This window comes from Stenotrophomonas sp. Pemsol (genome assembly GCF_003586545.1).
GTDB classification, from domain to species: Bacteria; Pseudomonadota; Gammaproteobacteria; order Xanthomonadales; family Xanthomonadaceae; genus Stenotrophomonas; species Stenotrophomonas sepilia.
Map to the genome: position 1 here is coordinate 3756877 of NZ_CP025780.1, position 55477 is coordinate 3812353.

At 68.1% G+C, this 55477-nt stretch carries 53 protein-coding genes and 1 tRNA gene (2 of these 54 running past the window's edge); 30 read left to right on the forward strand and 24 right to left on the reverse strand.

The window, feature by feature from the left end; translation table 11 throughout:
• Together smeB and smeA are read right to left on the reverse strand one after the other, a co-directional pair.
• Positions 1-289, reverse strand: partial view of a multidrug efflux RND transporter permease subunit SmeB gene (gene smeB, locus PEM_RS17355; protein WP_111129526.1) — the beginning only. It extends 2861 nt beyond the left edge of the window; 289 of the gene's 3150 nt are visible here — the first part of the coding sequence; it begins with the start codon at positions 287-289; the stop codon falls past the left edge of the window.
• A gap of 12 nt (positions 290-301) precedes the next feature.
• Positions 302-1498, reverse strand: a complete 1197-nt coding sequence (gene smeA, locus PEM_RS17360; protein ID WP_065177884.1) for a multidrug efflux RND transporter periplasmic adaptor subunit SmeA — start codon at positions 1496-1498, stop codon at positions 302-304.
• Positions 1499-1626: 128 nt separating this feature from the next.
• Here smeA and baeS point away from each other — a divergent pair, with 128 nt between their 5' ends.
• The 10 genes from baeS to PEM_RS17410 all read left to right on the forward strand — a co-directional run bounded on the left by baeS (position 1627) and on the right by PEM_RS17410 (position 12235).
• Positions 1627-3018: a sensor histidine kinase efflux regulator BaeS gene (gene baeS / locus PEM_RS17365; RefSeq protein ID WP_065185875.1), complete on the forward strand. Its 1392-nt coding sequence runs from the start codon at positions 1627-1629 to the stop codon at positions 3016-3018.
• On the forward strand, positions 3015-3704 hold the full coding sequence (locus tag PEM_RS17370; protein WP_005420147.1) for a response regulator: 690 nt from the start codon (positions 3015-3017) through the stop codon (positions 3702-3704). Before baeS ends, PEM_RS17370 begins: the two co-directional genes overlap by 4 nt.
• Before the next feature lie 147 nt (positions 3705-3851).
• Entirely contained in the window at positions 3852-4673 is an 822-nt protein-coding gene (locus tag PEM_RS17375; RefSeq protein ID WP_111129528.1) for a nucleotidyltransferase domain-containing protein, read from the forward strand.
• 164 nt (positions 4674-4837) lie between these two features.
• Positions 4838-5368 carry a gamma carbonic anhydrase family protein gene (locus PEM_RS17380; protein WP_005420152.1) on the forward strand — a complete coding sequence of 177 codons (531 nt, stop codon included), beginning with the start codon at positions 4838-4840 and terminating at the stop codon, positions 5366-5368.
• Positions 5369-5491: 123 nt separating this feature from the next.
• Entirely contained in the window at positions 5492-6181 is a 690-nt protein-coding gene (locus PEM_RS17385; protein ID WP_005420157.1) for an RDD family protein, read from the forward strand.
• Positions 6178-7170, forward strand: coding sequence for a stage II sporulation protein M (locus PEM_RS17390; RefSeq protein WP_065177881.1), 993 nt, complete (start codon positions 6178-6180; stop codon positions 7168-7170). The genes PEM_RS17385 and PEM_RS17390 overlap by 4 nt, the downstream gene beginning before the upstream one ends.
• Positions 7160-8776: a DUF4129 domain-containing protein gene (locus tag PEM_RS17395; protein WP_111129530.1), complete on the forward strand. Its 1617-nt coding sequence runs from the start codon at positions 7160-7162 to the stop codon at positions 8774-8776. Before PEM_RS17390 ends, PEM_RS17395 begins: the two co-directional genes overlap by 11 nt.
• Positions 8773-9957: a DUF4350 domain-containing protein gene (locus PEM_RS17400; protein WP_005420168.1), complete on the forward strand. Its 1185-nt coding sequence runs from the start codon at positions 8773-8775 to the stop codon at positions 9955-9957. Before PEM_RS17395 ends, PEM_RS17400 begins: the two co-directional genes overlap by 4 nt.
• The gene (locus tag PEM_RS17405; RefSeq protein ID WP_005411535.1) at positions 9954-10940 is read left to right on the forward strand and encodes a MoxR family ATPase; all 987 of its coding nucleotides are present in this window, start codon (positions 9954-9956) and stop codon (positions 10938-10940) included. Before PEM_RS17400 ends, PEM_RS17405 begins: the two co-directional genes overlap by 4 nt.
• Positions 10937-12235 (forward strand): DUF58 domain-containing protein, encoded by a 1299-nt coding sequence (locus PEM_RS17410; RefSeq protein ID WP_005420169.1) that lies wholly within the window; start codon positions 10937-10939, stop codon positions 12233-12235. Before PEM_RS17405 ends, PEM_RS17410 begins: the two co-directional genes overlap by 4 nt.
• 98 nt (positions 12236-12333) lie before the next feature.
• On the opposite strand, the gene PEM_RS20515 is transcribed toward PEM_RS17410, so the two are convergent.
• The 3 genes from PEM_RS20515 to PEM_RS17425 all read right to left on the reverse strand — a co-directional run bounded on the left by PEM_RS20515 (position 12334) and on the right by PEM_RS17425 (position 14739).
• Positions 12334-12609 (reverse strand): hypothetical protein, encoded by a 276-nt coding sequence (locus PEM_RS20515; protein WP_231109070.1) that lies wholly within the window; start codon positions 12607-12609, stop codon positions 12334-12336.
• 371 nt (positions 12610-12980) lie between these two features.
• Positions 12981-14159 (reverse strand): glutathionylspermidine synthase family protein, encoded by a 1179-nt coding sequence (locus PEM_RS17420; RefSeq protein WP_065177878.1) that lies wholly within the window; start codon positions 14157-14159, stop codon positions 12981-12983.
• A 7-nt stretch (positions 14160-14166) separates the two neighbouring features.
• Complete coding sequence (locus PEM_RS17425; RefSeq protein WP_005420172.1) at positions 14167-14739, reverse strand: DUF1190 domain-containing protein; 573 nt, start codon at positions 14737-14739, stop codon at positions 14167-14169.
• A gap of 408 nt (positions 14740-15147) precedes the next feature.
• On the opposite strand from PEM_RS17425, the gene ilvD reads away from it, so the two are divergent.
• On the forward strand, positions 15148-16986 hold the full coding sequence (gene ilvD, locus PEM_RS17435; protein ID WP_111128493.1) for a dihydroxy-acid dehydratase: 1839 nt from the start codon (positions 15148-15150) through the stop codon (positions 16984-16986).
• A 105-nt stretch (positions 16987-17091) separates the two neighbouring features.
• On the opposite strand, the gene dinG is transcribed toward ilvD, so the two are convergent.
• The 3 genes from dinG to aroE form a co-directional block, all read right to left on the reverse strand.
• Positions 17092-19194: an ATP-dependent DNA helicase DinG gene (gene dinG, locus PEM_RS17440; protein ID WP_111128495.1), complete on the reverse strand. Its 2103-nt coding sequence runs from the start codon at positions 19192-19194 to the stop codon at positions 17092-17094.
• Between the two features lie 155 nt (positions 19195-19349).
• The gene (locus tag PEM_RS17445) at positions 19350-19703 is read right to left on the reverse strand and encodes a hypothetical protein (protein ID WP_111128497.1); all 354 of its coding nucleotides are present in this window, start codon (positions 19701-19703) and stop codon (positions 19350-19352) included.
• A 3-nt stretch (positions 19704-19706) separates the two neighbouring features.
• Positions 19707-20552, reverse strand: a complete 846-nt coding sequence (aroE, locus tag PEM_RS17450) for a shikimate dehydrogenase (RefSeq protein WP_005420177.1) — start codon at positions 20550-20552, stop codon at positions 19707-19709.
• A 49-nt stretch (positions 20553-20601) separates the two neighbouring features.
• Between aroE and PEM_RS17455 the strand changes: the two genes are divergently transcribed.
• Positions 20602-21465, forward strand: coding sequence for a PD40 domain-containing protein (locus tag PEM_RS17455; protein ID WP_111128498.1), 864 nt, complete (start codon positions 20602-20604; stop codon positions 21463-21465).
• A gap of 82 nt (positions 21466-21547) precedes the next feature.
• On the opposite strand, the gene PEM_RS17460 is transcribed toward PEM_RS17455, so the two are convergent.
• The 4 genes from PEM_RS17460 to PEM_RS17475 all read right to left on the reverse strand — a co-directional run bounded on the left by PEM_RS17460 (position 21548) and on the right by PEM_RS17475 (position 24148).
• The gene (locus tag PEM_RS17460) at positions 21548-21817 is read right to left on the reverse strand and encodes a hypothetical protein (protein WP_005420179.1); all 270 of its coding nucleotides are present in this window, start codon (positions 21815-21817) and stop codon (positions 21548-21550) included.
• Positions 21818-21849: 32 nt separating this feature from the next.
• Complete coding sequence (hemB, locus tag PEM_RS17465) at positions 21850-22839, reverse strand: porphobilinogen synthase (protein WP_005420181.1); 990 nt, start codon at positions 22837-22839, stop codon at positions 21850-21852.
• A 19-nt stretch (positions 22840-22858) separates the two neighbouring features.
• Entirely contained in the window at positions 22859-23776 is a 918-nt protein-coding gene (locus PEM_RS17470) for a bestrophin family ion channel (protein WP_111128500.1), read from the reverse strand.
• Positions 23777-23899: 123 nt separating this feature from the next.
• Positions 23900-24148, reverse strand: a complete 249-nt coding sequence (locus PEM_RS17475) for a hypothetical protein (protein WP_005420185.1) — start codon at positions 24146-24148, stop codon at positions 23900-23902.
• Positions 24149-24334: 186 nt separating this feature from the next.
• Between PEM_RS17475 and PEM_RS17480 the strand changes: the two genes are divergently transcribed.
• Positions 24335-24793 carry a hypothetical protein gene (locus PEM_RS17480; RefSeq protein ID WP_005420187.1) on the forward strand — a complete coding sequence of 153 codons (459 nt, stop codon included), beginning with the start codon at positions 24335-24337 and terminating at the stop codon, positions 24791-24793.
• Positions 24794-24883: 90 nt separating this feature from the next.
• On the opposite strand, the gene PEM_RS17485 is transcribed toward PEM_RS17480, so the two are convergent.
• The 4 genes from PEM_RS17485 to PEM_RS17500 all read right to left on the reverse strand — a co-directional run bounded on the left by PEM_RS17485 (position 24884) and on the right by PEM_RS17500 (position 30365).
• Complete coding sequence (locus tag PEM_RS17485; protein ID WP_111128502.1) at positions 24884-26680, reverse strand: DUF885 domain-containing protein; 1797 nt, start codon at positions 26678-26680, stop codon at positions 24884-24886.
• A gap of 67 nt (positions 26681-26747) precedes the next feature.
• The gene (locus PEM_RS17490; RefSeq protein WP_111128505.1) at positions 26748-27263 is read right to left on the reverse strand and encodes a cytochrome c oxidase assembly factor Coa1 family protein; all 516 of its coding nucleotides are present in this window, start codon (positions 27261-27263) and stop codon (positions 26748-26750) included.
• Positions 27264-27288: 25 nt separating this feature from the next.
• The gene (locus tag PEM_RS17495; RefSeq protein ID WP_111128507.1) at positions 27289-29514 is read right to left on the reverse strand and encodes a S9 family peptidase; all 2226 of its coding nucleotides are present in this window, start codon (positions 29512-29514) and stop codon (positions 27289-27291) included.
• A gap of 161 nt (positions 29515-29675) precedes the next feature.
• Positions 29676-30365: a glutathione binding-like protein gene (locus PEM_RS17500; protein WP_095378229.1), complete on the reverse strand. Its 690-nt coding sequence runs from the start codon at positions 30363-30365 to the stop codon at positions 29676-29678.
• Positions 30366-30477: 112 nt separating this feature from the next.
• Here PEM_RS17500 and PEM_RS17505 point away from each other — a divergent pair, with 112 nt between their 5' ends.
• Positions 30478-31098 carry a TIGR00645 family protein gene (locus tag PEM_RS17505; RefSeq protein ID WP_065177871.1) on the forward strand — a complete coding sequence of 207 codons (621 nt, stop codon included), beginning with the start codon at positions 30478-30480 and terminating at the stop codon, positions 31096-31098.
• A 200-nt stretch (positions 31099-31298) separates the two neighbouring features.
• A complete protein-coding gene (locus PEM_RS17510; protein ID WP_061478999.1) occupies positions 31299-32312 on the forward strand; it encodes an energy transducer TonB in 1014 nt (337 codons plus the stop codon).
• An 82-nt stretch (positions 32313-32394) separates the two neighbouring features.
• On the opposite strand, the gene PEM_RS17515 is transcribed toward PEM_RS17510, so the two are convergent.
• Positions 32395-32649 carry a hypothetical protein gene (locus tag PEM_RS17515; RefSeq protein ID WP_111128509.1) on the reverse strand — a complete coding sequence of 85 codons (255 nt, stop codon included), beginning with the start codon at positions 32647-32649 and terminating at the stop codon, positions 32395-32397.
• Between the two features lie 78 nt (positions 32650-32727).
• Between PEM_RS17515 and PEM_RS17520 the strand changes: the two genes are divergently transcribed.
• Both PEM_RS17520 and PEM_RS17525 read left to right on the forward strand, forming a co-directional pair.
• Complete coding sequence (locus PEM_RS17520; RefSeq protein WP_111128511.1) at positions 32728-33525, forward strand: helix-turn-helix transcriptional regulator; 798 nt, start codon at positions 32728-32730, stop codon at positions 33523-33525.
• Between the two features lie 99 nt (positions 33526-33624).
• Complete coding sequence (locus tag PEM_RS17525; RefSeq protein WP_111128513.1) at positions 33625-34335, forward strand: transposase; 711 nt, start codon at positions 33625-33627, stop codon at positions 34333-34335.
• 21 nt (positions 34336-34356) lie between these two features.
• Here the strand turns inward: PEM_RS17525 and PEM_RS17530 are convergent, their stop codons facing one another.
• From PEM_RS17530 to PEM_RS17540, 3 genes are read right to left on the reverse strand one after another with little or no spacing between them, the layout of a single operon-like run.
• Positions 34357-35541: an ABC transporter permease gene (locus tag PEM_RS17530; protein WP_069138817.1), complete on the reverse strand. Its 1185-nt coding sequence runs from the start codon at positions 35539-35541 to the stop codon at positions 34357-34359.
• The gene (locus tag PEM_RS17535; protein ID WP_005420209.1) at positions 35538-36284 is read right to left on the reverse strand and encodes an ATP-binding cassette domain-containing protein; all 747 of its coding nucleotides are present in this window, start codon (positions 36282-36284) and stop codon (positions 35538-35540) included. The genes PEM_RS17530 and PEM_RS17535 overlap by 4 nt, the downstream gene beginning before the upstream one ends.
• Positions 36281-37807 (reverse strand): alpha/beta hydrolase, encoded by a 1527-nt coding sequence (locus PEM_RS17540; protein WP_111128515.1) that lies wholly within the window; start codon positions 37805-37807, stop codon positions 36281-36283. The genes PEM_RS17535 and PEM_RS17540 overlap by 4 nt, the downstream gene beginning before the upstream one ends.
• Before the next feature lie 296 nt (positions 37808-38103).
• Here PEM_RS17540 and PEM_RS17545 point away from each other — a divergent pair, with 296 nt between their 5' ends.
• From PEM_RS17545 to PEM_RS17560, 4 genes are all read left to right on the forward strand, one after another.
• Positions 38104-38589 carry a DUF1203 domain-containing protein gene (locus PEM_RS17545; RefSeq protein WP_005420217.1) on the forward strand — a complete coding sequence of 162 codons (486 nt, stop codon included), beginning with the start codon at positions 38104-38106 and terminating at the stop codon, positions 38587-38589.
• Positions 38590-38822: 233 nt separating this feature from the next.
• Positions 38823-39992, forward strand: coding sequence for a lytic polysaccharide monooxygenase (locus PEM_RS17550; protein ID WP_111128517.1), 1170 nt, complete (start codon positions 38823-38825; stop codon positions 39990-39992).
• Positions 39993-40167: 175 nt separating this feature from the next.
• Positions 40168-41334, forward strand: a complete 1167-nt coding sequence (locus PEM_RS17555; RefSeq protein WP_065177863.1) for a lytic polysaccharide monooxygenase — start codon at positions 40168-40170, stop codon at positions 41332-41334.
• Positions 41335-41511: 177 nt separating this feature from the next.
• Positions 41512-42669: a lytic polysaccharide monooxygenase gene (locus PEM_RS17560; protein ID WP_095378234.1), complete on the forward strand. Its 1158-nt coding sequence runs from the start codon at positions 41512-41514 to the stop codon at positions 42667-42669.
• 115 nt (positions 42670-42784) lie between these two features.
• Here the strand turns inward: PEM_RS17560 and PEM_RS17565 are convergent, their stop codons facing one another.
• On the reverse strand, positions 42785-43534 hold the full coding sequence (locus PEM_RS17565; protein ID WP_080104359.1) for a ferredoxin--NADP reductase: 750 nt from the start codon (positions 43532-43534) through the stop codon (positions 42785-42787).
• An 84-nt stretch (positions 43535-43618) separates the two neighbouring features.
• Here PEM_RS17565 and PEM_RS17570 point away from each other — a divergent pair, with 84 nt between their 5' ends.
• The 4 genes from PEM_RS17570 (at position 43619) to PEM_RS17585 (ending at position 47354) form a co-directional block, all read left to right on the forward strand.
• On the forward strand, positions 43619-44587 hold the full coding sequence (locus PEM_RS17570) for an ABC transporter ATP-binding protein (RefSeq protein ID WP_111128519.1): 969 nt from the start codon (positions 43619-43621) through the stop codon (positions 44585-44587).
• Positions 44584-45375, forward strand: coding sequence for an ABC transporter permease (locus PEM_RS17575; protein ID WP_005411568.1), 792 nt, complete (start codon positions 44584-44586; stop codon positions 45373-45375). Before PEM_RS17570 ends, PEM_RS17575 begins: the two co-directional genes overlap by 4 nt.
• 159 nt (positions 45376-45534) lie before the next feature.
• Positions 45535-46473: a 2-dehydropantoate 2-reductase gene (gene panE / locus PEM_RS17580; protein ID WP_111128521.1), complete on the forward strand. Its 939-nt coding sequence runs from the start codon at positions 45535-45537 to the stop codon at positions 46471-46473.
• Entirely contained in the window at positions 46470-47354 is an 885-nt protein-coding gene (locus tag PEM_RS17585) for an NAD-dependent epimerase/dehydratase family protein (protein WP_111128523.1), read from the forward strand. The genes panE and PEM_RS17585 overlap by 4 nt, the downstream gene beginning before the upstream one ends.
• Positions 47355-47410: 56 nt before the next feature.
• On the opposite strand, the gene PEM_RS17590 is transcribed toward PEM_RS17585, so the two are convergent.
• Positions 47411-48208, reverse strand: coding sequence for a TatD family hydrolase (locus tag PEM_RS17590; RefSeq protein ID WP_111128584.1), 798 nt, complete (start codon positions 48206-48208; stop codon positions 47411-47413).
• Positions 48209-48275: 67 nt separating this feature from the next.
• Here PEM_RS17590 and hrpB point away from each other — a divergent pair, with 67 nt between their 5' ends.
• Both hrpB and PEM_RS17600 read left to right on the forward strand, forming a co-directional pair.
• Complete coding sequence (gene hrpB / locus PEM_RS17595) at positions 48276-50780, forward strand: ATP-dependent helicase HrpB (protein ID WP_162911600.1); 2505 nt, start codon at positions 48276-48278, stop codon at positions 50778-50780.
• A gap of 209 nt (positions 50781-50989) precedes the next feature.
• Entirely contained in the window at positions 50990-51364 is a 375-nt protein-coding gene (locus tag PEM_RS17600) for a hypothetical protein (protein WP_005420251.1), read from the forward strand.
• Positions 51365-51454: 90 nt separating this feature from the next.
• On the opposite strand, the gene PEM_RS17605 is transcribed toward PEM_RS17600, so the two are convergent.
• Together PEM_RS17605 and PEM_RS17610 are read right to left on the reverse strand one after the other, a co-directional pair.
• Entirely contained in the window at positions 51455-51994 is a 540-nt protein-coding gene (locus PEM_RS17605; protein ID WP_065177857.1) for a pseudouridine synthase, read from the reverse strand.
• Between the two features lie 241 nt (positions 51995-52235).
• Positions 52236-53093 carry a class I SAM-dependent methyltransferase gene (locus tag PEM_RS17610; RefSeq protein ID WP_111128527.1) on the reverse strand — a complete coding sequence of 286 codons (858 nt, stop codon included), beginning with the start codon at positions 53091-53093 and terminating at the stop codon, positions 52236-52238.
• 169 nt (positions 53094-53262) lie between these two features.
• Here PEM_RS17610 and PEM_RS17615 point away from each other — a divergent pair, with 169 nt between their 5' ends.
• The 3 genes from PEM_RS17615 to PEM_RS17625 all read left to right on the forward strand — a co-directional run.
• Positions 53263-54219, forward strand: coding sequence for an aldo/keto reductase (locus tag PEM_RS17615; protein ID WP_005420256.1), 957 nt, complete (start codon positions 53263-53265; stop codon positions 54217-54219).
• A 682-nt stretch (positions 54220-54901) separates the two neighbouring features.
• Positions 54902-54972 (forward strand) — tRNA-Gln (locus PEM_RS17620).
• A gap of 356 nt (positions 54973-55328) precedes the next feature.
• Positions 55329-55477, forward strand: the 5' portion of a protein-coding gene (locus PEM_RS17625) for a slipin family protein (RefSeq protein WP_111128529.1). It continues 976 nt past the right edge of the window; only the first 149 of its 1125 coding nucleotides appear in the window; its start codon is at positions 55329-55331; the stop codon falls past the right edge of the window.

A 55477-nucleotide genomic window follows, 5' to 3' on the forward strand; every position in this document is an offset into this window, starting at 1 on the left:
CGGTGGCAAACACCAGGTTGACCTGCGCCGAGCCATCGGAGGCGCTGGTGGAGGTCATGTACATCAGGTGGTCCAGGCTCTGCTGGGACTGCTCGATGACCTGGGTGACCGCGTTTTCCACGGTCTGCGACGAGGCGCCGGTGTAGGTGGCGCGGATGGTGATGGTGGGTGGGGCGATCTGCGGGTAGCGGTCCACCGGCAGGATCAGGATCGCGAGCAGGCCGAGCAGGCTGACCGCGATGGCGATCACCCAGGCGAAGATCGGCCGGTCGATGAAGAAACGAACCATGCGCGGCAGGCCTCAGTGCGACGTTTCGTCGGTGTTGCCGGTCGGGTCGATCGCCGGCATTGCGGCCAGCTGCGCGGTGGTGGCCGCCACCGCCTGCACCTGCTGGCCAAGCGCTACCGCGCTGCCGTTGCTGACGATCACCCGATCGCCAGCCTTCAGCCCCTGCGTGATCTGCCACTGGTTGCCCACTACCTGGCCGGTGCTGACCCGGCGCTCAACCACGCGGTCCTTTGCGTCGAGCAGGCGCAGCAGCGGCTCGCCACGTTCATTGCGCAGCACCGCCTTCTGCGGCACCAGCAGGGCGCGCGCATCGGTGGCCATCGGCAGCACCGCCCTCAGGTACATGCCTGGCAGCAGCAGGCCCTCCGGGTTCGGAATGACCGCGCGCAGCACCACGTTGCCGGTGCCCGGGTCGACTGCGCTGCCGACAAACTCCAGGGTGCCTTCATGCGCGTACGTGCTGCCGTCCTCCAGCAGCACCTTCACCTGTGCCTTGCCGTCGATGGCTTTCACCCGGCCGGCATCGAGCTGCTTGCGCAGCGCCAGCATCTGCGTGCTGGACTGGGTGACATCCAGATAGACCGGGTCCAACCGCTGGATGGTTGCCAGCGCCGCGTCCTGGCCGGCGGCGACCAGCGCGCCAGCGGTGACACTGGACGTGCCGATGCGGCCATCGATCGGTGCAGTAACCCGGGTGTAGTCGAGGTTGATGCGGGCCGCCTGCAGCGCAGCGCGCGCGGCGATCACATTGGCCTGGGCCTGCTTCAGTGCCGAGGTGGCATCGTCGGCGTCCTGCTTGCTGGCCGCATCCATGCCCAGCAGCGTGCGCGTGCGCTCGGCCTTCGGCTGCGCTGACAACACAGTGGCCTCGGCCTGCGCCAGCTGGCCACGCGCGGTATCGAAGGCGGCCTGGTACGGCGCCGGATCGATCTGGTAAAGCAGCTGGCCGGCCTTGACCTGCTGGCCTTCGGTGAACAACCGCTGGCGGATCAGCCCGCCGACCTGCGGGCGCACCTCGGACACCTCGAACGGTACGGCGCGACCGGGCAGGGTCTGTTGCAGGGCCAGCGGCTGCACGCTGGCAGTGATGACGCCCACTTCAGGGGTGGCCGGGGCCTCGGGCCTGCCCGCCGAGCAGGCCGCCAGGGCCAGCAGCAGGGGCAGCAACAGCGGACGGGGGGAGCGGGACAGCGGGCGCAGGAGTGACATGGGGGGCGTGGGGGCCTTGCGTTGACCCGTGCACGCTGCCGTGGAACTGTGCAGAGAATATGGAGATTGTGCGACCGGCTCAGCGGGCGCTTGCTTTCGGCGCCGCATGCGCCGCTAATGGCCCCGCGATGGCGAAGATTCGACTCAAATTCGGCCTGACCGCGAAGACCTTCCTCGCGATCTTCACCGCCTGCCTGCTGGTGCTGGCAGTGAACGGTATTGCCAGCCGCGTGGCGTTCCAGACCGGCTTCCTGGACTACCTCAATGACCAGGGCGACCTGCGCATGCAGCGCGTGATGCCGCACCTGCAGCGCGAGTACAGTGCGCACGGCGGCTGGGAGCACCTGCGCGGCGACAGTGACCGCTGGGCGCGGCTGCTGCGCCCGGATCTGGCCCATGGGCACGAGGGGCCCGTGCCACCGCTGTCCGACCAGACCGGCGTTCCCTCCCGCCTGGGCCTGTTCGATGCACAGCATCGGTTCGTAGCCGGCAACCCGGACGCCACCAGCGACGACGAGCCGCACGCCGTGCAGGTGGACGGGCACACGGTCGGCTGGCTGGGCATGGTGCCGTTCCAGACCGTCATCGCCACCAACGACCTGAACTTCTACAACACCCAGATGCGTGCGTGGTGGGTGATCGGCATCGCGCTGCTGCTGGTGACGGTGCTGCTGGCCTGGCTGGTATCGCGCGCGCTGCGCCAGCGCCTTGCCAAACTGGCGGCGGCCACCCACCGGCTCGCCGCTGGCGACTACGCCACCCGCATCGAGCGCACCAGCGATGACGAGCTGGATGCACTGGTCAACGACTTCAACCGGATGGCGCAGGCGCTGGACGACACCGAGCGCAACCGCCGTGCCTTCATCGCCGATATCTCGCACGAACTGCGCACGCCGCTGGCGGTGGTTCGTGCCGAACTGGAAGCCATCGAGGACGGCATCCGCCCGCTGGACCGCGCCAACCTCGGTGCCCTGCAGGGCGAGATCCGCCAACTGGGCAAGTTGATCGACGACCTGCACGACCTGTCGATGACCCAGTCCGGCGGCCTGGCCTACCGCTTCGCACCGCTGGACCTGGCGGCGCTGCTGAGCAGCGAGCTCAATGGCATGCGCGTGCGCTTCTCCACGGCGGGGCTGGCACTGGAGGAGAACCTGCCCGCCACACCGCTGCAGGTATCCGGTGACGAACGACGCCTGCAGCAGGTGCTGGCCAATCTGCTGGAAAACGCATTGCGCTACACCCACGCCGGGGGCCGCGTACGCGTGCAGGCAGCGCGCGTGCCTGCCGGCGTGCAGCTGATCGTGGAAGACACCGCGCCAGGCGTGCCGGCGGACAAATGCGCGCTGCTGTTCGAGCGCTTCTACCGGGTGGAGAGCTCGCGCAACCGGGCCAGCGGCGGCAGCGGGCTGGGCCTGGCCATCAGCCACAACATCATCCTCGCCCACCACGGCCTCATCCACGCCGAGCCATCGCCGCTGGGCGGGCTGCGCGTGGTCATTACCCTGCCGGAGCCTGCATGAGCCTGTCCACCGCCGCGTCCTCGAAGATCCTGATCGTCGAGGATGAGCCACGCCTGGCCTCGGTGCTGCGCGACTACCTGGCCGCCGCCGGCATGACCAGCGAATGGGTGGACGATGGCGGCCAGGTGATCGACGCATTCGCGCGCTACCAGCCCGACCTGGTGCTGCTGGACCTGATGCTGCCACAGCGCGATGGCGTGGACCTGTGCCGCGAACTGCGCGCCAGCAGCGATGTACCGGTGATCATGGTCACCGCACGGGTGGAAGAGATCGACCGCCTGCTGGGCCTGGACATCGGTGCCGACGACTACATCTGCAAGCCGTTCAGTCCGCGCGAAGTGGTCGCACGGGTGATGGCGGTGCTGCGTCGCTACCGCCCGGACCCCGCTGCGCGGGCCAACAGCGGGCTGCATATCGACGAACCGGCAGCCCGCGCTACCTGGAACGGCAAGGGCCTGGACCTGACCCCGGTCGAATACCGCCTGCTGCGCACGCTGCTGGCCACGCCGGGCCGGATCTGGGCGCGCGACGAGCTGCTCGACCGCCTCTATCTGGACCACCGCGTGGTGGTCGACCGCACCGTCGACAGCCACGTGCGCAACCTGCGCCGCAAGCTGGCTGACGCCGGCATGGAAGGCGAACCGATCCGTTCGGTGTATGGCATGGGCTACAGCTACGAGCCGTGATCGCGTTCGCCGGGCTTGGCCCGGCGCTACCCCGTCATGCCTCGTCGACGAACGTCACCCTCTGGTAGCGCCGGGCCATGCCCGGCGAGCGCAGCGATGCAGACCTGCGCTACAGTCGAGAGCGCTCGACATTAAGAACACAACTGCATGGACGACATCCACCCGATCGCGCCGGACAAGCGCGCCGCCATTCTTTCCAGCCTCGCCGACATCGAACAGCGCCACAATGTGCGTGTGCTGCTGGCCTGCGAATCCGGCAGCCGTGGCTGGGGCTTCTCTTCGCCGGACAGCGACTACGATGCACGCTTCATCTACGTGCATCGCCAGCCGTGGTATCTCAGCGTCAACGAGAGCACCGGTCCCGGCGAAGCGCAGCGCGATGTGATCGAGCTGCCGATCGACGATGAGCTCGATGTCAGCGGCTGGGACCTGCGCAAGGCACTGCGGCTGGTCTCAAAATCCAATCCGACACTGATCGAATGGCTGCGTTCGCCGATCGTGTACCGGCAGGATGACGCTGCGGTGGCACTGCTGTGGGAAGCGGCCCAACGCTTCTACTCACCCTTGGGCAGCTGGTGGCACTACATGAGCATGGCCAGGACCACACACAGCCGCCACCTGGGTGAGCCCACCATCAGCACCAAGAAGTACCTGTATGTGCTGCGCGCCCTGCTTGCCTGCCAGTGGATCGAGAGCGAGCCCACGCCGCCGCCGATGGCCTTCGAGGATCTGCTGGACCGGTTGCTGCCGGACGGCCCGGTGCGCCACGCCATCGACGCATTGCTGGTGGTCAAGCGCGCCAGCGCCGAGGTCAGCGCTCGTCCGCGCATCGCGCTCATCAGCGAGTACATTGACCATGCGATGGCCGTTCGCGCGGCGCAGGCCCCGCAGCTGCCGGCCGGACAGGGCGACAGCGCCTGGCTGGACGTGCTGTTCCGGCGGATGCTGGCCGAGCACGCGCCGTCCTGAGCGGTTGCACCCGTTTCTGGTAGCTGCCGACCTTGGTCGGCACCGAGATCACCATCCACGCATGGCGTGGATCTACTGTGTATCCGCGCGGCCCCAGGGCGGTACCTTCCCCAGCGGACGCACGCGTATCATCGTCGCGAACGCCCTGATTTCCGGAGACACCGATGAACCCGCTGCGCCCCTTCCGCGACAAGATGCCCATCCTCGGCGAGCGCGTGTACATCGACCCGGCCTGCACCGTCATCGGTGACGTGGAGCTGGCCGAGGACGTATCAGTGTGGCCCGGCACGGTCATCCGCGGTGATGTCAATTACGTGCGCATCGGGGCGCGCACCAATGTGCAGGACGGCACGATCATCCACGTCAGCCACCACAGCCCCTACAACAAGGCCGGCTACCCGACCCTGATCGGCGAAGGCGTGACCGTCGGCCACGGCTGCATCATCCATGCCTGCACGATCGGCGACTACAGCCTGATCGGCATGGGCGCCTGCATCCTCGACGGTGCGCGCGTCGAGCGCCATGGCTTCGTCGGCGCCGGTGCGGTGGTCGGCCCGGGCAAGGTGGTTGGCGAAGGCGAGCTGTGGGTGGGCAATCCGGCCCGCCCGGCGCGCACGCTGAGCGACAAGGAGATCGAGTCGCTGCACTACTCGGCCGACCACTACGTGCGGCTGAAGGACGAATACCTGGGCTGAGCAGCCAACGCCGCCATGCGGCTCTGCTAAAGTCTGGGCCCGACCAGGACCTGTCGAGACCCCCATGCCTGTGGCTGCCTGCCGGAGAGGACTCCGGCGCCCACAACGAAGGCCATCGCACTGATGGCCGCACCGATGCTCGATACCTACCGCGAGGTGGTGACGCCGGAGGGTGTGCCGCTGCAGCTGCCGGCAGCCGGCCCGGTGCCACGGGCGATGGCGTGGCTGGTGGATCTGGGCGTGCGCATCGCGGTACTGGTGGTGATGTCGATTCCACTGGCACTGCTGGATTCGTTCGGCTCCGGGCTCGGCCTGGTGCTGATGTTCCTGGTGTACTGGGCCTACCCGATCGTCTGCGAAGCGCTGTGGGGCCGTACCCTCGGCAAGCGCGCGCTGGGCCTGCGCGTGCTTGCGCGCGATGGCGCGCCGGTAGGCTGGATGCCTGCCATCACCCGCAACCTGCTGCGCACCGTGGACATGCTGCCGTTCGGCTATGCACTGGGCCTGATCAGCAGCCTGTTCGATCCCCATGGCCGTCGCCTGGGCGATCTGGTGGCCGGCACCGTGGTGGTGCATGCGCCCGTGCTGTACCTGCCGCCTCCGCCCACCATCGACAGCGTGCTGGCCCCGCCGCAGCCGCTGCGACCGGAAGAGCAGGCCGCGCTGATGGCCTTCGCCGAGCGCGCGCCACGGCTGTCGGCGGCCCGCCAGCAGGAACTGGCCGGCATCGCCGAACCGCTGACCGGCACCCACGGCCAGGTCGGCGTACTGCGCTTGTATGCCATGGCCAACTGGCTGTTGGGGCGGCGATGAAGCAGGAGCAGTTCGTCGCCCGCTACCAGCAGGAATGGCAGGACCTGGAACACTGGCTGCTGCTGCGTGCTGGTGCTGCGCGCCGCACGCGGCGCAAGGCCAGCGCGCTGGCAGTGGACGACGCCGCCTTCCCGCAGCGCTACCGGCGCCTGTGCCAGCAGCTGGCACTGGCCCGCGAGCGCGGCTACAGCCCGCAGCTGGTGCAGCGCCTGCAGCAGTTGATGCAGCAGGGCCACAGCGTGCTGTACCGCACGCCGCCGACGCGCTGGCGCGGTGCACTTGAATTCCTGGTGGCCGACTTCCCGCTGCTGGTGCGCAGCCAGGCGCGCAGCATGTGGGTGGCACTGGCGATGTTCGCGCTGCCGGCGGTGGCCTGCTTCGTGCTGGCGCAGCTCTACCCGGACCTGATCCACATGGTGATGGACAACCGCCAGATCGCCGAGATGGAGCGCATGTACGATCCAGCGGCCGAGCGCCTCGGGCGTGACAGCGGCACGGACTGGATGATGTTCGGCCACTACATCCTGAACAACATCAGCATCGCCCTGCGTACCTTCGCCAGTGGTCTGCTGGCCGGCCTGGGCACGCTGCTGGTGCTGCTGTTCAACGGCGTGATCATCGGTTCGGTGGCCGGCCACCTGCAGCACATCGGCCATGGCGATCCGTTCTGGCGCTTCGTCGCGGGCCATGGTGCGTTCGAGCTGACCGCGATCGTGATCGCCGGCGGTGCCGGCCTGCAGTTGGGCATGAAACTGCTGGCCCCCGGTCGGCGCAGCCGCCTGGATGCCCTGGTCGAAGGCGGCCGCATCGGGGCCCGGCTGTGCCTGGGCGTGGCGTTCATGCTGCTGGTGGCCGCGTTCATCGAAGCGTTCTGGTCGTCGATTGCCGAAGTGCCGGCGTGGGGCAAGTTCAGCGTGGCCGGCGTGCTGTGGGCCGGCGTGCTGCTGTGGCTGTGGCGCGGCGGGCGCGGAGGCGGCAATGCGCATTGACCGCCTGGACGTGGCGCTGCGCGCGCGCAGTGGCTGGGAAGCAATGGAGCTGGGCAGCGCCCTGTCGCGCCGCCACGCGCGTGCGGTATGGGGCAGCTGGCTGCTGGCCAGTGCACCGCTGTTCGTGATCTTCAACGCGCTGGGCTGGTGGCTGGATGCGTTCGGCTGGGCCTGGCTGGCGATGTGGTGGTGCAAGCCACTGTTCGAGCGAGCGCCGCTGTACGTCCTGTCGCGCGGCATCTTCGGTGAGCCGGTGGGCGCGCTGGCAGCGCTGCGCGCGCAGCGCAGCTGGGGCAATGCAGGCTTCTGGGGCTACCTGGGCTGGCGCCGCTTCAGCGTGCTGCGCAGCCTGTGCCTGCCAGTGAACCTGCTGGAAGGCAACGCGCCGGCCCATCGCGGTGCACGCCGCCGCGCCGTGGCGGCCGGTGCCGCGGGCGCCGCCGTCGTGCTGACCGTGGCCTGCATGGCCTTTGAAGGGGTGCTGGTGTCCGGTGCGATCGGCGCGGTGTTCATGTTCATGCCACTGGAGCTGATGTCCGAATCATGGCGTGCCGCATGGGACATGATCGGCCAGGACACGCCTGCCTGGGCGCAACTGGGCTTCAACCTGGCGTGCTGGCTGGCATCGGTGCTGATCGGACCGTTCTATGTCGGCGCCGGCTTCGGCCTGTACTTGAACCGGCGTACGCAGATGGAAGCGTGGGACGTGGAGATCGCCCTGCGCCGCCTGCGCGAGCGGCTGCTGCCGGCAGCATCGACGCTGGCGCTGCTGCTGTGCCTTGCCCTGCCGCTGGCCTCCGCGCCAGTGCATGCGCAGGACGCGCAGACGGTCGCTGGGCAGGCCGGCGATGCCGAGGGGGACGAGGACAGCGCGGAAGAACCCGCCACTGCGGCCAACGACCCGGCCAATACGCCGGCGATGATCTTCGGTGCGGCGCCGGTGGACACCGCCGGTTTCCGCCAGGCGGTGAACCGCGCCTATGAAGATCCGCTGCAGCGCCCGACCCGCCAGGTCACGCGCTGGAAGCCGATCGAACAGGCCGAGGAAAAAAAGAAGGAAGACAAGGCGCTGCAGAGCGACGGCAGCAGCAAGGGCGAGCGCAGCAACCGCAAGGCCGGCATTGCCTGGCTGGCGCGCCTGGCCGAGTGGGGCCTGTGGGCCCTGCTGGGCGTCCTGCTGCTGGTGCTGCTGCTGACCGCACGGCTGTGGCTGCCGTGGCTGCGCGGCAGTGGCCGGCGCAAGGCCGACGCTGTACCGCAGGTGGTGGAGGAACAGGTGGAGCTGCCGGTCGTGCTGCCGCCGGACGTGGCCACCCAGGCCGGCCTGCTGTGGGACCAGGGCCGGCCGCGTCAGGCGCTGGCCCTGCTGTACCGCGCCAGCGTGCGCACGGTGGGCGAGCGCAGCGGCATCGCGCTTCCGCCCGGTGCCACCGAAGCGCAATGCCTTCGCGCCTCGCGGCGCATGCCCGATGCCACCGACCGTGACCTGTTCGCGCGCATCGTGCGCATGTGGCAGTACGCCGCCTACGGTGGCCGCCTGCCCAGCCGCGCCGATTTCGATGCACTGGCCGACACTCTGCGCCAGCAGTACCGGTGGCTGGCATGAGCCCGCGCCTGTTCTGGTCGCTGCTGCTGGGCGGGCTGGTGCTGCTCGGCGTACCGCTGACGATCCTCTACCTGCGCACGCATGAGCGGGTGACCGAGACCGTGCAGCTGCCGCCGCAGGGCGAAGCTGGCTACAACCCGCTGTACGTGCTTGGGCAGGCCCTGCGTGCCGATGGCATCGACGTGCACTCGCGGCCGCGGCTGGACCTGCAGCAGATGGCGCTGGGTCCGCGCGACACGGTGGTGCTGCTGCAGGACAGCAGCGAACTGCCGGCACCGGCGGCCAGGGCCCTGCTGGCCTGGGTCGATGGTGGTGGCCATCTGCTGGTGCGCACGCCGCCACCCGCAGAGGACGACGCCAGCAGTACGCAGGGACCGCTGCTGGACCAGCTGGGCGTGGACAGCCTGTACCAGCAGAGCGACTGCCAGCCGTTCCACGTCATCGACGATCCCAGCCATGTGGAGTTCTGCGGTGGTCGTCGCTTCACGCTGGGCTTCGCCGCCCGTACACACGCCGAACGGCGTTGGGGCAACGAGCGCAACCTGGTGTTCGCGCGACTGCGCCACGGGCAGGGCAAGGTGAGCGTGCTGGCCGACATGGAGTTCATGCGCGGCGAGGTGGATTCGCCGGCAGCACGCCTGGCGTCGGCTGCGGGCAAGGCCAGCGACGGCCTGCACGATCTCTCGCACCGCGACCTGACCCGCTATCTGCTCGATCCGAACTACGGCAAGGGCACTTTCTGGCTGGTCTACGCCAGCCGCCCGCCGTCGCTGTGGGCGCGCCTGTTCTACCAGGGCTGGCCGGTGTGGGCGCCGCTGCTGCTGGCCCTGCTGGGCTGGCTGTGGGGCCGTTCGCAACGCTTCGGCAGCCGCCTGCCGTCGCCGGTGCTGGAACGCCGCTCGCTGCTGGAACACGTGCGTGCCAGCGGCGAGCTGCTGCTGCGCTTCGGCCAAGGCGCGCGCCTGTATGACGCCGTGCTCGCCCTGTTCCTGCATCGCCTGCGCCTGCGCGCACCGGTGGCCGCCGCACTGGACGGCGCGCCGCGCGAACAGGCCATCGCCGAACTGCTGTCCTGGCCGCAAGGCCGCGTTGCCAGCGCGCTCACGCCCCCTCCGCCGCACGATTCCTCCGCCCTGCGCGAGCGCATCCGCTTGCTGCTCCAGATGAGATCCCTGCTATGACCGAAGTCCCCGAGCTGCCGGCGGCCGCCAACGCCCGCCTGATCGAACGCGTCGATGCCATCCGCGATGCCGTCGGCCACGCCTTCATTGGCCAGGCCGATGTACTGGACCAGATCCTGGTGGCGCTGCTGGCCGGTGGCCACGTGCTGATCGAGGGCGTGCCCGGGCTGGGCAAGACCCTGCTGGTGCGCGCACTGGCACAGGCCCTGGAACTGGATTACGGCCGCGTGCAGTTCACCCCCGACCTGATGCCCAGCGACGTCAGTGGCCATGCGGTGTACGACCCGAAGAGCGAGAGCTTCAAGATCCGCCGTGGCCCGGTGTTCACCAACCTGCTGTTGGCCGACGAGATCAACCGTGCGCCCGCCAAGACCCAGTCGGCACTGCTGGAAGTGATGCAGGAAGGCCAGGTGACCATCGAAGGCAAGGCGTTCACCCTGGCGCCGCCGTTCATGGCGCTGGCCACGCAGAACCCGCTGGAGCAGGAAGGCACCTACCCGCTGCCGGAGGCACAGCTGGACCGCTTCCTGCTGAAGGTGCTGATCGACTACCCGCAGCTGGAGGACGAGAAGCGCATGGTGACCGCGATCACCAGTGGCCGCGCCGCCAGCGATTTCGACCTGAGCCAGGTGCCACGCGTACTCGGTGCCGGCGAACTGCTGGAACTGCAGCGCGCCACCGCGGCGATCACCGTCGATGACGAAGTGATCGACTACGCAGTACGCATCGTCGCGGCGACCCGGCAGTGGCCGGGCATCGCGGTCGGCGCCGGCCCACGCGGCAGCATCGCGCTGGTGCGTGCCTCGCGTGCGCAGGCGGTGCTGGCCGGCCGCGACTTCGTCACGCCGGACGACGTGCGCGACATTGCTCGCCCGGCACTGCGCCACCGCATTGCACTGGCCCCGGAGCTGCAGATCGAAGGCCAGGACGCCGACGACGTGCTGGGCGCACTGCTGGCCAAGGTGGAAGCACCGCGCCGATGAGGCCTGCCCCGCTGCTGCTGGCGCTGCTGCTGGCCTGGGCCGCCTTGGGCGGCCTGGTGCTGGGCGGGTTGCTGCCGCGCTGGAGCTGGGCGCTGGCCGCCGTGGCCATCGCGCTGCCTGCACTGTTCGACCTGTGGCGCCAGTCGCAGCGCCCGTCGCCGCAGGTACAGCGCGAACTGCCCGAAGCGCTGGCGCTGGGCGTGCGCCGCGAGGCGGCGCTGCGGCTGCAGGCCGAGCAATCGATGACGGTGCAGGTGTTCGACCTGGTCCCCGGCGGCTGGCCGCTGGAATCGCTGCCACAGCGCGTGCGCCTGCGGGCCAGTAGCGCCTCCACGCTGCACTACCACCTGCAGCCGCTGCAGCGTGGGCACTTCCGCTTCGAAGGCGTGCACCTGCGCATGCGCTCGCCGTGGCGGCTGTGGTGGCAGCAACGCACGCTGCCGCCCGCACTGGACGTGCGGGTCTATCCGAATTTCGTGCCGCTCACGCGCTTTGCGTTGTTCAGTGCCGACCAGGCCTCGCGGCTGGTCGGTGCACACGTGAAGCGCCGCCGTGGTGAAGGCACCGACTTCCACCAGATGCGCGAGTACCGCGTCGGCGACAGCCTGCGCCAGCTGGACTGGAAGGCCACCGCGCGTGCGCGCAAGCTGATCTCGCGCGAGTACCAGGACGAGAAGAACCAGCAGTTGCTGCTGATGCTCGACAGTGGCCGGCGCATGCTGGCCAGCGAAGGTGGTCTCTCGCACTTCGACCATGCCTTGAATGCCTCGCTGGTGGTGGCCTACCTGGCGCTGCGCCAGGGCGATGCCGCCGGCCTGTTCGCTGCCGGTGGCGAACGCCGCTGGGTCGCGCCGCAGCGCGGCATGGGCACGGTCGAGCACCTGCTGCGCGCCAGCTACGACCTGCAGCCACGCGCGGTGGCCACCGATTACCTGGCCGCTGCCACCGAGGTGTCGCTGCGCCAGCGCCGGCGGGCACTGGTGATGCTGGTCAGCAACGTGCGCGACGAGGACATCGAAGACCTGCTGGCGGCGGTGCGCCTGCTGCAACGGCGCCACCTGGTGTGCGTGGCCAGCCTGCGCGAGCGCGAGCTGGACGGCGTACTGGAGGGGGACGTGCAGACGCTGGAGGACGCCACCCAGGCCGGTGCCGCGGCGCTGTACCTGCAGCAGCGCGCGAAGGCGCACGAAGCGCTGCGCAGCGAGAAGGTGATGGTGCTGGACGTCACCGCCGACGCCCTGCCGGGCGCGCTGGTGGAGCGCTACCTGGCGGTGAAGCGCGAAGGGTTGCTGTAACCCTGCGATTGACCGGCGCCGAGCATGGACTCGGCTCTACAGACGGCCTGATTCCTGTAGCGCCGAGCCCATGCTCGGCTGTCGGCCAGCGGCCGGCACTACCCTTGCAGCAAGCGACGCTGCAACCGCTCCACCGCACGCTGCAGCAGCGCCCGGTTGCGGGCCAGCTTCATCCACTGCGGCAGGCGCGAGAACATGGATCGATGATGGCCGCGGCCCTCGCGCAGCGTCGCGCCCGCGTATTCGTGCAGTGCCTGCAGATGTTCGGCGTTGTAGGCCCACAGCAGGCCCGCGCGGGTCGATTCGACCAGGCGCAGCGGCAGACCGAAATGCGGATCGGCAGGCTCGGCGTCACGCAGGGGACGCGTCAACACCGTGACCTCGGTGCTGCGACCGCACTGTGCGCATCGGGCGGGGAAGGATGCAGGCGCGGGGATGCCGGCGGGAATCGGCCGACACACATGCAGCCACTGATGCCCGCAGAATCCACAGGGCTGGCGGCCCAGAATGCGGACCGCACCCACCCAGTCGCCGCTGTCCAATGCAGCGCTGCAAGCGGTGCAGCGGAAACGCGCGGTCCATCGATAGGGTTCCCAGCGGGCGATCACCCAACCGGGGGCATCGCAGCGGTGGCAACGCACCGCGACGCGGTCCGCGAAGGCCTGCAGGCTGCGCCCGTCATCGAAATGCCGGCCCGGCGCGGGCGTGGCACGCCCATGCCGGCCAGGCCAACGCCGCACCGTCATCAGACGTAGATCCGCGTCGGCGCCTCGTCGACGATCGCGTGCGGCACGAACCGCGCACTGTCGCGGGTGATCGCGCTGTCGTCCTCGCGGATGCCGATGCCGCAGGCGTGGTCACCCACCACCCAGCTGCCGATCAGCGGGTAGCCACCTTCGAAGCGGGTCAGCGGATGGGCGCGCTGGATGATCGCCGGGCCGTCATAGGGACCGTCGCTGCGCTGGGTGCTGCCATCGGCCAGGTGCATCTCGATGTTGGCACCTTCGCGCGAGAACAGCGGCTTGCGCACCCAGCCCGGGGCCAGCGTGCTGCCGTCATCGAAGTGCGCCTCCAGCAGGTTCGGATGGCCTACGTTGCGCTGCCACAGCAACGGCAGGATGCCCTTGTTGCTCAGCACTGCCTTCCACGCCGGTTCCAGCAACTGCACGCCCGAACCGGGCAGCGCGCGGCCGAACTCTTCGGCCATCAGGTCTTCCAGCGGGTACAGCTTGAACAGCGTGCCGATCACCGAATCATCCAGCGCGGTGAAGCGGCCGTCCTCGGACAGGCCGATGTCCTCGATCGCGATGGCCTGGCCATGCAGGCCGGCCTGCGACGCGCAGTCGCGCAGGTAATCGACCGTGCCACGGTCTTCTTCCGAGCTTCCCACCGCGCTGAAGTACAACGGCGGCGGCAGCTGCGTGGCCAGTTCGCCGAAGCGCTCGACCAGCGCCTCATGGATCGCATTGAACTGGTCGGCATGCTGCGGCAGGCGGCCGGCGTTGCGCTGGTCTTCCAGCCACTGCCACTGGAAGAAGCTGGCCTCGAACAGCGAGGTCGGCGTGTCGTAGTTCAGCTCGTACAGCTTGGCCGGACCGGTGCCGTCGTAGGCCAGGTCCAGGCGGCCGTAAAGGTGCGGCTGGCGCTGGCGCCAGCTGTCGGCGATCCAGTCGCGGTAATGCGACGGAATCGCCAGCTGGTCCATCAACCGCTCGCTGCCGATGACATCACCGACCAGGTCCAGCGCCATCTGGTGCAGCTCGGCACTGGGGTCTTCGATGTCCTGTTCGATCTGGCGCAGGGTGAACGCGTAGTACGCGCTTTCATCCCAGTAGGGCTGGCCATCGATGGTATGGAAACGGAAACCCGCTTCCTCCGCGCGTGCCCGCCACTGGGCACGCTCGGCAATCCGGATGCGCTGCATGGGTCGATCAGCCGCCGTAGCTGCCGCTGGTGCTGCGGCGTGCGCTGGTGTTGCCGAAGCCACCACGGCTGGCAGTGACCGCACGGTTCGGTTCGCTGGTGACCGGTGCCAGACCGGCCTTGCCGGCGCCGATGCCGCTGGCGGTGTTCAGGCCACCGGTGCCGCCCGGTGCCGGGCGCGCCCAGCCAGCGTTCTTGTCCTGGTATGCCGGTGCCGACGCCGGCGCCTGCGGGGCGAGGCCGCCGCGGTTGCTCAGCATCTGCGACATGAAGAAACCCATCATCATCGGGCCGATGAACGAGGTGCCGGCCGAGGTGTGCTGCTGCACGCACTGCTCCGGCTTGTAATCCTTCTCGCAGGCTTCCTTGCTGGCGTACTTCGGCGCCGCATCGGCGGCCTGCTTCTGCGCTTCGGCAAAGGCATTGCGGCACGACGACGGATCACCGGTGGCCTCGGTGCAGGCCTCGACCGAGGTGTACAGGCCTTCCTGCACCTTCACCTCCGGCTCCTTCTGGCAGGCGGTGAACAGCAGCGGCGCAGCGCTCATCAGCAGCAGCGCGGTGGTGCGGGAACGTTTCATGGCCTCATGCCCTGTCGACGGATCAATGCCCCAATGATGCCAAATCCGGGCCAGCAACCGGAATCGGCAAAGTGGGAAAGATGAACGGCCTTTCATTTTCGTCGGCATTGGGGTCAGAGCCCATCGCGCTGCGATGGGATCCGACCCCGGGCGGCACACCGCACTGGTAGGTGCCAACCTTGGTTGGCACACGCCCTGCGGCGCCGCGCTATGCCCGGCGCGCGCAGCCAAGTCTCCGGCGAGAAGCCCCCTTGTTGTTCAAGGGGGCGCGCCGCAGGCGCGGGGATAAGGGGAAATGCGCGGACCACCAAGCCGCTGCAAGCGGTGAAGGTGGTTGCAGCAGCAACCGAAAATATTGGCCATGATCGGCTGACCCCCACGTCGTACGGCCCGCCCGTTCCGCCAGCCATGCCCGAATACCGTTCCCGCACCTCCACCGCCGGCCGCAACATGGCCGGCGCCCGCGCCCTGTGGCGTGCCACCGGCATGAAGGACGGCGACTTCCACAAGCCGATCATTGCCATCGCCAACTCCTTCACCCAGTTCGTGCCCGGCCACGTGCACCTGAAGGACCTCGGCCAGCTGGTCGCGCGCGAAATCGAACAGGTCGGTGGCGTCGCCAAGGAATTCAACACCATCGCCGTGGACGACGGCATCGCGATGGGCCACGACGGGATGCTGTATTCGCTGCCCAGCCGCGAGATCATCGCCGACGCCGTGGAGTACATGGTCAACGCGCACTGCGCCGACGCGCTGGTGTGCATCAGCAACTGCGACAAGATCACCCCCGGCATGCTGATGGCTGCGCTGCGCCTGGACATCCCGGTGGTGTTCGTCTCCGGCGGGCCGATGGAAGCGGGCAAGACAAAGCTGTCCGAGCACAAGCTGGACCTGGTCGACGCGATGGTGGTGGCCGCCGATGACAGCGCCTCCGACGAGAAGGTCGCGGCCTTTGAACGCAGCGCCTGCCCCACCTGCGGCTCCTGCTCGGGCATGTTCACCGCCAACTCGATGAACTGCCTGACCGAAGCGCTGGGCCTGTCGCTGCCCGGCAACGGCACTACGCTGGCCACCCATGCCGACCGCGAGGCGCTGTTCCGTCGCGCCGGCCGCCTGATCGTCGAGCTCTGCCATCGCTGGTACGGCGGCGAAGACCCGAGCGCGCTGCCGCGCGGGATCGCCACCCAGGCCGCGTTCGCCAACGCGATGACCCTGGACATCGCCATGGGCGGCTCCACCAACACCATCCTGCACCTGCTGGCCGCAGCGCAGGAAGCGGAGGTCGACTTCGACCTGACCCACATCGACGCGCTGTCGCGACGCGTCCCGCAGCTGTGCAAGGTGGCGCCGAACACACCGAAGTACCACATCGAGGACGTGCACCGCGCCGGCGGCGTGTTCGGCATCCTCGGTGAACTGGATCGCGCCGGCCTGCTCGATACCACAGTGCCGACCGTGCACAGCGCCAGCCTGGCCGAAGCGCTGGAACGCTGGGACGTGGTGCGCAGCGACAACAACACCCTGCATACCTTCTTCAAGGCCGGCCCGGCCGGCATCCCCACCCAGGAGGCCTTCAGCCAGGCCACGCGCTGGCCCGCGCTGGACCTGGACCGCGCCGAGGGCTGCATCCGCTCGCTGCAACATGCGTATTCGCTGGAAGGTGGCCTGGCTGTGCTGCGAGGCAATCTGGCCGTCGATGGCTGCGTGGTGAAAACCGCCGGCGTGGACGAATCGATCCATGTGTTCGAAGGCCCCGCACGCGTCTACGAAAGCCAGGACGCCGCCGTCGCCGGCATCCTCGCCGACGAGGTGCAGCCGGGCGAGGTGGTGGTGATCCGCTACGAAGGGCCGAAGGGCGGCCCGGGCATGCAGGAGATGCTGTACCCGACCAGCTACCTGAAGTCGAAGGGACTGGGCAAGCAGTGCGCGCTGCTCACCGATGGCCGCTTCTCCGGTGGCACCTCGGGGTTGTCGATCGGCCACGTTTCGCCGGAAGCGGCCAGTGGCGGCGCGATCGGGCTTGTGGAAGACGGTGACCGCATCCGCATCGACATCCCGGCCCGCCGCATCGACCTGTTGCTGGATGAGGCCACGCTGGTCCAGCGCCGCAGCGAGGCCGATGCACGCGGCTGGAAACCGCGTGCGCCGCGCCCGCGCAAGGTCACCAGCGCGTTGAAGGCCTACGCCCTGCTCGCCACCAGTGCCGACAAGGGCGCCGTACGCAACACCGCCCTGCTGGGCGATTGATGCCGATCCGGTAGTGCCGGCCGCTGGCCGGCATCTTAAAAAAAGGGACGGAGGGGATTAAGTCGTTTGAGGCACAAACGACTTAATCCCCTCCGTCCCCTTTTTTCAGCCGATCACGCGCTTGAACGGCGGCAGCGCGTCGATGATGCGCTTGCCGTAGCGGCGGGTCAGCAGCCGCGAATCGAGGATGATCACGCGGCCGGTGTCGGTGGAGGTGCGGATCAGGCGGCCGGCGAACTGGGTCAACGTGCGAAGCGCGTGCGGAATGGCGATCAGGTTGAACGCATTGAGCCCGCGGCCCTCGAACCATTCGCTGAGGGTGGCAGTCTGCGGATCGGTCGGCACCGCGAACGGCACCTGGGTGATCACCACCGTGGTGCACGCTTCACCGGGCAGGTCGAGGCCTTCACCGAACGAGTTCAGGCCGAACAGCACCGAACCCTCACCCGCTTCGACGCGGCGCAGGTGTTCTTCGATCAGCCGGGTCTTGGACATCTCGCCCTGTACCAGCACCTGCTTGCGCCGCGCGGCCGGCATCAGCCCGGCCACCTTTTCCATCTTCCAGCGCGAGGTGAACAGCACCATCGAGCCCTTGGCCCAATCCAGCTCGGTGTCGAGGTAGCGCGCCACTTCGCGGGGATGGCCTTCGCGGTCGTCGGGGGTGACCGGGAACCTGGGCACGATCAGCTCAGCCTGGTTGGGCAGGTCGAACGGCGACGACAGCGAGACCATCTCGGCCTCTTCCGGAATGCCGTTGTCGATCGCCAGCGACTGGAAATCGCCACCGCCGGTCAGCGTCGCCGAGGTCATCACCACCGAGTCCACCTCATCCCACAGCAGCTTGCGCAGCACGTGCGCGGCCGATACCGGCGAGCCGTGCAGCACCAGGTCGCCGTCGCGGGTGGCGGTGACCCAGCGCGCCATCGGCGGCGCGCCGTCCCTGTCCTCGCGGCGCCAGGCCTGCCACAGGTTGTACTGTTGCTCGATCATTTCCAGCGCCATGCCCAGGTTGCGCTGCAGGCGCTCGCGCGCGGCATCGTCCGGCTTGCCCTTGGCCACCTGCGCGGTGGCGGCATGCGCCCAGTTGTAGAGGCTGCGGGTCTCGTCGGCCAGTGCCTCGATCGGCTCGCGCCAGGCCTCCGGCAAACGGCCGTTGGCCGCGCGCCACATCGGCTCCTCGTCCGCTGGCGCCGGCATCCACACCCGCTCGATGTGATCGCGGAACGCGCGCAGCTGCTTGGCGACGTTGCTGGCGACCTCGATCGCTTCGTTCGGCAGCAGGTTGCCGAGGCGGTCCTTGTCGACCGCGCGGTAGGCACCGGCAATCAGGATCTGCAGGCGCCCGGTGCGCTTGGCCATTTCATCCAGCGCCAGGCTGGCCGCGCCCTGGTCGATCGCCACGTTGCCGATGTGATGGCCTTCGTCCAGCACCAGCAGCATGTCCGACGGCGGCGCGATCAACGGCTGGCCGTTGTCACTGTCGCCGATCGACAGCGCCGACAGCAGCAGCGCGTGGTTGGTGACCACGATCTGCGCATCGCGCACGGTGTTGCGTGAACGCAGCACCGCGCACTGCGCCGAATACGCACAACGGCGCCCGGCGCAGCCCGAGGCCGGCGTGGTGATGCGGCTGCGCAGGCCGGGACTGATGGTCTCCGGCGCATTGTCGATATCGCCGTCCCAGCTGCCGCCGGTGAAGGCATCGGTCAGGCGCTTGGCGATGTCCATCTCGATCGGCGCCAGCGGCCGGTCGAACAGTGGTGCTTCATCCTCGAACATGCCGCCCTGCGAGCCCTCGCCCTGTGCTTCGGCGGCGTTACGCGTGCACAGGTAGCGGGTACGGCCCTTGGCCAGCGCCACGGTTGCTTCCAGGCCGGTGGCCTTGAGGAAATTCGGGATATCGCGCTCGACCAGCTGCGACTGCAGCGCCACGGTGCCGGTGCTGATCACCAGCTTCTTCTTGCTGGCCAGCGCAATCGGTACGCCCGCAGTGAGGTAACCCAGGCTCTTGCCGACGCCGGTCGGCGCCTCGACCACGCCAACGCCGCCGCTCTTCGACAGCGCGCGTGACACCACGCCGATCATCTGGCTCTGCGAGCGGCGGGTGGAGAAGCCGGGAGTATTGGCCTGCAGCGTCGTGTACGCCTTGCGGATCGCGTCCTTCAAGGGGTCATCGAGCGTGCGCGGAGCGGCGACGGTTTCGGTCACGCCGGGAATTACCGTGGCTGGATCGGGCCGGTCATTGTCGCATGGCCGGCCATGTCCGCCGCCGCTGGCTGCCTGAACGGGGCAGCGGCGACGCCCGGCGGCTGGATGAACACGCCGGACGCTGCTGGCGACGGCCCTGGGCCGTCACCGCGGTGTCACTGCACCGCGTTGCCGCGCAGCCGCAGCAGGCGCACCAGCGCCCACACCAGCAGCACCACGCCGATGGCCTCGACCATTGCCAGCGCGAAATGCAGCACGCCGAGGATGGCGCTCAGGCTCGACACGGCACTGAAATCACCACTGCGGACCATCCACATCGGCAGGATGCCCGCCGCCATCCCACCGAGGCTGGTCAACAGCAACAGCAGCAGGCCGACCAGGGCGCCGGTGCGGGTCGAATCGCGCGGCGCACCGACCACCCAGACCAGGCCGACGCACAGCGCGATCAGCACCGGCAGGCGCACACCGACCATGCTCAGCACGGTCACCATCAAGGTCGTGCCGTCCATCGATCAGTCCTCGCCGGCCAACACAGCCGGGCCCTGGCGCAGCGCCTGGTAGACCTCGTCGGTCTGCGGGCGTACGCCGTGCCACTGCAGGAAGCTCTCGGCAGCCTGTTCGACCAGCATGCCCAGGCCATCCACGGTGTTGCGGCAGTTCGCCGCGCGTGCCCATGCCAGGAAGGCGATCGCCGCCTCGCCGTAGTTCAGGTCGACGGCGGTGGTCATCGAGTTGACCAGCGACAGCGGCAGCTTGAACTCGACGTCGCGGTCGCGGCCCGCCGAGGTGGCGTTGACGATCAGTTCAAAGTCGCCCAGGTCGCGCAGGTCCTCCCAGTAGCGGCTGATCGCGCGGCCCGGTTCGCCCATGGCATCGATCAGCTCGTCGGCACGTTCCGGCGTGCGGTTGACCACCACCAGTTCGGTGATGCCGGCATCGAGCAGCGCCGGGGCGACGCTGCGCGCCGAGCCACCGGCACCGATCATCAGCACGCGACGGCCGCGCAGGTCCAGGCCGTGGCGGTCGGTCAGGTCGCGCACCAGGCCGATGCCATCGGTGGTGTCGCCGTGCCAACGGTCGCCCTTGCGCAGCAGCGTGTTGACCGATCCGGCGCGGCGCGCCCGTGCGGTCAGCGTGGTGCACACCGAGAACGCGGTTTCCTTGTGCGGCAGGGTGACATTGGCACCGACACCGCCCTCGGCAGCGAAGGCCTCCAGGCCGGCCAGGAACGCCTCCGGGGCCAGGTCGATCGCGCGATAGTCGATGGCGATGCCTTCCTGGCGACCGAACGACGCATGGATCTGCGGCGACTTCGAATGGGCGACGGGGTGTCCGAAGACGGCGTAACGGTCGGTCATGGAATCCTCAAGCTGGCTAGACTGATGCTCTGTTCGTGCATGGAACCGGATGATGCGCATCACCCCGCCCCTGCTGGTGCTTGCCGCCAGTCTACTCTCTGCCCCCGTGGCGATGGCGTTGAACGAGTACGGCATCGAAGGCATGGGCGTGGTCTCGACCCGCGCCAACGAGGGTCGCGCCACGATCAGCGCCGATGGCCAGCGCATCGTTTTCGCCCGCCGCGACGAAGCCGGCTGGGGCCTGTGGGAGGCACGCGTGGTCGACAGTCGTTGGCAGCAGGCACAGGCACTGCCGGTCGGCGTGGCCGGTGAAGCCCGTGATCCCTACTTCAGCCGTGATGGCCGCTGGCTGTTGTTCGCGGCCGGCCGCGAGGGCGCGCTGGCGCTGTACCGCGCTGCGCTGGCCACCGATGGCCGGCTGGGCCCAGCGCAGCCGCTGGGCGGTGACGGCGGGCGCCGGGAAGAGCGCGGACCGGCCCTGAGCGCGGATGGCAAGCAGCTGTTGTTTGCCCGCCAGCAGGGCCATGGCGCCGGCTGGGACCTGTTCGTAGCGACGCTGGATGCGCAGGGCCTGCGTGGCCCGGCCACCGCACTGAGCGCGCTGAACAGCGCCGACGACGAGACCGACGGCGACTGGCTGGGCCATGACGGCGCCGTGGTGTTCAGCCGCGGCCACGGCAGTACCGCGCAGGTCTGGAGCAGCGGCTGTGCGTGGAGCGGTGTGGCGCTGCAGCCGCTGGGACTATCGTTCAACCAGGCCGGCGGCTGGACCGGCGCGCCGGTGATCGACAACGCCAGGCCCGGCGAGATGATGGTGGCCAGCAGCGCGGCAAAGGCGCCGCGCGCCGGTGGCGTGGACGTGTACCGGTTGGCGGTGCCCAGGGTGGCGGCGGTGGCCGGGTGCGTGCGGTAGATCCACGCCATGCGTGGATGGCGCCCGCGAAGGGGTCAGAGCCCTTTCCTGCGGAAAGGGATCCGACCCCGGGGATTGCCCGTCAGCGCGACAGCACCTTGGCGCGCAACTGCTCGTACTCCATCTCGCTCAGCTGGCCGTTGTCCTTGCGCTGGTTCAACGCAGCCAGCTCGGCCTGCACGCTGTCCGGCAGGGCCTGCTCACGGGCTACGTGGCGGGCGGCGGAAAGCTGCTCCGGCGGGCGCTTGCCCGCCCGCCAGGCGGCGATGAAGACACCGACGATGATGGCACCGAACACCAGGACACCGGTGCCCCAGATCAGCCATTGCATCCATCCCAGTTCGGGTCCCATCGCGCAGTCCTCCGTCTATCGTGGCGCTATTGTCAGCGCTCGCGCAGCCATCGCGCCACCTGCGGCGCGAAATAGGTCAGCACGCCATCGGCACCGGCCCGCTTGAAGCCCAGCAGCGACTCCAGCACGCAGGCACGCTCGTCCAGCCAGCCGTTGGCGAAGGCGGCCTTCATCATCGCGTACTCGCCACTGACCTGGTAGGCGAAGGTCGGCACGCCGAACGTGTCCTTCACCCGGCGCACCAGGTCCAGGTACGGCATGCCCGGCTTGACCATCACCATGTCGGCGCCCTCTTCCAGGTCCAGCGCGATCTCGCGCAGGGCCTCGTCGCCGTTGGCCGGGTCCATCTGGTAGGTCTTCTTGTCGGCCTTGCCGAGGCTGGCCGCGCTGCCCACCGCATCACGGAACGGGCCGTAGAACGCCGAGGCGTACTTGGCCGAGTAGGCCATGATGCGCACGTTGATGTGGTTGTCGGCATCCAGCGCACGGCGGATCGCGCCAATGCGGCCGTCCATCATGTCCGACGGCGAGACGATGTCCACACCGGCCTCGGCGTGCGACACCGACTGCTTGACCAGCGCTTCGACCGTGATGTCGTTCAGCACATAGCCCTTGTCGTCGATGATGCCGTCCTGGCCGTGGGTGGTGTACGGGTCCAGCGCCACGTCGGTCATCACGCCCAGTTCCGGGAAGCGCGACTTCAGCGCGCGGATCGCACGCTGCGCCAGGCCGTCCTCGGCCCACGCCGCCGACGCGTCCAGCGACTTCAGCGACGGGTCGATCACCGGGAACAGGTCGATCACCGGAATGCCCAGTTCCAGCGCTTCTTCGGCCACCTTCAGCAGCTCTTCGATCGACAGCCGCTCCACGCCCGGCATCGACGGCACTGCGGTGCGGCCCGCCAGTTCGTGCACGAACACCGGGTAGATCAGGTCGTCGGTGGTCAGCGTGTTCTCGCGCATCAGGCGGCGCGAGAACTCGTCGTGGCGCATGCGGCGCGGGCGGTAAAGCGGATGGGACATGGCAGGCTCCGAGGAGTGGCTATTGCAACAGGTAACCCTGCGGCAGCAGGGGTTCGGGCAAGGGGCGTTCGCCGAGCGCGTCGAGCTGGTCGATCTCGATCGTGCGCACCAGCGCGTCCAGCGGCAGGTCGTTCGGCTCCAGGCCGAACGGGTCTTCCATTTCTTCGCCCAGCTGGTCCAGGCCGAAGAAGGCATAGGCCAGCACCGCCGACAGCACCGGCGTGCCCCAGCCCAGCGAACTGGCCAGGCCGAACGGCAGCAGCACGCAGAACATCCACGCGCAACGATGCAGCAACAGGGTGTAGGCGAACGGCAGCGGCGTGGTGAGGATGCGCTCGCAGCCGGCCTGGATCGACGACATCGCGTGCAGGCGCTCCTCCAGCTGGGTGTAGAGAATCGGATCGAGCTCGCCGGCGCGCAGCGCCTGGGCCAGCTCGGCAGCGATCATCGACAGCAATGCATCCGGCACGTTCTCGCGCTGGCCCAGCTGCTCGCGTTGCGGCTTGTCCAGCCATGGCAAGGCGGCCAGGGCCACGACGCGTCCACGCAGGCGCGCGGCCAGCGCATGGGCGAACGCGGTGGTGAGGTACGCGATGCGGCGACGGCGGCCGCCGTCATCGGCCAGCAGCAGGTGCACCTGGCGGGCCAGCGAACGTGATTCGTAGACCAGCTGGCCCCACAGCTTGCGGCCTTCCCACCAGCGGTCATAGCAGGCGCTGTTGCGGAAGCTGAGGAAGATCGACAGGACCAGGCCGAGCAGGGTGAACGGCGTGACCGACACGCGTTCGATGCCGGTCGGCGGGGCCAGTTCCACCACGGCCGCCACGGCAATGGACAGGATCAGGATGGCCAGCACCTTCGGCGCGATCGCTTTGACGATCGAGCCGCGCAGGATGTACAGCAGTTGCCAGCCGTGGGGACGGGGTCGGATGATCATCGGGCAGCCGCGCCAGGCGCGGAATCACAGACACGCGGGGGGCTCGCGCAGCCGCTCATTGTACGCCCCTGCCCGGCCAGCAGCCGTGTACCTGCGACGCCCGGTCGCACCGGGTGCCGGGATTCAGATCACGCCGCCGCCCAGGCCCAGGCGCAGGATGCCGACCACCACCACGATGCCGTTCAGCACCAGCCCGGCCCAGGCCCGACCGCGCTTGGTCGGGTGGGTAAACAGGATGCCCAGCGCGGCGATCACCGCGCCGACGGCGGCGAACGGGATCAGGAACCAGTTGCCCCAGCCAAGCAGCGGAATCAGCGCCAGGATCATCCACAACAGCGCCAGTACGCCCCACAACAGACTGATCACGCCCATTCCGCTCTCCCGCAGTTGGTTCCTGTCTGTCCACCATAGTCGTTCACGCGGTCGCCGCCTACTGCCGTTGGCGGGGCTGTCACCCGACGCGTGCTAGCGTGCTGCCGTGGGTGCCCGGGCCCGGGTGTTGGCGCCGATTCAGAGTGGCCCACCGAAGATCGCAACCAGTCCTACAGGGGTCGTGCCATGAACATTCGTTGGGCCGCGCTGGCGGCCATCCTGCTGGTCGCCGCCGGTTGTGCCAGCACCTCCAAGGTCATGCTGGGGCGCGCCCGCGCGCCGATCGATCCGGCACTGGTGCAGATCTATTCCACGCCACCGGCCGGCTCGCAGGAAATCGCGCAGCTGGAATCGGCATCTGCCGTGGGCTTCGGCACACAGGGCCAGACCGATGCCGCGGTGGCACGCCTGAAGCGTGAAGCGGCGGCACTGGGCGCCAATGGCGTGGTGCTGATGGGCGTGGGCAGCAGCGGCTCACCGGTGGGCATGTCGGTGGGCGCCGGCACCTTCGGCTCGCATGTGGGCGGTGGCGTCGGCATCGGTATTCCGACCACGCAGAAGCGCGCCGCCGGCGTGGCGATCTGGGTACCCAATCCGGAACCGCCGGCACGGTTGCCGACCCAGGTGATCACGCCGCAGCGGTGATGCAGTAGATCCACGCCATGCGTGGATGGACATTGACGCACGGGGTCAGAGCCCTTTCCTGCGGAAAGGGATCCGACCCCGGCGCGGGCATCACTTGTACTTCGGCACGAACACCTTGTTCACCGCGTCGGCCAGCTGGTCCGGCGGCAGCAGGCCCTGGTCGAGCAGGAAGTTGTTGAACGCCAGGCGGTCGAACTTCGCGCCCAGTGCCAGCTCGGTCTGCATGCGCAGTTCGAGGATGCGGGTGTAGCCATAGAAGTAGCTGCCCGCCTGGCCCGGCATACGCACCATGTAACGGTCCAGTTCCTGGGTGGCCATCGCCTTGGACAGGCCGACCTGCTCCATCAGCACACGTTCGCCGTTGGCGCGGTCGGTCAGGCCGAGGTTGAGCATCGGGTCAAGCATTGCGCGTGCGGCCCGCAGCAGGCGGAACTGCAGGGCGATCATCTGCCCGTCCAGCGGCTCGTACGGCACCATCTCGGCCTCGGCATACAGCGCCCAGCCTTCAACATTCACCGAATTGAACGCGAACATGGTGCGTGCCAGCGAGACACCACGCTCGACCATCGCGGTGAACTGCAGCTCGTGGCCGGGGCGGCCTTCATGCGCGCTCAGCGTCCATGCCGCCGCACCGAAGTTGAAATCGTCGTATTGTGCGCCCGCGCCCGCCGCCGGGTTGCCCAGCGGCAGCACGAAGGTGCCCTGCTGCCCGGTGTTGTTGACCAGCGGTGCCGGCAGGAAATGCGGGGCCGGGCTGGCCGCGCTCTCGGCGGCCGAACCCAGGCGCATCTGCATGGCGCGCTTGGGCACTTCGACGATGGCATGCTCGCGGATCAGCGGATCGATTGCATCGATCACCTTGCGGTAGTGCCCTTCCAGATGGTCGTCGGCGATCTTGTCGGCCTTCAGCGCGCGGATCACCGCCACCGGGTCACTCGGGTCGGCCACCTTCAGACCCTTGTCCTTCACCACCAGCGGCGCCAACTGCTGCATCGCCGAGCGGGTTTCCATGAACTCCAGCTGCGCGCGCTGCATCAGCAGCTTCGGATCGATATCGATACCGACCTGCTTGAGCTGGTAGGCGTACAGCGGCGCCGGCAGGCGCGCATCGGTGCGTGCCTTCGGCAGCACGTCCTTGCGGGTCCAGGCGGCGTAGTCCTTCATCTGCCCGGCCAGGGCCTTCATCGCCTCATCGGCGCCGGCGATCTGGTACTTCTTCAGCAGCGACTCGATGCCGGTGATGTACGTCTCGACATTGTCCAGCGATTGCTGCACTTCGATCTTCGTCGGCTGCAGCAGGCTGCCGTCCTTCAAGCGCTCTTCGTAACGCTGGCGGGCCAGCGTGGTAAACGCGGTGCCACCCGGCTGCAGCCCGGCGTAGGCCTTGAGGCGGTCGATCGCCTTGGCCCGGCGCTCGGCCGGCACCTGGTCGGACAGCAGCAGGTTGAGGCCGCTGAAGATGGTCTGCGGCGCGTCACTCCATGGCAGCAGGTACTTCTCGTTGAGCTCGCTGCCTTCGATGTTCTGGTTGGCGGCGTGGATCATGATCTCCAGGTCCTGGCGGACGTTGGGATCCTGCTCGGTGGCCAGCTTGGCTTTCAGTTCATCGCGGGCCTTGGCCATCGCGGCGCGGTAGCGCTTGCCATTGTCCGCACCGAGGTCGGCCACCTTGTCGTCATAGCCGGGCACGCCGAAGAAGCCGGTTTCTTCCGGCTGGAACGGGCCCTGCGCATCAAGCAGGATCTGCGCCAGTGCGTTGCTGCGGGCCACCCAGGCCGGGCTGGCCGGAGTAGCGGCCTTGGCGGCGGGTGCCGCCAGCGCCGGCGGTGCGGACATCAGCGGGGCGGCAGTCAGGGCCAGGGCAACGGCCAACGCGATCGGCTTCATGGTGCACTCCAGGACAGGGTTGCCCGCACCCTACGCGCTCAGCGCTGTGGCGACAATCGGCCGGAGGTCACAACGCCGCGGCCAGCGGGCATTCGCCGCGTTCGCGGCAGGCCTGCAGCTCGCATTCCTGCGCGGCCTCGTCATCATCCAGCGCGGTCAGGTCGAACGTCTGCTTGTTCTCGCCCAGCACATACATCACCGGATAGTCCCATACGTCGTCGCTGCGGGTGCCCTTCACGAACAGCCGGCCGCGCGCGCGCGGGCCTTCCAGGGCCACGGTCAGGCCGACGTCGCGCTGGCCGTTGATCGCGGTCTGCATGCTGCCCAGCGGCATCGACTCGGCACGCAGCGGCTCGCCGAAGGCTTCCACCAGTTCGATGCTGCATCCAGCGCGGCGCATCGCCTCGCGCATCGGCGGGCTCTCGCGTGCGGCCTCGCTCCAGCGCAGCACGCTCCAGGCCACCACGCCACCGGCACCGGCCAACACCAGCAGCACGGCCAGCGGCATCGCCCAGCGCCAGTGACGGGACCACCAGCCGGCAGGCTTCGGGCCATGGGTGGGAATCGACGGCGGCAGTGTCATCGGCGGGCTCCTTCCCGTTTGTGCATCAGGGCTTCAGGCAGCGTCCCAGGAAGGCTTCGGCCACACGGTAGCGATGCAGGGCATCGGCGCCGGACAGGCCATGCTTGGCACCCGGATAGGTCATCAGCTCGAACGGCTGGCCGCGCTTCTGCAGCGCGCTCATCAGGCTGGTCGAGTTGGTGAACAGCACGTTGTCATCGGCCATGCCGTGAATCAGCAGCAACGGCGAACGCAGGCCGTCGATATGGGTCAGCACGCGCGCTTCGCGGTACCCCGCTTCGTTGCGCGCCGGCAGGTCCATGTAGCGTTCGGTGTAGTGGCTGTCATACAGGCCCCAATCGGTGACCGGTGCGCCGGCCACGCCACAGGCGTACTGGTTCGATGCCTTGGCCAGCAGCATCAGAGTCATGTAACCGCCGTTGGACCAGCCCTGCACGCCGATGCGCGCCGGGTCCACCCACGGCTGCTGCTTCAGCCAGGCCACGCCGCGCAGCTGGTCGGTCACTTCCACCGTGCCCTGCTTCCCGTACAGCGCACCACCGAAGTCGCGGCCCCGGCGCGGAGTGCCGCGGTTGTCCAGCGAGAACACCACGTAGCCCTGCTGGGCCAGGTACTGGTTGAACAGATGGTCGCCGCGGCCGGGCCAGCTGTCGGTGACGGTCTGGCTGGCCGGGCCGCCGTAGACGTACACCGCCACCGGGTAGCGCTTGGACGGATCGAAGCCGGCCGGCTTGATCAGGCTGTAGTTCAACGGGGTCTTGCCGTCGGCAGCCATCAACGTGCCGAACTCGACCGGGCGCTGCGCATCGCGGTAGCGCGCATAGGGGTGCTTGGGATCGGTCAGGTCGTTCTCGACCAGCGTGGCGATCTTCTCGCCGTTGGCGCGGAACAGTTCGATCTGCGGCGGCGTGGTGCTGTTGGACCAGCTGTCCACGTAGACGCTGGCATTGCGGGCGAAGCTGGCGCTGTGCATGCCCGGCGCCTTCGACAGGCGCTGCGGCTCACCGCCCTGCAGCGACACCGCGTAGATCTGGCTTTCGCGCGAGGTCTCGATGCCAGCACGGAAGTAGGCCTTGCCGGCCTTCTCATCGACCGCCAGCAGTTCGTCCACCGGCCAGTTGCCATGGGTCAGCGCAGTGGCCTTGCCCTTGCCATCGATGCGGTACAGGTGCTGGAAGCCGGTGCGCTCGGACGACCACAGCACGCTGCCATCTTCAAGGAAGCGCAGGCTGTTGTGCAGCGGCACCCAGGTCGGGCTGGTCTCGTGAGCGAGCACGCGCTGGCGGTTGGAGTCGAGCGCCACTTCGACCAGGTCCAGCTGCTTCTGGTCACGCGACTGGCGCTGGAAACTCAGGTGCTGCGCATCGCGCCAATCGACGCGGGCCAGGTAGATGTCCTGTTCCTTGCCCAGGTCGATCCAGCGCGGCTGCGCATCGGCGGCCGGTGCGATCACGCCCAGCTGCACGCGCACGTTGGCGTCGCCGGCGGCCGGGTAACGCTGTTCGATCACGTCGGTGCGGTCGGCATAGACCTCGTAGCGCTTCTGCACCGGCACCGGCGCCTCGTCGATGCGGGCGAAGGCGATGGCCGAATCATCCGGCGCCCACCAGTAACCGGTGTGGCGATCCATTTCCTCATCGGCGACGAACTCGGCCACGCCGTTGCCGATGGTGGTGCTGCCGTCGCGGGTCAGCTGCAGCTGCTTGCCACTGGCCAGGTCGATCACCCACAGGTTGCGGCCGCGGATGAAGCTGACGAAGCCGCCCTGGGGCGACAGCTTGGCGTCGGTGGCGAAGCCTTCACCGTGGGTCAGCTGGCGCACGGCCGCCTGGCCATGCTGCTTGAGGTCGTACAGGTAGAGTTCGCCGCCCAACGGGAACAGCAGGCGCTGCGCGTCCGGCGACCACTGGTAATCGACGATGCCGGTCATCGCGGCGATGCGCTGGCGCTCGCGTCGGGCCTTTTCCTCATCGCTGAGGGTCTCGGTGCCGGGCAGCACGACCTTGGAATCAACCAGCAGGCGGGTCTGGCCGCTGCCGATGTCGTAGGTCCACAGGTCCAGCTGGTTGCGGTCGCTGTCCTTGCCGCGCAGGAAGCTGACCTGCGAACCGTCCGGCGCCACCTTGGGCTTCATCAGGGTCGGGCCGGACAACGGCAGGGGGCCGGTGATGGCTTCCAGGGTCAGTTTTTCGGCGTGGGCGGCGGTACTGGTGGCGAGCATGAGGGCAAGCGAAGCGAACAGGTGGCGCATGGAGGATCCCGGCAAACGGCAGGTCCGCCTCCACGCGGGGCGCGGGACGGTCGTGCCCCCATCCTAACCAAGCCCGTGCGGGAAGGCAGCATGACCTTCTGCCCATAAGCAGTGCGGACGAGTGCCGACCAACGGTCGGCACCCACCTTCAGATGCCGGGGTCAGCGCTGGCCGAACAGATGCTTGCGCTCTTCGTCGCTGAGCGGCTTGCCGGCGTTCGGGTTCACCTGCTGGCGCAGCGCATAGGCGCGCTGGGTGGCCGGGCGCGCGGCGATGGACTCGTGCCAGCGCTTGAGGTTCGGGAACGCGGCGAAGTCCACCGGCAGCTTGTCGTAGGCGCCGATCCACGGGTAGCTGGCCATGTCGGCGATGGTGTACGCGTCGCCGGCCAGGAAGGCGTGCTGGGCTAGGCGCTTGTCCATCACCCCGTGCAGGCGGCGCACTTCGTTGTCATAGCGCTCGATCGCATACGGGATCTTTTCCGGGGCATACACATTGAAATGCCCCATCTGGCCGCTCATCGGGCCCAGGCCCGCCATCTGCCAGAACAGCCATTCCAGGGTGGTGACGCGGCCGCGCGGGTCGCTGGGCAGGAAGCGGCCGGTCTTCTCGGCCAGGTACAGCAGGATCGCGCCGGACTCGAACACGCTCTGCGGGGCGCCGCCATCGACTGGGGCGTGGTCGACGATGGCCGGCATCTTGTTGTTGGGCGAAATGGCGAGGAATTCCGGCTTGAACTGGTCGCCCGAGCCGATGTTGACCGGGTGGATGCGGTACTCCAGGCCGGTTTCCTCCAACAGCAGGGTCACTTTATGGCCGTTCGGGGTGGGCCAGTAATACAGGTCGATCATGGCGTCGGCTCGGGGTGCGGAAAGGAACCTGAAGTCTAGTGCGTGAGTTGGGTTGGCACCGTCATGGCGGGCCGGTAACCTCGCCTCTCCCCCGAAACGCAGCATCCCCCGCATGAGTGCAAACCGCCCGCCGCTCTCCCCGTTGTCCACGCTGATCTTCGCCTCGCGCTGGCTGCAGCTGCCGCTGTACCTGGGCCTGATCGTGGCGCAGTGCGTCTACGTGTTCCTGTTCGGCAAGGAACTGTGGCACCTGATCTCGCATTCGGTGTCGATGGGCGAGCAGCAGATCATGCTGATCGTGCTGGGCCTGATCGACGTGGTGATGATCTCCAACCTGCTGGTGATGGTGATCGTCGGCGGCTATGAGACCTTCGTCTCGCGCCTGCGCCTGGAAGGCCACCCGGACCAGCCGGAATGGCTGAGCCACGTCAATGCCAGCGTGCTGAAAGTGAAGCTGGCGATGGCGATCATCGGCATCTCCTCGATCCACCTGCTGAAGACCTTCATCGCCAGTGGCGCACTGAATGGCATCCCGCTGTGCACGCCGGAGCAGATGAGCGTGGCCGCCGCCAACATCGGTGTCGCCCGCTGCTCGATGCTGACTCAGGAAGGCGTGCTGTGGCAGACCATCATCCACTGCGTGTTCATCCTGTCGGCGATCGGCATCGCCTGGACCGACAAGCTGATGTCCAACGGCCACAGCAAGTCGCACGACAAGGCGCACGACCACTGAGGTCGGCGCCGGCAACGGCACGGCCGCCGTTGCCCATCCCGGCCACTGCTCTTGTACGCGGCGGCGGCCGGGATGCTAGATTGCACCCTCGCCGTTGCCGGCGGTGGCGTCGGGAAACGTCACCCTGCCGCGCCCGGACCGCAGGTCCCGGCCATGCATATCAATGATTTACGTCACGTCGTCTTCTAGAGGGGAGCAGGATGTCGCACGTCTCAACGATCACCGCCGCGCGCCGGTGGCTGCCGGTTGCCCTGGCACTGGCACTGGCTGCCTGCTCGGGCAAGGAGGAAACCGCCGCACCGGCCCCGGCCGCCGCACCCACCGCCGCTGCACCGGCCGCACCGGTGGTTGCCGCCAAGGTGCAGTCGATGGGCACCGAGCAGCTGCGTGAGTCGGCCAGCCAGGCCCTGCGCGAGAACCGCATGTACGCGCCGGCCGGCGACAACGCCATCGAGTACTACCTTGCCCTGCGCGACAAGACGCCGGACGACGCCTCGGTGAAGAGCGCACTGACCGATCTGCTGCCCTACACCCTGATCGCCGCCGAACAGCACCTGGGCCGCGAGGACTACACCGAAGCGCAGCGCCTGGTGGCACTGATCGAGAAGGTGGACGCCTCTGCGCCGGCGTTGCCGCGCCTGAAGGACGGCCTGGCCAAGGGCGTGCAGAACGCGGCCAAGCGCACCGAGGCCGAAGCCGAGAAGGCGAAGAAGGACGCCGAGGACCGCAGCAAGCAGCAGACCGAACAGCAGCGCTTGGCCGAGCAGCGTGCCAAGGAAGCCGACGCAGCCAAGCAGATCGCTGCCCAGCAGGACGCTGCCCGCCGCGACAACGAGCGCCAGGAAGCCGAGCGCCAGGCTGCGGCCCGCCGCGAAGCCGAGCAGAAGCAGCAGCAGGCTGCCGCCCAGCAGGCCAGCGCCGCACGCCAGGCCGCAGCTCCGGCGGCCGCTGCGGCGCCGAACCTGCGCCCGGTCAGCACCCCGGCGCCGCGCTATCCGTCCGAGGCGCTGCGCGCAGGCACCTCCGGCGAAGTGCTGGTGGAAATCACCGTCGGCACCGACGGTTCGGTGACCAACGCCCGTGTGCTGCGCGCAACGCCATCGCGCGTCTTCGATCGCGAGGCCATGAACGCGGTCAAGCGTTGGCGCTTCGAGCCGGTCAGCGCACCGGTCACCACCCGCCGCACCCTGGTGTTCGCCCCGGGCGGCAGCTGACCGCGAAAAGGGGACGGAGGGGATTAAGTCGTTTCCGCCCCGCAATGACCACACGGCCCGGCATGTCCGGGCCGTGTTCGTTTCAGGCGAGGCTGTCGATCAGGCGCTGCAGTGCCGGATCACGCGCGGCCAACACCTGGAACAGGCCCAGCGCATGCAGGCCCGGCAGCAGCGCACGCAGGTCGGCTTCGGCGGTGGCGCGGGTGGCGTCATCGCTGGCGGGGTCCTGCCAGTCACGGACGCTGGCGAGGAAGGCGCCGACGCTGCCCTTGCGCACGGTGAGGCCGTTCACCTGCACCTCGTTCTGATGGTCGGGAAGGATGTCCTGCGGCTGCATGGGTGATGCTCCTGTGGGATCGGGAGCCCAGTGTGCCGCCCAGCCGTTGGCACTTCTGCCGTATAACTGCCATTGGATATGGCAGATCAGACATCACCCACGTTGATTGACCCCGCTTTGGCGAACGCCGAAGGCGGTCCACCCGTCTTGGCCTCGCAGCTGCGGGTGCCCGGACGGCGCCGCACCGCGCGCCACCAGCACGTGCGCGGCCAAGTGCTGGGTGCCCACCACGGCCTGCTGCGGATCGAGGCCGGCGATCTGCACTGGTTGCTGCCGGCGGGGCATGCTGCCTGGATACCGCCCTTGCTGCCTCACGCCCTGGTAGGGGCAGAGGCATTCGATGGCTGGAGCCTGTACTTCAACGCCGAAGCCTGTCTGGAGCTGCCCGCCGTGCCGCGCATTTTCCAGCCGAACGTGCTGTTGCAGGCCGCGATGATGCGCGCACTGAGTTGGTCGCATCAGGCGCTGGACGCCGCACAGGCACGCCTGGCCGGCGTGATCGCCGATGAGATCGCCGCCAGCACGCCTTTGCCGCTTGCCTTGCCACAACCGCAGGATCGACGGTTGCGGCGGATCGCGGCGGCGCTGGCACGGTCGCCGGACGACCTTTGCAGCGTCGAAGCGTGGGCAGCCGCCAGCGGCCTGTCCAGCCGCAGCCTCGCCCGCCATTGGCAGGCCGAAACAGGCATGACCCTGGGCCAGTGGCGGCAACGCCTGCGCGTGCTGCTGTCGCTGCCACGCCTGCTGGCGGGCGAGCCGGTGATCAGCGTCGCGCTGTCGATGGGCTACGACACGCCCAGCTCCTTCATCAACGTGTTCAAGCGCGAGATGGGGGTGACGCCTGCGCGGTACGCAAAAGGGGACGGAGGGAATTAAGTCGCTTTTGACTCTTCCGACACGGCATCGCGGCGTTGCCTGATGTCCGGCTTCGCGGCCGCAATGACAGGCTGAAACCCCGTCCAGTCTCCAGATCCGATGCCCCGACAAGCGCGCCTGATGCTGGCAGGCCAGGCCTATCACGTGATCCAGCGCGGTGTGAACAAGGGCGCGATCTTCGTCGACGACATCGACCGCCAACTGTTCCTGCATCTGTTGCACAGCGCATTCCTCAAGCACCACGTCGCACTGCATGCCTATGTCCTGATGGGAAACCACGTTCACCTGTTGGCCACGCCCTCCACACAGCAGGGTCTGGCTGGTGCAATGCGCATGCAGGGCAACAACTACGTACAGGCCTTCAACCAGCGGCACGGGCGCAGTGGACCTCTGTGGCAGGGCCGCTTCCATTCCTCAATGATCGACAGCGATGCGTATCTTCTCAGCGTATACCGCTATATCGAACGCAATCCCGTCCGTGCAGGAATTGCTGTCAGCGCTGAAGATCACCCGTGGTCCAGCGTGCATGGCAACCTTCAACGACGCGATGATCCGATGTTGACGCAACATCCCGCGTTCGAGGCGCTGGCAGCGACCGCTCTGGGAAGGGCGACGTTGTATGCCGAATTCCTGCGCGATGTGAATGCGTCCGCCGACGTACCCGCGATCCGCAACCACAGCGCCAGACAACGCCCGATGGGGAACGATGCGTTCCTGCGGATGGTGGAGCAGACGTTGGGGCGCCCGGTGGAGATGCGCGGACGAGGACGTCCGCGCAAGGAGGGGACGGGAGAGGCAGAAACGACTTAATCCCCTCCGTCCCCTTTTTGGTCAGCCAGAGATGGCCAGGCGCTCGTTGTGGTAGCGGCGCACGGCGGCGAACCACAGCACGGCGGCGAGGCCGAGGCTGGCGCCGAGGTAGATCGCCCAGACCGCCGGGGTGATGATCTCGTGGCGGATCACCTTCAGCAGCATCTGGTTCTGCGACAGGAACGGCACGGCGTATTGCCACAGCTCGCTCTTCAGTGGATAGGCTACCAGTGCATAGCCAGGCAGCATCGGCAGCAGCATCAGCCAGGTCATGTGGCTTTGCGCTTCCTTCATGCTCTTGGCTGCGGCCGACAGGAAGGTCAGCAGCGAGGTGCCGATCAGCAGCATCGGCAACATCACCAGCAGCATCTGCAGCATCGAGCCGACGTTCATGTTGAACTGGCGGCCAATGTTGCCGGGTGCGATCTGCGCGCTCACCTTGAACGCGACCAGGGTCAGCAGCAGCGACACGAAACCGACCACGCATGCGGCGGCGATCTTGCCGCTGACGATCGCGCTGCGCGAACCCGGCGTGGCCAGCAGGGGTTCCAGCGACTGCCGCTCGCGCTCGCCGGCGGTGGCGTCCATTACCAGGTAGGCGCCACCGATGAACGAGGTCAGCGTCAGCAATACCGGCAGCAGCATCGACAGGATCATGCCGCGCTTGGCTTCGGCACTGGCCAGGTCCTGGCGTGCCACGTCCAGCGGGCGTGCCACCTGTGCGTCGATGCCGCGTGCCATCAGGCGCAATGCACCGACCTGGCCGTTGTAGGTGGCCAGCGCCGCTTCCAGGCGTGCACTGGGTACTTCGGCCGCGCGACGCGTGCTGTCCTTGATCACCTCCACCAGCGCCGGCTTGCCCTCGGCCCAGTCCTTGCCGAAGTCATCGCTGATGCGCAGCGCCACATCGATGTCCTGGGTGCGGATGGCCTCGGCCAGGTCCTTCGGTGCCGGTGCGGCATTGAGGCCCTGTGCGGCGAGGAAGCGCACCAGGTTCGGCGCGTTCCCGGCGCCGATGGTCGGGATCTGCAACGGCTCTTCGATCTGGGTGCGTACCCGGCTCTCGGCCAGCTTGCCCATGCCCAGCAGCAGCACCGGGTACAGCAGCGGCCCGAACAGCAGGGTCAGCAGCAGCGTGCGGCGGTCACGCGACAGGTCGCGCAGTTCCTTGCGCATCACCGTCATCAGGGTCGACATCATGCTCATGCGTGCAGGCCCTCTTCGCTGCCGATCAGTTTCACGAACGCGTCCTCAAGATTGGCTTCGCCGGCCTGCGCACGCAGCTCGTCGGCGCTGCCGGCAGCCATCACCGTGCCCTTGGCGATGATCACGATGTGGTCACACAACGCGCCCACCTCCTGCATGATGTGGCTGGACAGGATCACGCAGCGCCCCTCTTCGCGCAGGCCCAGCAGGAAGCGGCGCAGCGCGCGCGTGGTCATCACATCCAGGCCGTTGGTCGGTTCGTCGAGGATGACGTTGCGCGGGTCGTGCACCAGCGCGCGGGCAATCGCGGTCTTGGTGCGCTGGCCCTGCGAGAAACCATCGGTCTGCCGGTCGAGGATGTCACCCATGTCCAGCGCGTGCGACAGCACCTCGATGCGTTCGCGGATGCGCTCGGCCGACAGGCCATGCAGTTCGCCGAAGTAGGCGATGTTCTCGCGCGCGGTCAGGCGCTTGTAGACGCCACGCGCATCGGGCAGCACGCCCAGGTGGCGGCGCACCTCCACCGGATTGAGGGCGGCATCGATGCCATCGACAGTGATGCTGCCCTGGTCGGGCGTCATCAGTGTGTACAGCATGCGCATGGTGGTGGTCTTGCCGGCACCATTGGGGCCGAGCAGGCCGGTGATCAGCCCATCCCCGGCGCGGAAGCCGACGTTGGCGACCGCCTGGATGCGGCCCGTGCGGGTATCGAAGGCCTTGTGCAGGTTGTCGGCGACGATCATGGTTCCCATCCGTTGAACGAGGTGAACGCCGGCACGTAGCTCAGCGTATCCAGGCAGCCGGCATCCAGCGCCTTGGCATCGGTCTTGTCGATGAACTGGCCGAGCAGCCGCGGCATGCAGCCGGCGGTCAACGTGCCATGGCCCTGGCCACGGGCGACCAGCGCACGGCCGTTGGGCAGGCCCTTGAGCACCTGTGCGGCGTAACGCGGCGGCGTCACCGGGTCCAGCTCACCAGACAGCAGCAGTGCCGGCACGTCGCTGCGCAGCGGCACGGCATCGGTTGCCGGCGCCGGACGGTGCGGCCACACCGGGCAGGCCGCGAAGAACGCACTGGCCACTTCGTTGCCGAACAGCCGCTCGGGATCCTCGGCCGGCGCGTGGTAGCGCGGCGCATCCTCGCTGCAGATCACCGACCACTGCATGCCGCGGTTGATCTGGAAATCCATGCTGCGGTTCGCGCCGCGCGCCAGCGATGCCAATGGGGCATAGCGCCCGTGTGCGGCTTCATCCAGCACCAGTGGCAGCAGCGAGGAATACTGCGGCACGTAGGAGAAGGCGAAGGCAAGGCCGACCACGCTGTCCGGGGTCAGGACATCCTGCCGGGGTGCGTTGGTACCCGGGTCGCGATACTCGACCGAGACCGGTGCACGGCGCAGGGTGTCGACCACGCTGCGCAGCTGCGCGCGGGTATCGGTCGGGAAACGCTTGCTGCACGCGGCATCCTTGCGGCACTGCGCCGACTGCAGGGCGATCGCATCCTCGAAGGTGATCGCGAAGTCGCCACCGACCACCAGCTCGTTCGGTACCACGCCATCGATGACGATGCTGCGGGTGTGCTGCGGATAGGCCCCGGCATAGCGCTGGGCCACGCGGGTACCGTAGGAGCCGCCAACCAGGTTGAGCTGGTCCACACCGAGCGCCGCACGCACCGCATCCAGATCGGCGATCGCCTCGGTGGTGGTGTAGAAGCGCGCATCGGCACGCCCCTGCAGCGATGCGGCGCAGCGCTGGGCGTAATCGCGCAGCGATGCCTCGGAAGGCGCGGCATCCTCGTCCACCTGCAGCGGCTTGCCGTCCGCGCCCAGGCAGCTGAGCGGGTTGGAGCCGCCGGTGCCGCGCTGGTCGATCAGGAACACGTCGCGCTGCTTGCGCACCTGGCGCAGTGCAGTATCGACGATGACCGCCACCTCGCTGGCCGCTTGGCCGGGGCCGCCGGCCAGGAAGAACACCGGGTCGGGCTGGCTGGCGCCGCTGCTGCCCGATTCCAGCCAGGCGACACGCAGGCCGATCCGGCGACCACCGGGCTGGGCCCGGTCCTCCGGCACCTGCAGGGTGGCGCACTGCGCCTCCACGTTGGCGCTGGCACCTTCGGTGGACAGTGTGCAGGGCTGGAAGTCGATCGTGCCGAAGCGGCGGCTGGGTGCATCGCTGGCGCTTCCGGCGTCGGCCGGCGTCGGCTGGCTGCACCCGGCAAGCATCAGGCTGGCCAGCATCCCGGCCAGCGCGAGGTGGTGTCTTTGCATCGTGCTCGTTTCCCCTGGAGGACGTTCCTGTCGACCACGACGGGCTGCCGCGGAAGATGTGACCCAACTTACACGGGCAGCGCGCCGACGGCGATGGGCAATGACGAATCCGCAGCCAACGGCGCGCAGACCAGGCGGTCCCGCCTCTCGGCCTTGGCCGGTACAGGGCGGCATCGGCGGCGGCCCGCAGCGCCCCATGGGCCAGTGCACCGGCCCGGCGGCAATGCGGGGTCTGAAAACGGCGAGCACGGCCGCCGGCGCACGCGCAGAATCCGCCGCAGACCCAGGAGACGCTCATGCACACGTGGTACCTCGGTGGCATCGACCATCGCCCCTTCCTGCACCTGTTCGAGATGAGTGACAGCGCGCTCGCCGCGCTCGGCATCCAGCGTCGCTGGGCCGGCGCCAACGGCGGCCATCCCTGCCGGATCAGCCTGAGCGATCCCGCGCCTGGCAGCGAGCTGCTCCTGCTGTCCCACGTCCACCTGCCGCTGCATTCACCGTATCGCGCCGCCGGCCCGATCTTCGTGCAGCGCGGCGTGACCCGTTGCGTCCTGCCGCCAGGCGAGGTGCCCCCGTATGTGCAGCGCCGGATGATATCGATGCGTGCCTATGACCACGCCGCGCTGATGTGCGGTGCCCAGGTCTGTGCGGGCACCGAGGTGGCCGACCACCTGGATGCACTGTTTGCCGACCCGTCGGTGGCGTTCGTCCAGCTGCACAACGCGGCGCATGGCTGTTTCTCGTGCCAGGCAGATCGGGTGGGTACCGTGACTGCGTAGCGTGATCCCCATGACGTGATCGATGCCACGCCGGTCACGTGACGTCCAGCGCATCCGTTCAGCCCTGCGTGAAGCCTGCGGGAAGGGCTTCACATGCGCAGTCACGGATCGGCACTGCGAGGGTTCCGTCGCCTGCATCGCGACTCGATACTCGCCGTGGTGCCGCCGGAAGTCCACTGCGCAGCGCAGCGCCTGCGGTCACCGTTCCCTTTCGACGACCACAAGGATGCGCCATGTCATTCCGATCCACACCGCTGCTGCTGGCTACCTCGTTCGTGGCTGCGGGCCTGTCCCTGGCCGGCAACGCGTTCGCCCACGGCACCATGACCACGCCGGTCAGCCGCGTCTACGCCTGTTTCCAGGGCAACCCCGAGAACCCGACCAACCCGGCCTGTGCCGCCGCCAAGGCCATCGGCGGTTCGCAGGCGTTCTACGACTGGAACGGCATCAACCAGGCCAATGCCAACGGCAACCACCAGGCCGTGGTGCCCGACGGCAAGCTTTGCAGCGGCAACAACCCGACCTTCCGCGGCCTGGACGTGAACCGCAGTGACTGGCAGACCACGCCGATCCAGCCCGATGCCAATGGCAGGTTCACCTTCGTGTTCAAGGCGACCGCACCGCACGCCACCCGTGACTGGCGCTTCTTCGTCACCCGCGAAGGCTGGCAGCCGGGCAGCCCGCTGCGCTGGGCCGACCTGCAGGAGTTCTGCACCCTGGGCAATACACCGCTGTCGGCCGATGGCACCTACAAGCTGCAATGCACATTGCCGCAGCGCAGCGGCCAGCATGTGATCTACAACACCTGGCAGCGCTCGGATTCGACCGAGGCGTTCTATACCTGCATGGATGTGCGCTTCCAGGGCGGCGGCGGAACGGCACCGGCAACACAGTGGCAGGATGCCGGCCCGGTCACCGCGCGCGGCGAGCTGCCGGTCGGCACCACGTTGGCGCTGCGCGTGTTCAATGCCAACGGCAATGATGTCGAACGCGTGGAAGCCACGCTGGCCAGCGGCCAGACTGCCGCCGCACAGTGGCCGCTGGTGCTGGCACGCAAGGTCAATGCCAGTGCGCAGCACGCACGCGTGGGCGTGCTCAGCAACGGCGTGATCACGCCGGCGGCCTCGGCCACCGACAACCGGGTGTACCTGAAGGACGGCAACCGCTTCCAGCTCGACACCCGGGTGCCCGACGCGGGCACGCCGTCGCCGGGCGGTGATTTCGACCACGTGTACCCCGCAGGCATTGGCAGCTACGTCCCCGGCCAGACCGTGGTAAAGGGCACCGACGGCAAGCTGTACGCCTGCCGCCCGTTCCCGGAAGGGGCGTGGTGCAACGTCAATGCCGAGGCATATCGCCCCGGTATGGGCAGTGCATGGCGCGATGCTTGGGTGCCCTACTGACCCGTTGTAGAAGGCGGTGCGCATCGCGCCGCCTTCTGCCTGAGCCGCAGTGCTTTGAGCAGCGTGCTGCAGATCAGGCACGACAGCCACTGAAATCAAACTTGTCCGATATTGCCGGCCTGTCTGCATGTGAAGACTTCATGGGGTTTCCCATACCTCGCAAAGGAGTCTCTGCATGCACCTGTCCCATCGGGCAGTCCTCGCACTGTCCGTCGTTGCCGGCCTGGCCCTGTCCGGCAGCGCCTTCGCCCACGGCACCATGACCAAGCCGCTCAGCCGCGTGAAGCAGTGCCACGAGGGCAATCCGGAAAACCCGACCAACCCGGCCTGCGCCGCCGCCAAGGCCATTGGCGGCGCGCAGCCGTTCTACGACTGGAGCGCGATTGCGCACGGCAATGCCAATGGCAACCATCGTGAACTGGTGCGCGACGGCGAGCTGTGCAGTGCCAGCATTCCCAAGTACCGCGGCCTCGACCTGAACCGCACGGACTGGCCGACCACGCCGATCCGCGCCGACGCGCGTGGCCGCTACACCTTCGAATTCTATGCCCCGGCCCCGCATGCCACCCGCGAGTGGAAGTTCTATGTCACCCGTGAGGGCTGGCAGCCGGGCAGCCCGCTGCGCTGGGCCGACCTGCAGGAGTTCTGCACCCTGGGCAACGTGCCGGTGGATGGCAAGACCTACAAGCTGGATTGCCCGCTGCCCAAGCGCAGTGGCCAGCACATCATCTACAACACCTGGCAGCGTTCGGATTCGGGTGAAGCGTTCTACACCTGCATGGACGTGCGATTCGAAGGCGGCAATGGCGTGATTCCGCCGCCGCAGTGGCAGGATGCCGGCCCGGTCACCGCCCGCGGTGCGCTGGAGGCAGGCACCACGCTGACCCTGCGCGTGTTCAATGCCAACGGCAACGATCTGGAGCGCCCGGAAATCACCCTGGCTGCTGGCCAGACCGCTCCGGCACAGTGGCCGATGGCGCTGGCCCGCAAGGTCAACGGCAGTGCCCAGCACGCCCGCGTCGGCGTGATGAAGAACGGCGTGATCACGCCGGTGGCATCCGCCACCGAGAACCGCGTCTACCTGAAGCCAGGCAACCGCTTTGAACTGGAAACCCAGATTCCGGGCCCGGTTGATCCGGTCGATCCGCCGGGTGGCGATTTCGACTTCGTGTATCCGGCCGGCCTCGGCAGCTACAAGCCTGGCGAGACCGTGGTGAAGGGCACCGACGGCAAGCTGTACGCCTGCCGTCCGTTCCCGGAAGGTGCGTGGTGCAACATCAACGCCGATGCCTATCGCCCGGGCACCGGCTTTGCCTGGCGTGATGCCTGGATCGCGTACTGAACTCGACGGGGGTGGCACTTCGGTGCCACCCCTCCTGCATGACGCTTCTTGCGATGGAGGTCGCATGGAAAAAGGCGATGGGTTCCCAGCCTCGTTTTTTTAGGAACCGTTGAATGGAGGACGCTCTATGCTGCGTGGAAACTCGGCGGGTCTTCCACGCGTCAAAGGACGTCATCGATGCAAGCCCACCTACTTGCAGCAGTTGCTGCCTCCCTGTGCGCAGCTCTCTTCGCCTCACAGGAGGCCCAGGCCCACGGCACCCTTTCCAAGCCGATCAGCCGCATCTACGCCTGCCGTCAGGCCAACCCCGAGAATCCGACCAATGCGGCCTGTGCGGCAGCCAAGGCCATCGGTGGCGCGCAGCCCTTCTACGACTGGGCCGGCATCAACCAGGCCGAGGCTGACGGCAACCATCGCCAGGTCGTGCCTGATGGCGAACTGTGCAGCGGCGGCAATGCAAAGTACCGCGGCATGAACCTCAATCGCACGGACTGGTCGACCAGCCCGATCCGCGCCGATGCCCGCGGCCGCTACACCTTCGAGTACCTCGCATCGGCTCCGCACAAGACCCGAGACTGGGTCTTCTATGTAACCCGCGAAGGCTGGCAACCGGGCAGCCCGCTGCGTTGGGACGATCTGGAGCAGTTCTGCTCGCTGGGTCACGTGGACGAGGATGCCAACGGCATCTACCGACTCGATTGCCCACTGCCCAAGCGTACTGGCCAGCACATCATCTACAACACCTGGCAACGCTCGGATTCGAAGGAAGCGTTCTATACCTGTGCCGACGTACGTTTCGAAGGCGGTGACATCATTCCGCCACCAGAGTGGGAGGACGCTGGGGCCATCACCGCGCGGGGTGACCTGGAGACCGGTACCACCCTGACCCTGCGCGTGTTCAACGCCAACGGCAATGACCTGGAAAGCCCGAAGATCACCCTCGCCACCGGGCAGACCTCCGCCACGCAATGGCCGCTGGCGCTGGCCCACCAGGTCAACGCTTCTGCCCAGCATGCCCGGGTGGGCGTGCTGAAGAACGGAATCATCACTCCCATCGCCTCGGCCACCGAGAACCGCGTCTACCTGAAGCCGGGCCATCGCTTCCAGCTCGACACGCAGCTGCCGGATCCGGTCGATCCGCCACCGGGCGACTATGACTTCGTGTATCCGGACGGTATCGGCAGCTACACGCCGGGCGAAACCGTGGTCAAGGGCGCCGACGGCAAATTCTACGCCTGCCGCCCGTTCCCGGAGGGCGCGTGGTGCAACGTCAATGCCGAACCCTACCGCCCGGGCACCGGCTCTGCCTGGCGTGACGCCTGGATCGCGTACTGAGGCCGGGCACCGGGGGCGGCGTGGTGCCGCCTCCGGTTTGCGGGGGGGTGCCGGCCAGCGGCCGGCACTACCGGGGTTCATGGGGTTGCCGGCCAACGGCCGGCACCACCCGGGCCTACTTGCTGCTGACGTACTTCTCGCGGCGGATCTGCGGGTTGCCCAGGCCGGCGGCCTTCAGCAGCTCGGCGCAGGCATCGACCATGTCCGGGTTGCCGCACAGGTAGGCGATGTCGGTGGCCGGGTCCGGCGTGAAACCGGCCAGCGCCTGCTGCACGTAGCCGTGCTGTACATCCGGGTGCGGTTCGGTCGGCAGTTCGCGCGACAGGCACGGAACATAGCGGAAGTTCGGGTGCTTTTCGGCGAAGCTGTAGAAATCTTCGCTGTACAGCAGCTCGCCCGGGCTGCGCGCGCCCTGCAGCAGCACGATCTGCACGCCGCGTTCGGCCATGGCCTTCTCCAGCAGCGGCAGCATGGAGCGGTACGGGGTAACGCCGGTACCGGTGGCGATCAGCAGGTAACGGGCGTTGTGGTCACCGGGATTCAGGCAGAACCGGCCATAGGGGCCGGACGCACTGATCTGGCTGCCCTGCTCCAGCGCCTCGAACAGGGCCGTGGCGGCGCCACCGGGCACGAAACTGACCGCGATGTCCACCGCCTCGCCCGGGCCCAGCGCATGATCGTGGATGGTCGCCAGCGAGTAGCTGCGCTTGGTTTCGGTGCCGTCGGCGTAGCTGAAATGGACCTGGATGAACTGGCCGGGCTGGAAATCCAGCGGCTGCCCATCGTCACGCACGAATTGGTAGTGGCCGACGGTCGGGGCCAGCATGCGGCAGCCGACCAGCTTGAGAGGGAATTGAACAGGCACGACTTTTCGGGACAGTGTGTAGCCGGGGCAAGCCCTCGGGGTCTTCTATAATAGCCCCTCCCCGCCCCTCTCCAGCGCCAGCCCATGGGCGCGAAGGCTTCGAGCTTGGCATTCCAGAACGATACGGCGCCCGCCCTGCGCGTGCGCGACCTGCGCAAGACCTACGACAATGGCACCCAGGCCCTGAAGGGGGTTTCCCTGGAAGTGGCCCCGGGCGACTTCTTCGCCCTGCTCGGCCCCAACGGTGCCGGCAAGTCGACCCTGATCGGCATCATCAGCTCCCTGGTCAACCTCAGCGAGGGCCAGGTGGAAGTGTTCGGCAGCGACCTGGTGCGCAACCGCAGCGCCACCATGCGCCTGATCGGGCTGGTGCCCCAGGAAATCAACTTCAACCTGTTCGAGAAGCCCTTCGACATCCTGGTGAACTACGCCGGGTTCTACGGCGTGCCGCGCGAGGAAGCCGAGCAGCGCGCCGAGGAAGAGCTGAAGCGCGCGCACCTGTGGGAAAAGGCGCAGGTGATGAGCCGCACGCTGTCCGGCGGCATGAAGCGCCGGCTGATGATCGCCCGCGCGATGATGACCCGCCCGCGCCTGCTGATCCTGGATGAGCCGACCGCCGGCGTGGACATCGAGATCCGCCGCGACATGTGGCGCGTGCTGAAGGAGATCAACGCTGCCGGCACCACGATCATCCTCACCACGCACTACCTGGAAGAAGCCGAGTACCTGTGCCGCCACCTGGCGATCATCAACCATGGCCAGATCGTCGAGCAGGGGCCGATGCGCACCCTGCTGGCCAAGCTGGACGTGGAAGGCTTCCTGCTGGACATCGACGGTGACCTGCCGGCGCAGCTGCCGGTGATCGAGGGCACGACGCTGACCGCGCCGGACCCGCACACGCTGGACATCGACATGCCACGCGCGATGGACCTCAACCGCGTGTTCGCTACGCTGAACGAGTCCGGCATCCGCGTGCGTTCGATGCGTACCAAGAGCAACCGCCTGGAGGAGCTGTTCGTGCGCCTCACCGGCAACATGGAGAAGCCTGCATGAGCACCACCGAGCTGACCGACGGCCAGCGCAACCGCATCGCGCTGATGACCATCGTGCGCCGCGAAGTCGCCCGCATCATGCGCATCTGGGGCCAGACCCTGGTGCCGCCGGCGATCACCATGACCCTGTACTTCCTGATCTTCGGCAACCTGATCGGGTCGCGCGTGGGTGACATGGGTGGCTACACCTACATGCAGTTCATCGTGCCGGGCCTGGTGATGATGAGCGTGATCCAGAACAGCTACGGCAACATCAGTTCCTCGTTCTTCGGTGCCAAGTTCGGCCGCCACGTCGAAGAACTGCTGGTCAGCCCGATGCCGAACTGGGTGATCCTGTGGGGCTATGTGGCCGGCGCGGTGCTGCGCGGCCTGATGGTGGGCGTGATCGTGCTGATCATCGCGATGTTCTTCACCCCGGTGCGAATCCCGCATCCGCTGGTGATGCTGACCACGGTGATCCTCGGCGCGACGATCTTCTCGCTGGCCGGATTCATCAATGCGGTGTATGCGAAGAAGTTCGATGACGTGGCGATCGTGCCGACCTTCATCCTGACCCCGCTGACCTACCTGGGTGGCGTGTTCTATTCGGTGAAGCTGCTGCCGGGCTGGGCCGAAGCGGCCACGCACGCGAACCCGATCTTCTACATGGTCAACGCGTTCCGCTATGGCCTGCTGGGTAGCAGCGATGTGCCGCTGCCGGTGGCCTACGGCCTGATGATCGGTTTCGTGGTGGTGCTGACGGCGCTGGCCCTGTGGCTGCTGCGCCGTGGCGTGGGCATGCGCAGCTGAGACCTGCGTGGTAGTGCCGGCCGCTGGCCGGCAACACCAGATCCACGCCATGCGTGGATGCAGCAGTCTGTAGAGCCGAGCCTATGCTCGGCTCTTTTTTGCCTGCAATCTCCGGCACAATCGCAGTTCTGATTCCCCCCAGAAAACGGTGAACGTGCAATGCGCATCCTGATCCTCGGCGCCGGCGGTACCGGCGGTTACTTCGGTGGCCGCCTGGCCCAGGCCGGCGTGGACGTGACCTTCCTCGTGCGCCCCGCGCGCGCCGCGCAGCTGGACCATGATGGCCTGGTCATCCGCAGCCCACTGGGTGATGCGCGTTTCCCGGTTCAGCACGTCACTGCTGATGCACTGCCCGCACTGGCCGCGCAGAAGCCCTTCGACCTGGTCATCCTCAGCTGCAAGGCCTACGACCTGGACAGTTCGATCGATGCCATCGCCCCGGCAGTCGGCGCGAACACCACCGTGCTGCCGATCCTCAACGGCCTGCACCACTACAACGCACTGGATCTGCGCTTTGGCCGCGACGCCGTGCTCGGCGGCCTGTGCTTCATCAGCGCCACCAAGGCGCCCGATGGCGCGGTGCTGCATCTGGGCAAGCCGGCCAAGCTCACCTTCGGCGAGCGCGACGGCGGCGCGATCTCCGCGCGCGTGCGCGCCTTCGCTGCGGTCTGCGCGAAGGCCAACCTTGATCACCTGGCCAGCGAGCGCATCGGCCAGGAACAGTGGATCAAGTACACCTTCCTGACCGCGCTGGCCGCAGCCACCTGCCTGCTGCGTGCGGATATCGGCACCATCGTCGCCACCGATGATGGCGAGGCGATCGTACGTGGCCTTTACGACGAGTGCCTGGCCGTCGCCGAAGCCGCCGGTGAACCGGTTCCGGAGGCAGCGAAGGACACTGCGCGCGGCACGCTGACCCAGGCCGGCTCGGCGTTGAAGGCCTCGATGCTGCGTGATCTGGAGGCCGGCCAGCAGGTGGAGGCCGAACAGATTGTTGGCGACATGCTGGTGCGTGCGCGCAGGGCTGATCAGGAAGCCCTGCTGCTGCAGGTTGCCTACAGCAGCCTGCAGGCCTACCAGGCACTGCGGGTCGCGTGAGTCCCGCCTTGCAGGCCAGCCCATTGCCCGCGCGGGTACTGATTCTCGGGCTGGGCTGGAGCGGACGCGTGCTGGCCGCGCAGCTGCAGGCGCACGGCGTAGGCGTGGCCGGCACGGTGCGCGATCCCTCGTTCGCGGCGGACGATGGCCTGCCACGGCATCAGCTGCACGCCGACACGCCACCGTCGCCTGCCCTGCTCGATAAGATCGCGCAGGCCGATGCCGTGCTGTGCAGCGTGCCGCCCGACGCGGAGGGCGACCCGGCACTGCGCCTGCTGCTGCCCGCGCTGCAGGCCAGCCCGGCATTGCGCTGGGTCGGCTATCTGTCGTCGACCTCGGTGTATGCCGACCGCGCCGGCGGTTGGATCGACGAGCGCAGCGCGGCCGACGCCACTGAAGCGGCTGGTGTGCAGCGCCTGCTCGCGGAAGCACAGTGGCGTGCACTGGCCGGACAACGCAGCATCGCCTCGGCGGTGTTCCGCCTGCCCGGCCTGTACGGGCCGGGTCGCAATGCGCTGGTGCAGTTGGCGCAGGGGCGTGCGCGCCACGTGGTTCGCCCGGGCCAGGTGTTCAACCGACTGCACGTGGATGACCTGGCAACCGTCATCATCGCCGCAATGCGGCGCCCGGCCCGGCAGGGTCTCTACCTGCCCAGCGACGACGAGCCTGCACCGCCGCAGGATGTGCTGGCCTTCGCCGCGAAGCTGGGCGGGTTTGCGCTGCCGCCCGCCGTGGCCTGGGATGACCCGGCACTGAGCCCGACGCTGCGGCGCTTCTACGAGAGCAACAAGCGCATCGACAGCCGTGGCACGCGTGAAGCATTGGGCTGGGAGCCGAGGTTCCCCAGCTACCGTGAGGGCCTGCGCGACCTGCTCCGGTAGTGCCGGCCGCTGGCCGGCAATCAAGATGTGCTGCCGGCCAGCGGCCGGCACTACCATCAACCCGCGTCGGGCAGGCGGAAGAACGCGCGGGCGGCCGCCGTGGCATTGGCCGCGGTCACCGCAACGTCCTCGCCACGGTCACGTGCCAGCTCTTCCACGATGTGCGACAAGAACATCGGCTCGTTGCGCCGGTCCTTCGGCATCGGCTTCAACGTGCGCGGCAGCAGGTACGGCGCGTCGGTCTCGATCATCAGGCGGTTGGCCGGGATGCTCTTCACCAGTTCGCGCAGGTGCGCGCCACGGCGTTCGTCGCACAGCCAACCGGTGATCCCGATGTACCAATCCTGGTCCAGGTAATCGAACAGCTCATCGCGTTCGCCGGTGAAGCAATGCACCACCGCCGGGCCGATGCGGCCTTCGAAGTTCTTCATCTGTGCCATGAAGTCGGCATGCGCATCACGCTGGTGCAGGAACAGCGGCTTGCCGTTTTCCGCGGCCAGCTGCAGCTGGCGCTCGAAAGCACGGTGCTGCGCCGGGCGCGGCGAGAAGTCACGGAAGTAGTCCAGCCCGCACTCCCCCACCGCCACCACTTCCGGATGCGCGTGCAGCGCGCGCATCTCGGCATCGCATTCCTCGGTGTATTCCACCGCGTGGTGCGGGTGCACGCCGGCGGTGGCGTACAGGAAGCCGGGGTGCTGCTGGGCCAGCTGCAACGCCAACGGCGAGTGCTCGCGGCTGGCGCCGGTGATGACCATCTGCACCACGCCGGCCTGGCGCGCGCGGTCCAGCACGGCATCGCGGTCGCGGTCGAAGGAGTCGTGGGTCAGGTTGGCGCCGATATCGATCAGGTGCATGGTCATCGCGGGGGAAAAGTGCCCGCGCATTGTACCTGCGCCCGCCGTGCCCCCTTATCCTTTGCCCATGAACGCCTCGCTCTTCCCGATTTCCCCGCTGCTGCCGCAGATCCAGCAACACCTGGCCGCGCAGCAGCGACTGGTGCTGGAGGCCCCGCCCGGTGCCGGCAAGACCACCCAGGTGCCACTGGCACTGCTCGACGCACCGTGGCTGCAGGGCCGCAAGATCATCCTGCTGGAACCACGGCGGGTCGCCGCCCGCAGCGCCGCGCTGTTCATGGCGCGGCAGCTGGGCGAGGAGGTCGGTGGCACGGTCGGCTACCGCATCCGCTTCGAAAACAAGGTTTCGGCGCGCACGCGCATCGAGGTCGTCACCGAAGGCATCCTGACCCGCATGCTGCAGGACGACCCGATGCTGGAAGAGGTCGGTGCGATCCTGTTCGACGAATTCCACGAGCGCCATCTCAGCGGCGACCTCGGCCTGGCGCTGGCGCTGGATGTGCAGGCGCAGCTGCGCGATGACCTGCGCCTGGTGGTGATGTCGGCCACGCTGGACGGCGAGCGGCTGGCAGGTTTTCTCGATGCGCCGCGGCTGAGCAGCGAGGGCCGCAGCTACCCGGTGGCGATCAGCCACTTCCCGGCGCGCCGCGATGAGGCGCTGGAACTGCAGGTGCGCCGCGCGGTGCAGCAGGCCCTGGCCGAGCACCCCGGTGACCTGCTGGTGTTCCTGCCCGGCCAGCGCGAGATCGCGCGGGTGCAGGCGGGCCTGCAGGAATCGCTCAATGGCGATGTCGAGGTCCTGGCGCTGCACGGTGAACTGCCCGTGGAACAACAGGCGCGCGTACTTCAGGTGGCCAGCGATGGCCGCCGGCGCGTGGTGCTGGCGACCAACGTCGCCGAGTCGTCGGTGACGTTGCCCGGCGTGCGCGTGGTGATCGACAGCGGCCAGGCACGCGAACCGCGCTACGACCCCAACAGTGGCTTCACCCGGCTGGACGTGGTGGCCATCGCGCAGGCATCGGCCGACCAGCGCGCGGGCCGTGCCGGGCGCGTCGCCGAAGGCGTGGCCTGGCGGCTGTGGCCACAGTCGCAGCGGCTGGAACCGCAGCGCCGCGCCGAGATCGACCAGGTGGAACTGGCCGGACTGGCACTGGAACTGGCGGCCTGGGGCAGCAGCGATCTGCGCTTCCTCGATCCGCCCCCGGCGGGTCCGATGGGCGCGGCGCGCGAACTGCTGCAGCGGCTCGGCGCCCTGTCCAGCAGTGGCGCGATCACCGAACTGGGCCGGCGTGTGCTGGCGCTGGGCACGCATCCACGGATGGCGGCGATGCTGCTGGCAGCGCCCGATGCCCGCGCCCAGGCGCTGGCTGCCGACCTGGCCGCGCTGCTGGAGGCGCGCGACCCGTTGCGCCAGGGCGGCGACGCGCTGGCGGCCCGCTGGCGCGCACTGGCCGCGTTCCGCAATGGCCGCACACCGGGCGATGCCAACCGCAGCGGGCTGGCCGCGATCGATGCCGCCGCCAAGCAGTGGCGTCGCCGCCTGCGCTGCGAAGCCACGCCGCCGGCCAGCATCGAGGCCCATGAGCTGGGCGACCTGCTCGCTCATGCCTTTCCCGATCGAATTGGCTTCCAGCATCCCAGCGATCCTCTGCGCTACCTGCTGGCCAATGGCCGCAGCGCGCGCCTGCACGAGCTGAGCGACCTGCGCGGTGAGCCGTGGCTGGTGGCCAGCGAACTGCGCTTCGAGGCGCGCGATGCACTGCTGCTGCGTGCCGCACCGGTGGACGAGGATCGGCTGCGCAAGGCGTGGCCGGATCGCTTCGTCACCGAAGACGTAGTGCGCTGGGACAGCGAGCGACGCGCCCTGGTGGCACTGCGCGAGACGCGTTTCGACCGCATCGTGCTGGACAGCCGCTCGGCCGGCCGGGTCGATCCGCAGCACGCCGCGCAGGCACTGACCGGCGCGGTAGCCGAACTCGGTCTGCAGGCGCTGCCGTGGACCGAGGGCCTGCGCCAGTGGCAGGCGCGCGTCGAGTCACTGCGGCGCTGGATGCCGGAGCTGGACCTGCCCGACTGCAGCGACGCGGCCCTGCTGGCCAACCTCACGCAGTGGCTGCAACCCGCGTTCGCCGGCAAGAGCCGCCTGGACGCGCTGGATGAGGCCAGTTTCGGCGAGGCACTGAAGTCGCCGCTGGAATGGTCGCAACGGCAGCTGGTCGAGCGTAATGCGCCGACCCGCATCACCGTGCCGTCCGGGCTGGAGCGGCCGATCACCTACGCGTTGGACAGCGAGAGTGGTGATCCGCTGCCGCCGGTGCTGGCGGTGAAACTGCAGGAACTGTTCGGCCTGGCCGACACGCCGCGCATCGCCGATGGCCGCGTGCCGCTGACCCTGCACCTGCTCTCCCCCGGCGGCCGCCCGCTTCAGGTCACCCAGGACCTGCGCAACTTCTGGGAAAACACCTACGCCGAAGTGAAAAAGGAAATGAAGGGCCGTTACCCGCGCCATCCATGGCCGGATGATCCGTGGACAGCCACGGCCACGCACCGGGCAAAGCCGCGCGGAACCTGAGGGCGGGGTCGGATCCATTGCATCGCAATGGGCTCTGACCCCATACACCGCGCCGGGGTCAGAGCCCTTTCCCAAAAGAAAGGGATCCGCCCCACCCTGCCTGATCCTGAATGGCTGCGGTAGAGTCACACCACGTGCGTCACCGGCTGACATACCGTTTACGGGCAACGCGCGACACTGGACTTCGACCCGAGGCAAAGGACCCCCGCATGAGCAAGCTGACCGTAATCACCGACCGCGCCCTGGAGCGCGCCCTGGAGCTGGCCCACACCGCCGGCGATGGCCTGAAGAGCGCCGGTGGCAGCCTGCGCAATGCGGACTGGATCAAGACCGGCGCCGCCATCGGCGCAGTGAAGACCGGCGGCAAGGCCGCGACCAAGTTCGTGCGCCGCAATCCGGCCGTGGCCGTGGCCGCTGCTGCGGTGGGTGTTGGCCTGCTCGGCTATGCGCTGTACCGCAAGCAGCAGAAGAAGAAGGCCGCCAATGGCCACGTGGTGAATGGGCAGGCGCAGCGCATCAGCGCGCGTGACCGCCGCAACGACACCGTCGTGGACGAGCACAGCGATATCGGCAGCGACGCGTGAGTGTGACCGACCGGGTCAGAGCCCTTCCTGCGGAAGGGATCTGACCCCGAGCCAGGGCCGGACGCCGCAAGGCCTCCGGCCCTTTCTGTTTCAACCGATCTGCCGCCACTGCCCGGGCTGCAGGTCCTCCAGCCGGTACGGTCCCATCGACACCCGCACCAGTCGCAACGTCGGCAGGTTCACCGCTGCAGTCATCCGCCGCACCTGGCGGTTGCGGCCCTCGCGGACCGTGATCGCCAGCCAGCTGTCCGGCACGGTCTTGCGGAAACGGACCGGCGGATCGCGCGTCCACAGCGTCGGCGCCGGGTCGAGGCGCTCGATCTTCGCCGGCAGGGTCGGCCCATCGTTGAGCACAACGCCATCGCGCAGCTGTTGCAGCTGCTCGTCACCGGGCGTGCCTTCCACCTGCACCCAGTAGGTCTTGTCGGCCTTGTGCCTGGGGTCGGTGAGCTTGTGCGCCAGCGTGCCGTTGTCGGTCAGCAGCAGCAGGCCCTCGCTGTCATGGTCCAGGCGACCGGCGGCATACACGCGCGGCGGCAGGCCGAACCCGGCCAGGGTCGGCCGCGGCGGCACGCTGCGGTCGGTGAACTGGCAGAGCACGTTGAAGGGCTTGTTGAAGGCGATCAGCATTGCAGGCACGGCGGGCGGCGGGTAAGGCATTGTCCCACGCCTCGCGCCAGGCGACTGTAGAACCGGAGGCAGCGGCAGGAGCCGCTGCCAACGTCGCGTGCGACGGTCCGAAGGGTGCCGGTCAGGACGGCCGGCATTGCCCACGCTCGGCTGCTGTTGTGCTCCGTCGCGCCGCGCGCGATGAGCCGAGCATCGGCTCGGCTCTACGGGGCACTCCGCGCTGGCAATACGGCGCCCCGGCTTACGGCTTGATGAAACGCAGGGTCATGCGGTCGCTTTCGCCGATCGCCTGGTACTTCGCATCATCGGCCTTGTCGTGCTGGTTGGTCGGCGGCAGCGTCCACACGCCGTTGGGGTGGTCCTTGGTGTCGCGCGGGTTGGCGTTGACCTCGCTGCGCGCATCCAGCCTGAAGCCGGCGGCTTCGGCCATCGCGATCACCTGCTGCTGGCCGACATAGCCGGTGTCATCGTCATCGGCCACGTCGGCCTCGGCGCGATGCTCGACCACACCCAGCACGCCACCCGGCTTGAGCACGTTGAAGAAGCCCTGGAACATGCCCTGCGCCTGGCCGGCCTTGCGCCAGTTGTGCACGTTGCGGAAGGTCAGCACCACGTCGGCTGAGTTGGCCGGGCCGAACACCGGCTTGGCCGGATCGTAGGCGACGACGGCGGTCCTGCCGAACTGCGCGGGTGCACCGGCGTACTTCTTTTCCAGGCTGTCGCGGCTGCGCTGCTGGTAGTCGCGGCCGCGCCCCTCGGGCACCGCCATCGGATCGACCACGGCAGCCACATAGTGGCCCTTGTCATGCAGCAGCGGCGCCAGGATCTCCGAGTACCAGCCGTTGCCGGGGGTGATCTCGATGACGGTCTTTTCCGGTGCCACCTTGAAGAACGACAGCGTCTGCGCCGGATGGCGGAAGCCATCGCGCTTGACGTTGTTGGCATCGCGGGTGGGCGCCTTCACCGCCGCGTCGATGGCCGGCAAGACCTCGATCTTCGCCGGTGCCACCGTGGCCGGTGCGGCGAACGCGGGAACAGCAGCAAGCAGGGCCGAAGCAAGCAGCAGGCGGCAACCACGCAGGGACGAAGCAGGCATCATCGGGACGACTCCAGCGGAAGATGCGGCGAGACTAGCAGTCGCAGCGTCCCAGGTGTTCACAAAACGTTAGCGGCGTGCGCGTCGCGGAACACTGTTTTGTGGTCGTCGCCGCAGCACGGTCACACATCGCGTTCTATTCTGGAACACTTCCCCCAAGGAGTCCGTGCCCATGACGGCAACCCGCGAACTGGGCCGTTCCGGCCTGCATGTACGTCCGCTCGCCTTCGGTGGCAACGTGTTCGGCTGGAGCGCCGATGAGAAGGCCAGCTTCGCCCTGCTCGATGCCTTCGTCGATGCCGGCTTCAACCTGGTCGACACCGCCGACGTTTACTCGGCCTGGGTGCCGGGCAATTCGGGCGGGGAATCGGAAACGCTGATCGGCAAGTGGTTCGCCCGCAGCGGCAAGCGCGACAAGGTGGTGCTGGCGACCAAGGTGGCCAAGTGGGCCGAACGCCCCGGCCTGACCCCGGACAACATCAATGCGGCGGTCGAGGATTCGCTGCGCCGGCTGCAGACCGACGTGATCGATCTGTACCAGGCCCACGAGGATGACGAGTCGACGCCGCTGGAAGCCACGCTGGCCACGTTCGGCCGCCTGATCGAGGCCGGCAAGGTGCGTGCGATCGGTGCTTCCAACTACAGCGCCACGCGCCTGGCCGATGCGCTGAAGGTGTCCACCGACTACAAGTTGCCGCGTTACGAAACCCTGCAGCCGGAGTACAACCTGTACGACCGCGCCGGCTACGAAAAGGAACTGGAACCGCTGGTGCAGCGCGAGCAGATCGGCGTGATCGGCTACTACGCGCTGGCCAGTGGCTTCCTCAGCGGCAAGTACCGCACGCCAGCCGATGCGGCCAAGAGTCCGGCACGTGGCGAGACGGTAGTGAAGCGCTATCTGAACCCGCGCGGCCTGCGCATCCTGCAAGCGCTGGATGACGTAGCCAGCAAGCACAGCGCCAGCGCCGCGCAGATCGCACTGGCCTGGCAGATCGCGCGGCCGTCGATCACTGCGCCGATCGTCAGCGCCACCAGCGTCGAACAGCTGCACGACCTGCTGGCCGCAGCGAACGTATCGCTGAGCGTGCAGGATGTCGCGCAGCTGGATGCCGCCAGCGCCGAATCATGAGACCCGGTTGTGCCGGCCGCTGGCCGGCATGACACAGTCAGGTAGTGCCGGTCGCTGGCCGGCATCGCGCGGTAAAGAAGGAAATAATTCAACAAAATGGTTGCGCGCGACTAAATCGTGGTTTATCGTGCGCACCTCGTTTCAACACCCACTGGAAACTTCCCTTGAACGCGCATTCCGTCGCCATCGCCAAACTGCTGCCATGCCTGCGCATGGACCGGCCGGCGTGTGCGTTCGGCAAGGAAGACCAGCTGACAACGGCCTGATGCCCGCCCTGCGGAGATCGGCCACCCCGATCTCCGAGGCCTGACGACGCCCTCGGAACGCAAGTCCCGGGGGCGTTTTCGTTTGCGTCGGCACAAGGACCCGCGATGCCAGAACTGCACCCCGCGCGGCGACCCGCCGCTCACTGATCCAGGTTTTTCTGCCGTGCCGGAGGATTTTCTCCGCGTGCATGGCAACGCCTGGACATTATCTGCATCGCAACCAAACATTATCGCTCGCCGATAATGTCGGTGGCCTGCACCCTCGACTACCAACGGTCCCGTTTCAACCACGGGCTGGTGCGCGCGGCGTTGCCGTGGCGTATGCCGGAGGTCGCGGACATGCCATCGCCTGGATCGCCTGCTGGAGGCAGGCGCCGGTTCGCCGGCACGCGGTTCGATTCCGCGCGGTTCACCACTGGATAGCTCAGTCGGGTAGAGCAACGGATCCTGATTCCGTCTGTCGTGGGTTCGACTCCCACTCCAACCACATGACCTGTCACGTCATGACTTGAAGCAACACCCGGGGCGCAAGCCCCAGCGGCCATCGTCGCCGTCCACGGTCACTGCCCTCGGGCGGGGCGTGGAAGGCAACGGACCGCACGCCGGGCCTCGGCCCGCCGTCACTGCCAGCCACGTTCCGCCCCGGTGCTGCCTGCCGGGAACGACGATGGCAGCACTGCCGGTGCACCGAAGGCTCCGCGCGCGGACCGTCCGCCGATGGCCGCCCTCTTCCGCTGCCTGCACGTGGTGTGCAGGCGGCCTCGCCACGACCTGATCGACCCGGGTCATGGCGATTCATCTGCAACGGGTCGAACCACCAGAGCCATACAAGGAGAGACTCCCATGTTCTGGACCATCAAGGTCGTGATCGGCGACGGCGAGCGCGGCCTGGTGTATCGCAACCGTCGTTTCCAGCAGATCCTGCTGCCCGGCGTGCACCGCCTGTCGCCGTTCGGCGGCCGCCCGCACGTGGACATCCACACTGCATCGAA

What these genes read in the sequence shown, in the direction of transcription:
- PEM_RS17570 (WP_111128519.1), top strand. Translation starts at nt 43,619, where the DNA reads ATGGGCGCGAAGGCTTCGAGCTTGGCATTCCAGAACGATACGGCGCCC.
- PEM_RS17485 (WP_111128502.1), bottom strand. Translation starts at nt 26,680, where the DNA reads ATGAAGCCGATCGCGTTGGCCGTTGCCCTGGCCCTGACTGCCGCCCCG.
- PEM_RS17500 (WP_095378229.1), bottom strand. Translation starts at nt 30,365, where the DNA reads ATGATCGACCTGTATTACTGGCCCACCCCGAACGGCCATAAAGTGACC.
- PEM_RS17555 (WP_065177863.1), top strand. Translation starts at nt 40,168, where the DNA reads ATGCACCTGTCCCATCGGGCAGTCCTCGCACTGTCCGTCGTTGCCGGC.
- PEM_RS17425 (WP_005420172.1), bottom strand. Translation starts at nt 14,739, where the DNA reads ATGAAACGTTCCCGCACCACCGCGCTGCTGCTGATGAGCGCTGCGCCG.
- PEM_RS17495 (WP_111128507.1), bottom strand. Translation starts at nt 29,514, where the DNA reads ATGCGCCACCTGTTCGCTTCGCTTGCCCTCATGCTCGCCACCAGTACC.
- PEM_RS17405 (WP_005411535.1), top strand. Translation starts at nt 9,954, where the DNA reads ATGACCGAAGTCCCCGAGCTGCCGGCGGCCGCCAACGCCCGCCTGATC.
- PEM_RS17515 (WP_111128509.1), bottom strand. Translation starts at nt 32,649, where the DNA reads ATGCAGCCGCAGGACATCCTTCCCGACCATCAGAACGAGGTGCAGGTG.
- PEM_RS17525 (WP_111128513.1), top strand. Translation starts at nt 33,625, where the DNA reads ATGCCCCGACAAGCGCGCCTGATGCTGGCAGGCCAGGCCTATCACGTG.
- PEM_RS17505 (WP_065177871.1), top strand. Translation starts at nt 30,478, where the DNA reads ATGAGTGCAAACCGCCCGCCGCTCTCCCCGTTGTCCACGCTGATCTTC.
- ilvD (WP_111128493.1), top strand. Translation starts at nt 15,148, where the DNA reads ATGCCCGAATACCGTTCCCGCACCTCCACCGCCGGCCGCAACATGGCC.
- PEM_RS17445 (WP_111128497.1), bottom strand. Translation starts at nt 19,703, where the DNA reads ATGGACGGCACGACCTTGATGGTGACCGTGCTGAGCATGGTCGGTGTG.
- panE (WP_111128521.1), top strand. Translation starts at nt 45,535, where the DNA reads ATGCGCATCCTGATCCTCGGCGCCGGCGGTACCGGCGGTTACTTCGGT.
- PEM_RS17390 (WP_065177881.1), top strand. Translation starts at nt 6,178, where the DNA reads ATGAAGCAGGAGCAGTTCGTCGCCCGCTACCAGCAGGAATGGCAGGAC.
- PEM_RS17455 (WP_111128498.1), top strand. Translation starts at nt 20,602, where the DNA reads ATGATGCGCATCACCCCGCCCCTGCTGGTGCTTGCCGCCAGTCTACTC.
- PEM_RS17395 (WP_111129530.1), top strand. Translation starts at nt 7,160, where the DNA reads ATGCGCATTGACCGCCTGGACGTGGCGCTGCGCGCGCGCAGTGGCTGG.
- PEM_RS17410 (WP_005420169.1), top strand. Translation starts at nt 10,937, where the DNA reads ATGAGGCCTGCCCCGCTGCTGCTGGCGCTGCTGCTGGCCTGGGCCGCC.
- hrpB (WP_162911600.1), top strand. Translation starts at nt 48,276, where the DNA reads ATGAACGCCTCGCTCTTCCCGATTTCCCCGCTGCTGCCGCAGATCCAG.
- PEM_RS17460 (WP_005420179.1), bottom strand. Translation starts at nt 21,817, where the DNA reads ATGGGACCCGAACTGGGATGGATGCAATGGCTGATCTGGGGCACCGGT.
- smeA (WP_065177884.1), bottom strand. Translation starts at nt 1,498, where the DNA reads ATGTCACTCCTGCGCCCGCTGTCCCGCTCCCCCCGTCCGCTGTTGCTG.
- PEM_RS17510 (WP_061478999.1), top strand. Translation starts at nt 31,299, where the DNA reads ATGTCGCACGTCTCAACGATCACCGCCGCGCGCCGGTGGCTGCCGGTT.
- hemB (WP_005420181.1), bottom strand. Translation starts at nt 22,839, where the DNA reads ATGTCCCATCCGCTTTACCGCCCGCGCCGCATGCGCCACGACGAGTTC.
- PEM_RS17545 (WP_005420217.1), top strand. Translation starts at nt 38,104, where the DNA reads ATGCACACGTGGTACCTCGGTGGCATCGACCATCGCCCCTTCCTGCAC.
- baeS (WP_065185875.1), top strand. Translation starts at nt 1,627, where the DNA reads ATGGCGAAGATTCGACTCAAATTCGGCCTGACCGCGAAGACCTTCCTC.
- PEM_RS17475 (WP_005420185.1), bottom strand. Translation starts at nt 24,148, where the DNA reads ATGGGCGTGATCAGTCTGTTGTGGGGCGTACTGGCGCTGTTGTGGATG.
- PEM_RS17605 (WP_065177857.1), bottom strand. Translation starts at nt 51,994, where the DNA reads ATGCTGATCGCCTTCAACAAGCCCTTCAACGTGCTCTGCCAGTTCACC.
- PEM_RS17560 (WP_095378234.1), top strand. Translation starts at nt 41,512, where the DNA reads ATGCAAGCCCACCTACTTGCAGCAGTTGCTGCCTCCCTGTGCGCAGCT.
- aroE (WP_005420177.1), bottom strand. Translation starts at nt 20,552, where the DNA reads ATGACCGACCGTTACGCCGTCTTCGGACACCCCGTCGCCCATTCGAAG.
- PEM_RS17550 (WP_111128517.1), top strand. Translation starts at nt 38,823, where the DNA reads ATGTCATTCCGATCCACACCGCTGCTGCTGGCTACCTCGTTCGTGGCT.
- PEM_RS17600 (WP_005420251.1), top strand. Translation starts at nt 50,990, where the DNA reads ATGAGCAAGCTGACCGTAATCACCGACCGCGCCCTGGAGCGCGCCCTG.
- PEM_RS17535 (WP_005420209.1), bottom strand. Translation starts at nt 36,284, where the DNA reads ATGATCGTCGCCGACAACCTGCACAAGGCCTTCGATACCCGCACGGGC.
- PEM_RS17610 (WP_111128527.1), bottom strand. Translation starts at nt 53,093, where the DNA reads ATGATGCCTGCTTCGTCCCTGCGTGGTTGCCGCCTGCTGCTTGCTTCG.
- PEM_RS17380 (WP_005420152.1), top strand. Translation starts at nt 4,838, where the DNA reads ATGAACCCGCTGCGCCCCTTCCGCGACAAGATGCCCATCCTCGGCGAG.
- PEM_RS17615 (WP_005420256.1), top strand. Translation starts at nt 53,263, where the DNA reads ATGACGGCAACCCGCGAACTGGGCCGTTCCGGCCTGCATGTACGTCCG.
- PEM_RS17370 (WP_005420147.1), top strand. Translation starts at nt 3,015, where the DNA reads ATGAGCCTGTCCACCGCCGCGTCCTCGAAGATCCTGATCGTCGAGGAT.
- PEM_RS17590 (WP_111128584.1), bottom strand. Translation starts at nt 48,208, where the DNA reads ATGCACCTGATCGATATCGGCGCCAACCTGACCCACGACTCCTTCGAC.
- PEM_RS17420 (WP_065177878.1), bottom strand. Translation starts at nt 14,159, where the DNA reads ATGCAGCGCATCCGGATTGCCGAGCGTGCCCAGTGGCGGGCACGCGCG.
- PEM_RS17480 (WP_005420187.1), top strand. Translation starts at nt 24,335, where the DNA reads ATGAACATTCGTTGGGCCGCGCTGGCGGCCATCCTGCTGGTCGCCGCC.
- PEM_RS17530 (WP_069138817.1), bottom strand. Translation starts at nt 35,541, where the DNA reads ATGAGCATGATGTCGACCCTGATGACGGTGATGCGCAAGGAACTGCGC.
- PEM_RS17375 (WP_111129528.1), top strand. Translation starts at nt 3,852, where the DNA reads ATGGACGACATCCACCCGATCGCGCCGGACAAGCGCGCCGCCATTCTT.
- PEM_RS17400 (WP_005420168.1), top strand. Translation starts at nt 8,773, where the DNA reads ATGAGCCCGCGCCTGTTCTGGTCGCTGCTGCTGGGCGGGCTGGTGCTG.
- PEM_RS17520 (WP_111128511.1), top strand. Translation starts at nt 32,728, where the DNA reads ATGGCAGATCAGACATCACCCACGTTGATTGACCCCGCTTTGGCGAAC.
- PEM_RS17575 (WP_005411568.1), top strand. Translation starts at nt 44,584, where the DNA reads ATGAGCACCACCGAGCTGACCGACGGCCAGCGCAACCGCATCGCGCTG.
- PEM_RS17385 (WP_005420157.1), top strand. Translation starts at nt 5,492, where the DNA reads ATGGCCGCACCGATGCTCGATACCTACCGCGAGGTGGTGACGCCGGAG.
- PEM_RS17540 (WP_111128515.1), bottom strand. Translation starts at nt 37,807, where the DNA reads ATGCAAAGACACCACCTCGCGCTGGCCGGGATGCTGGCCAGCCTGATG.
- PEM_RS17490 (WP_111128505.1), bottom strand. Translation starts at nt 27,263, where the DNA reads ATGACACTGCCGCCGTCGATTCCCACCCATGGCCCGAAGCCTGCCGGC.
- PEM_RS17470 (WP_111128500.1), bottom strand. Translation starts at nt 23,776, where the DNA reads ATGATCATCCGACCCCGTCCCCACGGCTGGCAACTGCTGTACATCCTG.